Source organism: Marinomonas spartinae (assembly GCF_900089775.1).
GTDB lineage: Bacteria > Pseudomonadota > Gammaproteobacteria > Pseudomonadales > Marinomonadaceae > Marinomonas > Marinomonas spartinae.
In genome coordinates, this window is the sequence record NZ_FLOB01000012.1 from 57,672 (window position 1) to 106,636 (window position 48,965).

At 44.2% G+C, this 48,965-nt stretch carries 44 protein-coding genes; 14 read left to right on the forward strand and 30 right to left on the reverse strand.

Translation table 11 applies throughout. The features are described from left to right. The first annotated feature begins 42 nt into the window (after window positions 1-42). Both MSP8886_RS18065 and MSP8886_RS18070 read left to right on the forward strand, forming a co-directional pair. On the forward strand, window positions 43-990 hold the full coding sequence (locus MSP8886_RS18065) for a Gfo/Idh/MocA family oxidoreductase (RefSeq protein ID WP_067019142.1): 948 nt from the start codon (window positions 43-45) through the stop codon (window positions 988-990). A 116-nt stretch (window positions 991-1,106) separates the two neighbouring features. Next, window positions 1,107-2,096 (forward strand): aldo/keto reductase, encoded by a 990-nt coding sequence (locus MSP8886_RS18070; protein WP_067019145.1) that lies wholly within the window; start codon window positions 1,107-1,109, stop codon window positions 2,094-2,096. A 114-nt stretch (window positions 2,097-2,210) separates the two neighbouring features. Here the strand turns inward: MSP8886_RS18070 and oadA are convergent, their stop codons facing one another. Together oadA and MSP8886_RS18080 are read right to left on the reverse strand one after the other, a co-directional pair. Further along, the gene (gene oadA / locus MSP8886_RS18075) at window positions 2,211-4,022 is read right to left on the reverse strand and encodes a sodium-extruding oxaloacetate decarboxylase subunit alpha (protein ID WP_067019147.1); all 1,812 of its coding nucleotides are present in this window, start codon (window positions 4,020-4,022) and stop codon (window positions 2,211-2,213) included. Between the two features lie 18 nt (window positions 4,023-4,040). Beyond that, window positions 4,041-5,456 carry an acetyl-CoA carboxylase biotin carboxylase subunit gene (locus tag MSP8886_RS18080; RefSeq protein ID WP_067019150.1) on the reverse strand — a complete coding sequence of 472 codons (1,416 nt, stop codon included), beginning with the start codon at window positions 5,454-5,456 and terminating at the stop codon, window positions 4,041-4,043. Window positions 5,457-5,657: 201 nt separating this feature from the next. Here MSP8886_RS18080 and MSP8886_RS18085 point away from each other — a divergent pair, with 201 nt between their 5' ends. After that, window positions 5,658-6,611, forward strand: coding sequence for a LysR family transcriptional regulator (locus tag MSP8886_RS18085; protein ID WP_067019153.1), 954 nt, complete (start codon window positions 5,658-5,660; stop codon window positions 6,609-6,611). Here MSP8886_RS18085 and MSP8886_RS18090 read toward each other — a convergent pair. Next, window positions 6,586-7,140 carry a methylated-DNA--[protein]-cysteine S-methyltransferase gene (locus MSP8886_RS18090; RefSeq protein WP_067019155.1) on the reverse strand — a complete coding sequence of 185 codons (555 nt, stop codon included), beginning with the start codon at window positions 7,138-7,140 and terminating at the stop codon, window positions 6,586-6,588. The genes MSP8886_RS18085 and MSP8886_RS18090 overlap by 26 nt on opposite strands. A gap of 305 nt (window positions 7,141-7,445) precedes the next feature. On the opposite strand from MSP8886_RS18090, the gene MSP8886_RS18095 reads away from it, so the two are divergent. Further along, window positions 7,446-8,765: a methyl-accepting chemotaxis protein gene (locus MSP8886_RS18095; RefSeq protein ID WP_067019159.1), complete on the forward strand. Its 1,320-nt coding sequence runs from the start codon at window positions 7,446-7,448 to the stop codon at window positions 8,763-8,765. Between the two features lie 140 nt (window positions 8,766-8,905). Here the strand turns inward: MSP8886_RS18095 and MSP8886_RS18100 are convergent, their stop codons facing one another. The 8 genes from MSP8886_RS18100 to MSP8886_RS18135 all read right to left on the reverse strand — a co-directional run bounded on the left by MSP8886_RS18100 (window position 8,906) and on the right by MSP8886_RS18135 (window position 16,862). Then, the gene (locus MSP8886_RS18100) at window positions 8,906-9,757 is read right to left on the reverse strand and encodes a class III extradiol dioxygenase family protein (protein ID WP_067019161.1); all 852 of its coding nucleotides are present in this window, start codon (window positions 9,755-9,757) and stop codon (window positions 8,906-8,908) included. Further along, a complete protein-coding gene (locus MSP8886_RS18105; RefSeq protein ID WP_067019164.1) occupies window positions 9,757-10,119 on the reverse strand; it encodes a protocatechuate 4,5-dioxygenase subunit alpha in 363 nt (120 codons plus the stop codon). The genes MSP8886_RS18100 and MSP8886_RS18105 overlap by 1 nt, the downstream gene beginning before the upstream one ends. Window positions 10,120-10,196: 77 nt before the next feature. Further along, entirely contained in the window at window positions 10,197-11,072 is an 876-nt protein-coding gene (locus MSP8886_RS18110; RefSeq protein ID WP_281197869.1) for an amidohydrolase family protein, read from the reverse strand. Window positions 11,073-11,128: 56 nt separating this feature from the next. Next, complete coding sequence (locus tag MSP8886_RS18115) at window positions 11,129-12,217, reverse strand: 4-oxalomesaconate tautomerase (RefSeq protein ID WP_067019166.1); 1,089 nt, start codon at window positions 12,215-12,217, stop codon at window positions 11,129-11,131. Further along, window positions 12,210-12,887, reverse strand: coding sequence for a 4-carboxy-4-hydroxy-2-oxoadipate aldolase/oxaloacetate decarboxylase (locus MSP8886_RS18120; RefSeq protein ID WP_067019169.1), 678 nt, complete (start codon window positions 12,885-12,887; stop codon window positions 12,210-12,212). The genes MSP8886_RS18115 and MSP8886_RS18120 overlap by 8 nt, the downstream gene beginning before the upstream one ends. Before the next feature lie 32 nt (window positions 12,888-12,919). After that, window positions 12,920-13,933 carry an amidohydrolase family protein gene (locus MSP8886_RS18125; RefSeq protein WP_067019172.1) on the reverse strand — a complete coding sequence of 338 codons (1,014 nt, stop codon included), beginning with the start codon at window positions 13,931-13,933 and terminating at the stop codon, window positions 12,920-12,922. A 326-nt stretch (window positions 13,934-14,259) separates the two neighbouring features. Next, window positions 14,260-14,739 carry a peroxiredoxin gene (locus MSP8886_RS18130; protein WP_067019176.1) on the reverse strand — a complete coding sequence of 160 codons (480 nt, stop codon included), beginning with the start codon at window positions 14,737-14,739 and terminating at the stop codon, window positions 14,260-14,262. Between the two features lie 143 nt (window positions 14,740-14,882). Further along, entirely contained in the window at window positions 14,883-16,862 is a 1,980-nt protein-coding gene (locus MSP8886_RS18135) for a methyl-accepting chemotaxis protein (protein ID WP_067019179.1), read from the reverse strand. Window positions 16,863-17,104: 242 nt separating this feature from the next. Here MSP8886_RS18135 and MSP8886_RS18140 point away from each other — a divergent pair, with 242 nt between their 5' ends. The 3 genes from MSP8886_RS18140 (at window position 17,105) to MSP8886_RS18150 (ending at window position 19,814) form a co-directional block, all read left to right on the forward strand. Continuing rightward, window positions 17,105-18,532 (forward strand): aminotransferase-like domain-containing protein, encoded by a 1,428-nt coding sequence (locus MSP8886_RS18140; RefSeq protein ID WP_067019182.1) that lies wholly within the window; start codon window positions 17,105-17,107, stop codon window positions 18,530-18,532. A 315-nt stretch (window positions 18,533-18,847) separates the two neighbouring features. Beyond that, entirely contained in the window at window positions 18,848-19,258 is a 411-nt protein-coding gene (locus MSP8886_RS18145; RefSeq protein WP_067019185.1) for an energy transducer TonB, read from the forward strand. Then, entirely contained in the window at window positions 19,227-19,814 is a 588-nt protein-coding gene (locus MSP8886_RS18150) for a DUF501 domain-containing protein (RefSeq protein WP_370737032.1), read from the forward strand. Before MSP8886_RS18145 ends, MSP8886_RS18150 begins: the two co-directional genes overlap by 32 nt. A 93-nt stretch (window positions 19,815-19,907) precedes the next feature. Here MSP8886_RS18150 and MSP8886_RS18155 read toward each other — a convergent pair whose 3' ends face one another. Next, window positions 19,908-20,201: a hypothetical protein gene (locus MSP8886_RS18155; protein ID WP_067019191.1), complete on the reverse strand. Its 294-nt coding sequence runs from the start codon at window positions 20,199-20,201 to the stop codon at window positions 19,908-19,910. Window positions 20,202-20,519: 318 nt separating this feature from the next. On the opposite strand from MSP8886_RS18155, the gene MSP8886_RS18160 reads away from it, so the two are divergent. Together MSP8886_RS18160 and glpD are read left to right on the forward strand one after the other, a co-directional pair. Beyond that, window positions 20,520-21,293 (forward strand): DeoR/GlpR family transcriptional regulator, encoded by a 774-nt coding sequence (locus tag MSP8886_RS18160; protein ID WP_067019194.1) that lies wholly within the window; start codon window positions 20,520-20,522, stop codon window positions 21,291-21,293. Window positions 21,294-21,574: 281 nt separating this feature from the next. After that, window positions 21,575-23,074 (forward strand): glycerol-3-phosphate dehydrogenase, encoded by a 1,500-nt coding sequence (gene glpD / locus MSP8886_RS18165; RefSeq protein ID WP_067019197.1) that lies wholly within the window; start codon window positions 21,575-21,577, stop codon window positions 23,072-23,074. Between the two features lie 115 nt (window positions 23,075-23,189). Here glpD and MSP8886_RS18170 read toward each other — a convergent pair whose 3' ends face one another. From MSP8886_RS18170 to MSP8886_RS18195, 6 genes are all read right to left on the reverse strand, one after another. Next, window positions 23,190-24,146, reverse strand: a complete 957-nt coding sequence (locus MSP8886_RS18170; RefSeq protein ID WP_067019200.1) for a LysR substrate-binding domain-containing protein — start codon at window positions 24,144-24,146, stop codon at window positions 23,190-23,192. Window positions 24,147-24,683: 537 nt separating this feature from the next. Next, window positions 24,684-25,391, reverse strand: a complete 708-nt coding sequence (locus tag MSP8886_RS18175; protein ID WP_067019202.1) for a site-2 protease family protein — start codon at window positions 25,389-25,391, stop codon at window positions 24,684-24,686. 12 nt (window positions 25,392-25,403) lie between these two features. Continuing rightward, window positions 25,404-26,273, reverse strand: a complete 870-nt coding sequence (locus tag MSP8886_RS18180) for a DUF2167 domain-containing protein (protein ID WP_067019205.1) — start codon at window positions 26,271-26,273, stop codon at window positions 25,404-25,406. A 155-nt stretch (window positions 26,274-26,428) separates the two neighbouring features. Continuing rightward, the gene (locus MSP8886_RS18185) at window positions 26,429-27,802 is read right to left on the reverse strand and encodes a glyceraldehyde-3-phosphate dehydrogenase (RefSeq protein WP_067019208.1); all 1,374 of its coding nucleotides are present in this window, start codon (window positions 27,800-27,802) and stop codon (window positions 26,429-26,431) included. Between the two features lie 261 nt (window positions 27,803-28,063). Then, window positions 28,064-28,393, reverse strand: a complete 330-nt coding sequence (locus MSP8886_RS18190; protein WP_067019211.1) for a DUF3392 family protein — start codon at window positions 28,391-28,393, stop codon at window positions 28,064-28,066. Between the two features lie 49 nt (window positions 28,394-28,442). Next, a complete protein-coding gene (locus tag MSP8886_RS18195) occupies window positions 28,443-29,015 on the reverse strand; it encodes a uridine kinase (protein WP_067019214.1) in 573 nt (190 codons plus the stop codon). Window positions 29,016-29,400: 385 nt separating this feature from the next. On the opposite strand from MSP8886_RS18195, the gene MSP8886_RS18200 reads away from it, so the two are divergent. Then, window positions 29,401-30,012, forward strand: coding sequence for a uridine kinase family protein (locus MSP8886_RS18200; protein ID WP_067019217.1), 612 nt, complete (start codon window positions 29,401-29,403; stop codon window positions 30,010-30,012). 139 nt (window positions 30,013-30,151) lie between these two features. On the opposite strand, the gene dnaJ is transcribed toward MSP8886_RS18200, so the two are convergent. The 9 genes from dnaJ to MSP8886_RS18245 form a co-directional block, all read right to left on the reverse strand. After that, window positions 30,152-31,279 carry a molecular chaperone DnaJ gene (dnaJ, locus tag MSP8886_RS18205; RefSeq protein ID WP_067019220.1) on the reverse strand — a complete coding sequence of 376 codons (1,128 nt, stop codon included), beginning with the start codon at window positions 31,277-31,279 and terminating at the stop codon, window positions 30,152-30,154. A 219-nt stretch (window positions 31,280-31,498) separates the two neighbouring features. Then, window positions 31,499-33,427, reverse strand: a complete 1,929-nt coding sequence (gene dnaK / locus MSP8886_RS18210; protein ID WP_067019222.1) for a molecular chaperone DnaK — start codon at window positions 33,425-33,427, stop codon at window positions 31,499-31,501. 100 nt (window positions 33,428-33,527) lie between these two features. After that, on the reverse strand, window positions 33,528-34,106 hold the full coding sequence (gene grpE, locus MSP8886_RS18215) for a nucleotide exchange factor GrpE (RefSeq protein ID WP_067019225.1): 579 nt from the start codon (window positions 34,104-34,106) through the stop codon (window positions 33,528-33,530). 248 nt (window positions 34,107-34,354) lie between these two features. Further along, window positions 34,355-34,942, reverse strand: coding sequence for a TetR/AcrR family transcriptional regulator (locus tag MSP8886_RS18220; protein ID WP_067019227.1), 588 nt, complete (start codon window positions 34,940-34,942; stop codon window positions 34,355-34,357). 266 nt (window positions 34,943-35,208) lie between these two features. Continuing rightward, on the reverse strand, window positions 35,209-36,201 hold the full coding sequence (locus MSP8886_RS18225; protein WP_083201024.1) for a 3-hydroxyacyl-CoA dehydrogenase NAD-binding domain-containing protein: 993 nt from the start codon (window positions 36,199-36,201) through the stop codon (window positions 35,209-35,211). After that, window positions 36,185-37,432 carry an MFS transporter gene (locus tag MSP8886_RS18230; RefSeq protein WP_083201025.1) on the reverse strand — a complete coding sequence of 416 codons (1,248 nt, stop codon included), beginning with the start codon at window positions 37,430-37,432 and terminating at the stop codon, window positions 36,185-36,187. The genes MSP8886_RS18225 and MSP8886_RS18230 overlap by 17 nt, the downstream gene beginning before the upstream one ends. Before the next feature lie 45 nt (window positions 37,433-37,477). Continuing rightward, window positions 37,478-38,410: a phytanoyl-CoA dioxygenase family protein gene (locus MSP8886_RS18235; RefSeq protein WP_067019233.1), complete on the reverse strand. Its 933-nt coding sequence runs from the start codon at window positions 38,408-38,410 to the stop codon at window positions 37,478-37,480. A 151-nt stretch (window positions 38,411-38,561) separates the two neighbouring features. Beyond that, the gene (locus MSP8886_RS18240) at window positions 38,562-39,404 is read right to left on the reverse strand and encodes an oxidoreductase (RefSeq protein ID WP_067019236.1); all 843 of its coding nucleotides are present in this window, start codon (window positions 39,402-39,404) and stop codon (window positions 38,562-38,564) included. 210 nt (window positions 39,405-39,614) lie between these two features. After that, window positions 39,615-40,517, reverse strand: coding sequence for a LysR family transcriptional regulator (locus tag MSP8886_RS18245; RefSeq protein ID WP_067019238.1), 903 nt, complete (start codon window positions 40,515-40,517; stop codon window positions 39,615-39,617). A gap of 116 nt (window positions 40,518-40,633) precedes the next feature. On the opposite strand from MSP8886_RS18245, the gene MSP8886_RS18250 reads away from it, so the two are divergent. The 3 genes from MSP8886_RS18250 (at window position 40,634) to MSP8886_RS18260 (ending at window position 44,071) form a co-directional block, all read left to right on the forward strand. Continuing rightward, complete coding sequence (locus MSP8886_RS18250; RefSeq protein WP_067019241.1) at window positions 40,634-42,052, forward strand: coniferyl aldehyde dehydrogenase; 1,419 nt, start codon at window positions 40,634-40,636, stop codon at window positions 42,050-42,052. A 112-nt stretch (window positions 42,053-42,164) separates the two neighbouring features. Beyond that, window positions 42,165-43,070, forward strand: coding sequence for an efflux RND transporter periplasmic adaptor subunit (locus MSP8886_RS18255; RefSeq protein ID WP_067019244.1), 906 nt, complete (start codon window positions 42,165-42,167; stop codon window positions 43,068-43,070). Further along, a complete protein-coding gene (locus tag MSP8886_RS18260) occupies window positions 43,031-44,071 on the forward strand; it encodes a DUF2955 domain-containing protein (RefSeq protein WP_139063180.1) in 1,041 nt (346 codons plus the stop codon). Before MSP8886_RS18255 ends, MSP8886_RS18260 begins: the two co-directional genes overlap by 40 nt. Window positions 44,072-44,192: 121 nt before the next feature. On the opposite strand, the gene tcuB is transcribed toward MSP8886_RS18260, so the two are convergent. From tcuB to MSP8886_RS18275, 3 genes are all read right to left on the reverse strand, one after another. Continuing rightward, complete coding sequence (tcuB, locus tag MSP8886_RS18265) at window positions 44,193-45,323, reverse strand: tricarballylate utilization 4Fe-4S protein TcuB (protein ID WP_083201026.1); 1,131 nt, start codon at window positions 45,321-45,323, stop codon at window positions 44,193-44,195. Between the two features lie 42 nt (window positions 45,324-45,365). Next, a complete protein-coding gene (gene tcuA / locus MSP8886_RS18270; protein WP_067019253.1) occupies window positions 45,366-46,790 on the reverse strand; it encodes an FAD-dependent tricarballylate dehydrogenase TcuA in 1,425 nt (474 codons plus the stop codon). A gap of 127 nt (window positions 46,791-46,917) precedes the next feature. After that, window positions 46,918-47,844, reverse strand: a complete 927-nt coding sequence (locus tag MSP8886_RS18275) for a LysR family transcriptional regulator (protein WP_067019256.1) — start codon at window positions 47,842-47,844, stop codon at window positions 46,918-46,920. Window positions 47,845-48,486: 642 nt separating this feature from the next. Between MSP8886_RS18275 and MSP8886_RS18285 the strand changes: the two genes are divergently transcribed. Further along, the gene (locus MSP8886_RS18285) at window positions 48,487-48,684 is read left to right on the forward strand and encodes a helix-turn-helix domain-containing protein (RefSeq protein WP_067019262.1); all 198 of its coding nucleotides are present in this window, start codon (window positions 48,487-48,489) and stop codon (window positions 48,682-48,684) included. Window positions 48,685-48,965 lie beyond the last annotated feature (281 nt).

A 48,965-nucleotide genomic window follows, 5' to 3' on the forward strand; every position in this document is an offset into this window, starting at 1 on the left:
TTTTAAATCACAATACAACGACTCGCAAGTCAGGAGTAGAATATGAGAATTTGTATCGCAGGTGCTTCCGGTGCTTTTGGCATGAAACACATGGACGCTATTGCCGCCATAGAAGGATCTGAAGTCGTTTCTGTCGTCGGTACTAAAATCGACGCCATTAAAGCCTTCGCCGAAGAACGTGGTGTCCCTCACTATACAACCGACTTAGCGGAAAGCTTAGCCAGAGAGGATGTCGACGCGGTCATTTTAGCCACACCAACCCAATTACACGCTTCACAAACCATTCAATGTTTGGAAGCGGGCAAACACGTCATGTCCGAAATCCCTATGGCAGACAGCATTGAAGACGCTCGCAAAGTGGTTGAAGCACAGAAAAAATCTGGTCTTGTTGCCATGGCGGGACACACTCGTCGCTTTAATCCGTCTCATCAGTGGATTCGTAACAAAATCGATGCGGGCGAATTAAATGTCCAACAAATGGATGTACAAACCTATTTCTTCCGTCGTTCTAACAAAAATGCCTTAGGTAAAGAGCGCTCTTGGACTGACCATCTTTTGTGGCACCATGCTTGTCATACTGTAGATTTATTCCAATATCAAACAGGCGAAACCGCCAGCAAAGTACAAGCATTGCAAGGCCCAATCCATCCTAAGCTTGGCATTGCCATGGACATGAGCATTGGCATGAAAGTACCTAATGGCGCCATTTGTACCCTGTCTTTATCTTTCAACAATGATGGGCCATTTGGTACCTTCTTCCGTTATATTTGTGATAATGGTACCTATATCGCCCGTTACGATGATCTCTTTGATGGTAATGATAATAAGATCGACCTAAGCGGCGTCGCCGTTTCCAACAACGGAATCGAGCTGCAAGATCGTGAATTTATCTCTGCTATTGAAGAAGGCCGCGCCCCTAATGCCTGCGTCACCCAAGCCATCGAGGCCATGGAAACCCTTTATCGCCTTGAAAAATGCCTTGAAGAGTAAGGATAAAGTGCGTTTTTACAACAGGGAGCCGTCGCTCCCTGTTTTCATTTGTATACTAAAGCGCTAGATTAAAACCTCGTAGGTCGCGCGACTCGTCAAAAACAAAGAGGTAAAGAATGTCGAAGCATCCACACTTAATGAACCCAAGCATTGGCTTAGGTTGTATGAATCTTTCCCACGGTTATGGAACATCACTACCAGAAGAAGACGGTATAAAAGCTCTGCAAGCAGCCTTTGAAATGGGTTATCGCCACTTTGATACCGCCACGCTGTACGGTGGTGGAAAAAATGAAATGCTTGTAGGCAAAGCCTTAAAGGATCGCCGAGATGAATTTTTCCTTGCCAGCAAATGCGGTATGGCCAGTGTAGACGGTAAACGTGCTATCAATGGTCGCCCTGACGTTCTTCGCAAACAATGTGAAGAGAGCCTAAAGCGCCTACAAACTGAGCACATCGACCTATACTACCTACATCGTTTAGATCCTAATGTCCCTGTTGAAGAAAGCGTTGGCGCACTTGGTGATTTGGTTAAAGAAGGGAAGATCGGTGGCATCGGCTTATCGGAAGTGTCTGCTAAAACCATAGAAAAAGCCCATAAAGAGCACCCTCTCACGGCCGTTCAGACAGAATACTCTCTTTGGTCTCGTAACGCAGAGATTGCCGTTCTGGATACCACGAAAGCCCTCGATATTGTTTTCGTTGCCTTTAGCCCTCTGGCTCGTGGTTACTTATGTGGCGAGCTTACCGACATCTCGCAACTGGTAGAAAACGACATTCGCACCAAGATGCCTCGTTTCAGCCCCGAAAACTACCCAAAAAACATCGAACTATTGCAAGGTTTTCTTGCCATGGCGAAAGACATTGGCTGCACACCTGCCCAACTAGCTCTTGCGTGGACTTGCATGAAAGACGAACACATTATTCCGATTCCAGGTACCCGCTTTGCTCATCATATGCAAGATAACTTTGATGCGGGCAGCATTAATCTGGACAGTAAACAAATGCAGCAGCTTGATGAAATGATTAACCAAAATACCGTGTTTGGCCCTCGTTATAGCCCAGCCCTGCAAGCGGATATCGATACAGAAGAATTCGCTACCCAATAATTACCCCTCCCTAGCCCTCCCCTTAAAAAGGGGAGGGAACGTTTAAGATCCTCTCCCTGCCAAAGGAGTTGACCACTACACCTCCCCCTCATCGAGAGGGAGGTGGTCAGTGGACTAAACGATTTCGATCAGCGTTTCTCCAGGAGTAACACGGTCACCTTTTTTGACATGCACCGCTTTCACTGTCCCGGCCACATTGGCATGAACTTCGGTTTCCATCTTCATGGCTTCCGTCACCAATACGGCCTGACCCGCATTTACGGTGTCCCCTTCCGCCACCAACACATCAATGATGTTACCCGGCATGGCCGCGCTGACATGGCCAGGCTCTGTGGCTTTCGAACGCCCACTGCTGCCTTCTGAAACATACTCATTCAACGACTCGAACACCACTTCTTCAGGCATGCCATCAAGAGAAAGGTACAGTTTGCGCTTACCTACCCCAAAGTCACCCACACCAGTAATCGCCACATCGTAGACTTCACCGTGAACGTCGATTTTAAATTCCGTGGCAAGCCCACCAGACGATGCCGCATTGCCCGCCTGTTCTGGCGGTAGAAGCACTTCGGGCTGCAATGTGCCATCGGCCCGTTGCTCTAAGAATTCACGCCCCAGTTCTGGGAACATGGCAAACGTTAGCACGTCCTCTTCATTTTTTGCCAAATCACCAATCTTTTTACGTAACTTATATAACTCAGGTACTAACGCATCCGCTGGACGAGCTTCGTTAACTTGCTCATTACCCACGGCCTGTTTCTGAACACTCGCATTCACTGGCGCAGGGGGTTTACCATAGCCGCCTAGCAAATACCGCTTCACTTCATTGGTGATGGTTTTATAGCGCTGTCCTGCCAGGATATTGTAGACCGCTTGAGTCCCTACAATTTGCGACGTCGGTGTCACCAAAGGTGGAAAGCCAAGGTCTTCCCGCACTCGTGGAATTTCATTAAAGACATCACGAATTTTATCTAATGCATTTTGCTCTTTGAGTTGGTTAGCTAAGTTAGACATCATGCCGCCTGGTACTTGGTTGATCTGTACCGACACGTCTTCACGGGTAAATTCGCTTTCAAACTGGTGGTACTTTTTCCGAACTTCACGGAAATAGTCAGCAATCTCTGACAGTAAAACAAGATCCAACCCAGTGTCGTAATCAGTGCCTTTCAACGCTGCGACTTGGGACTCTGTGGCAGGATGGCTGGTGCCGCCCGCAAAAGAAGAAATGGCTGTGTCAATTCGGTCTGCCCCTGCTTCCACTGCTTTTAACTGGCACAAAGGCGCTAGGCCTGACGTTGAATGGCTGTGTACAACCAGTGGCAGATCGACTGCGTCTTTAATCGCTTTAACCAATTCGTAAGTCGCATAAGGCGTCAACAAGCCAGCCATGTCTTTAATCGCAATGGAATCCGCCCCCATCCCTTGCATGGCTTTAGCTTGTTCAACAAACAGCGCCGAAGTGTGTACTGGGCTGGTCGTATAACAAATCGTCCCTTGCGCATGTTTACCGGCTTTTTTGACCGATTTCATGGCCGTTTCAATATTGCGTAAATCATTAAGCGCATCAAAAACACGAAATACATCAATGCCATTGTCCGCTGATTTTTGCACAAAGGCTTCGACCACATCATCGGCGTAATGACGGTAACCCAGTAGGTTTTGCCCTCTTAACAACATTTGTAAGCGAGTATTTGGCAGTGCTGCCCGTAACTGACGCAGACGCTCCCATGGGTCTTCTTTTAAAAATCGCACACACGCATCAAAGGTCGCCCCACCCCAAACTTCCAAAGACCAAAAGCCCACTTGATCAAGCTTTTCACAAATTGGCAGCATGTCTTCTGTGCGCATGCGAGTGGCAATGAGAGATTGGTGTGCATCACGCAGCGTGACGTCAGTGACTTCGATTTTTGTTTTTTTTACTTGACTCATTTTCCTTCCTCCGGCGGATTATCGACCAACGTGTGCAGCAATAGCAGCGGCTAATACCAATGCAATGTCGCTAGGGTGACGCTTAACAGAATAATTTAGTAACTCTGGATGGGCTGGCACAAAGCCTGTATTAAACTGGCCTTTAACAAAATCTGGGTGCTTGAGTATTTCTTGATAATAATTCGACGTGGTTTTAATCCCGTGCAGACGCATATCGTCTATCGCACGGCGACCACGGGCAATCATTTCCTCCCAAGTGAGTGCCCAAACCACCAACTTCAAACACATGGAATCAAAGTAAGGAGGGATTTCATAACCGGTATAAATCGCCGTATCCACGCGCACCCCTGGACCACCCGGCGCATAGTAGTGGGTAATACGCCCAAAGCTTGGCAAAAAATCATTTTTAGGATCTTCTGCATTGATGCGAAATTGCATCGCAAAACCTCGAAAATGAATGTCTTCTTGGCGAAAACTCAAGGGCAACCCGGCGGCAATCCGTAACTGCTCACGAACGATATCCACCCCTGTAATTTGCTCAGTAATGGTATGCTCCACCTGCACTCGGGTGTTCATTTCCATAAAGTAGACTTCGTTACCTGATAGCAAAAACTCAACCGTTCCCGCGTTTTCGTAACCCACCGCTTTGGCGGCTTTGACGGCGAGATTACCGATATACTGGCGCTGTTCTGGGGTAAGTTGTGGACTGGGAGCGATCTCAATCAATTTCTGATTGCGTCGTTGGATGGAACAGTCACGTTCAAAAAGGTGGATCACATTGCCTTGGGAATCGGCTAAAATTTGCACTTCAATATGACAAGGATCGACAATGCATTTTTCCAGAAAGACCTCAGCCGATCCAAACGCTTTAGTGGCTTCGGAAATCACTCGTGGGTATTGGTTCTTTAGTTCTTCAGGCGTATCACAACGACGAATACCTCGACCCCCCCCTCCTGATGTCGCCTTAATCATAACCGGATAACCGATTTTACCCGCTAAGGATAAAGCCTCCTCTAAATCGGCCAGATTACCCTCTGAGCCAGGCGTAATCGGAATACCAGCCGCACGCATACTGTCTCGAGCCTGAGTTTTGTCACCCATTTTATGAATGACACTGGATTTTGGTCCAATAAAGACAATGCCCTTTTGCTCACACAATTGCGCAAAGTTAGCATTTTCAGACAAAAAGCCATAACCTGGATGGATGGCATCACAGCCTGTTTCGACGGCTAAATTGACAAGTCGTAATGGGTCTAAATACCCAGCTAGTGGATCATCCCCTAGTGAGTAAGACTCATCAGCGCGTTTAGCATGCAAAGCATAGCGGTCTGGCTCAGTAAAAATTGCCACAGAGCGAATACCAGCCTCTGAACACGCACGTATTATGCGAACCGCTATTTCTCCACGGTTGGCAATCAACACTTTCTTCAACATGGATCACTCCTTTCTTGTTATATGTGATCTGAGTAAAACCTTGTGGGCGAAACCAAGACGAGTCTAGATTCAGCAAACAGAGTCACCGTGCAAAGGCCTCTGAATAATTAGCCTACTCAAAGAATAACCAAAGTAAAAATTGATATTTCAGGCATTATCTATAAGGTATACGTGATAGATAACAATAAAATGGAAGCAAGCATGTCATCCAATGTCCATTATCTCGCCAGTCGACTCACCTTTAGACAGCTGCAAGTTTTCAAGTGCGTCTATGAGCTGAACAGTTACAGCCGTGCTGGGGACATGCTTGGTTTAAGCCAACCCGCAGTCAGTAATCAAATTCGACAATTAGAACAGGTCATTGAACAACCGCTATTTGAATACGTAGGTCGCCAGTTATACAGTACCGCCATCGCCAAACGCTTAGCACAATGCACCCTTTCTGTGTTTGATGAAGTACAACGTTTTCAAAACGATCTGATGAACGACACTGGCTTAGTCTCTGGGGAACTAAAGTTGGTCGCGGTAACCACCTCCCAATACATAGTCCCACACTTATTACGTGCCTATACCAGCCTTCATCCTAACGTGACGGTTTCACTGAAAGTGGTCAATCGAACCGAAGCCATTGCGCGCTTCGAAAAAAATCGCGACGAACTGACCATTATGGGCATGGTGCCTAACGATAAGCCCATGTTGAGCCTACCTTTTTTGGACAATGAGCTAGTACCCGTTGCCCCACCTAACCATCCATTGTTGCAAGAAAAAGAAATCACGCTGGCCAAGTTTTTAGAACAAACCCTGTTACTACGGGAAACAGGCTCAGGCAGCCGTTTAGCATTGGAATTACATTGTCAAAAACAACGCGTTCGTTTTCCCCATCAAATGGAAATTGGTTCCAACGAAGCCATTAAACATGCCGTGATGGCAGGCTTAGGCGTCGCGGTTTTACCGCGCTTTGGAATACTGGCCGAGTTAAAGCTGAAAAGTTTAGTAGAATTACCCATTAAGGATTTCCCGCTGCGTCGGTCTTGGTGTTTAGTCAGCCCACAAGGGCAACACCCAACGCCCACCATGCGCTCTTTTATTGACTACGTACAGCAGAATATAGGACAGTTTGAGCAGATGTTTAAACGCAAGATAACTCTCGATTGAGCAGCTGTTTTTTACGCTCAATTCCCCAACGATAGCCACCAAGACCCCCGCCTTTACGCACAATACGGTGGCACGGGATCAGTACCGCTAGACGATTTGCTCCACAAGCATTAGCAACCGCCCTGATCGCATTGGGGCGGCCGACTCGTTCAGCTAACTCACTATAGGTTTGTGTTTCCCCGTAAGGAATGGTTTGTAAGGCTTGCCATACTTGTCTTTGGAACACGGTCCCTTGGAGATCTAAAGGTAAATACTGAATTGAACTGTCTCTTAAGTTTCCTTTCTCACTAAAGTAATCCAGAAGACAATCAAACCAAGCAGAATACGGCTCGATGACAGAGCCTTCTTTATACTGTCCAACATTTTTCAATACTGCCCTCGGCATAGTGAGACGTAACTCCTGCTGCAAAGCAGACATATCATCAGCAAAACTCACATTGCACAATCCCTTATCACTAGCTACTAATAAACAATAGCCTAAGAATGTTTGCTCGATAACATAGAACAATTGCTCTTCTTTGATTGTCATGGTTTCTATTTGCAGCCTCTCGTTAACTTGTCACACAATGCCTTGCTACAGAATTATACAGCGTCCATGACATTATTCACCTTAGCGAGGCTATTTCATTGGACCTTTAACGATAGACACAAAATCAATCCTTCAGCCTGTTTCACACGTATTAGTGAAGAAAGGTCCGTTTACACTTTCCCTCCATATAAATAACAAATGTCCTACGTTAGTTAACTGAAAAGAATACCAAAAAACGTACAATAACTGTAGGAATTAGCCTACAAAGCGCAGTGCGATAATGTCAACTTAAAGCAGGTGATACTATGATTTTCAACAGCAAGAGCAAACAAGCAAAACAGGAAGCACTTTTTGAAACACAGAGAATCGCCGCTGAAGGTTCAGCATTTTTAGATGCTATGAGCCGATACTGCGCAACAATAAGCTTCACTCCAGATGGCACCATACTCAATGCGAATGAGCTGTTTCTTAAGTCTGTAGGCTACAGTTTAGATGAAATTGTCGGCAAGAAACATGCTATGTTCTGCACCAATAAATTCACATCAAGTCCTGATTACAAAGAGTTTTGGGAAAAGCTTAATAGTGGAAAAAGCCACCAAGGCTCTTTTAAACGACTCACCAAGGGAGGCCAGCCAATCTGGCTAGAGGCCACTTACTTTCCCGTCACAGTCGATGGCAAGGTCACAAAAGTGGTGAAAATTGCCACTGATATAACACAAAAGAAAAACAGAGCAGATGACCAAAAGGCGATTATTGCCTCTTTGAATGTCTCATCCGCTTTGATTGAGTTCACACCAGATGGCACCGTCTTGACAGCTAATGACAACTTCCTTAGGGCCATGGGTTATTCACTAAAAGAGATCGAAGGAAAAAAACACCGCATCTTTTGTAACGATAAATTTTATGACACTCACCCCAATTTTTGGTCATCGTTGACACAGGGCCATTTTAGCTCGGGTCAATTTGAACGCATCAACAAACAAGGTCAATCTGTTTGGTTAGAAGCAACTTATAACCCTGTTTTTGATGACGATGGGAATGTGACTAAGGTAATCAAAATTGCGACCGACATTACTGACAAAGTCAACGAGCAAATGGCCATACAACATGCTGCTGAAGTCGCTCACGCAACCTCTGTAGAAACAGCTCAAGTCTCAGAGAATGGAGCAAAAATACTCAAACGTACCGTTGATACATCCAACCAAATTATTAAGGATGTCGATATATCGACAGATTTAATTGAGCAACTAAACAAGCAATCCGAAAGTATTGCTAAAATTGTCACCACCATCGGTTCGATTGCCGACCAGACCAACTTATTGGCTCTTAACGCAGCCATTGAGGCGGCTCGAGCAGGAGAGCATGGTAGAGGCTTTGCGGTAGTGGCTGATGAAGTGCGGACATTAGCGTCTCGAACCAGTAAATCGACGGTAGAAATCGAAGAGATGGTGGCACAAAACAGTGTCCTGACTCGCCAAGCTAAAGCAAGCATGAGTGAAGTAAATGGCCGCTCAGAAGAGAATGCTCAACTGATTAACGAAGCGGCGGGGATTATCGACGAAATCCTCAAAGGAGCAGAACACGTATCTAGTACCGTTAGCCGATTGCTTGATACATCACGGTAGTTGTCATACTACTATTCCATGCTCCCCCAAGAAACAATAATTAAAAAAGATGCGATAAGCCCTATTCAACCTATCGCATCTTGCTTCATTGTGCTTTTAATCGCACTTTCCATCATGCATGTTGGTATTAGAAGAAGAACCTATTTACTAGGCATCTCGTGTTCTAATAAAAGCACGCCTGATCCGGTATTGGATATTGGGGCATGGTAATTTCTATGAAGTTCGGTGACCTTACCACGTAGCGCCCCACGCATGGCAATCCACATATTGAGCTCAACGGTTTGCGCACCACCTATCTCAACTAGCTCCAAATTACTGTACTTGGTTAACGCTTCAGGGTCACTGACCAGTTTATCCATGCATTCAAGATCAAACTCTCGATTGATAATTCCCGCTCTCTCCCCATCTAACTGGTGTGACAAACCGCCCGTACCAAATATGGCAACGCTGATGTCCTCATCATAAGACTCAATGGCTTTACCAATGGCTTTACCCAATTCAAAACAGCGCCAAGGCTGAGGCATCGGATGTTGCTCGCAATTGATACACACAGGAATCACTTTAACATGCCCATAATTATTCCCAGGCCACATCAAACTCAAAGGAACGGTCAAACCGTGATCGACCTTCATTTCTTGGCAGATCGTCATATCAAAACCGTCTTCCACCAGACTATTAGCAATGTGCCAGGATAATTCTGACTCCCCCGTCACAGGAGGGATGGTTGCAATGCCCCATCCTTCATCAGAATTGTGGTATTCATCCGCCACACCAATGGCAAACGTCGGCTTCTTGTCGATAAAAAATTCGAGACCGTGGTCATTATAAAATAAGACAATTACATCCGGCTGTTTTTCATTTAGCCATTTACGTACAGGTGGATAACCATCAAAAAACGGCTTCCAATAGGGCGTATCTTCTTGCTTATTTGCCATTGCATTAGCAATAGCAGGAATATGAGAGGTGGTCACTGCGCCAATAATATTCGCCATTATGCTTCTCCTGAGCCATTTTTAACCAGCAATGCTTTAAACTCATCCAAACTTAACCCCGTTTGAATGGCCCCGATATCTTGCATATTCAGCTTAAGAAGGCCGGCAAACTTCGCCACGTAATAAATACTGCCGCCCTCTTGGAGCAAACCAATGATATCGCGATCATGAATGGCTTTGATCTGTTTCTCAGTCAAACCAAACTTAGCACAGTAAGCATCTGGATCTTTATTAAACTCATCACGAGCCGCTTGCTCATTGAAGGAATAACACATTTTGTTCAGCCCATAACCTTTCTTGGCCATTTTGCCATTAAACAGATAGGTTCCTGGGACAGGCTGAGTTGGATCTTTTATTGCCATGATATACACACCTCTTCTTATTCCGTTATGTGCTTTATCAATCTTCACGATAAAACACGCCTACTCACCCCAGCGAATCATTCCGCCCAATAAAGCGCCATTGGATTATCCACCAACAAGGCCTGTTGCAACTCTTTGGTAGGCGCAATATGGGGGATCACATCCACCAAATGACCATCATTCGGTGCTTCTACTTTCATATTTGGGTGAGGCCAATCTGTTCCCCATAACACACGGTTTGGAAATTTCTCTACCAAGGTTCGAGCGAATGGGTAGACATCAGAATAGTCCGGTGCATGCTGCGTTAAACGCTCAGAACAGCTCACCTTACACCAAACATTATCGTTGTCTGCCATGAAATTCACAAAACGCTGGAAATCCGGATGATCCACACCATTAGCGACTTTGGGCGTACCCATATGATCGACTACTATGGTGGTATTTAACGCTTTTAAGAAAGGAATCAGCTCCTCAAGGTCCGCCGCTTCAAAATACACAACGATGTGCCAACCTAAAGGTCGGATTTTGTCAGCAATCGCAAAGAAAACCTCTTTAGGTGTACTATCTACTAGGCGTTTTACAAAGTTAAAGCGTACGCCGCGAACACCCGCTTCATGCATCTCTTTCAGCTCTGCCTCAGTAATGCTGTCATCCACAAACGCGACGCCTCGTGCCAACTCTCCGGCCGAATTGAGCGCATCAACCAAGGCGGAGTTATCCGTGCTATGACACGATGCCTGAACAATCACATTTCGAGAAAAACCTAAATGATCACGTAACGCGAACAATTGCTCTTTTGATGCGTCGCACGGGGTATATTTGCGTTTTGGGTGATAAGGAAATTTATCCGCTGGACCAAACACGTGACAATGGGCATCTACCGAGCCTTCAGGTACACGAAAGTTCGGCTTACTTGGGTTAGGATGAAAAGGAATGTAATCTTTATCCATCATGATCTGGTACCTATTTTAATATTTGTTTAAGGCTTTTCATTACAGGGCGCCACTCTTTATAAACCGTTGTCATGAGCAAACACCTGCCCATCAAACAGTTTTCTGGCTGTACGTAAAATCGCAGCTGAGCTCACTTCGCCATTGTCTTTTTGATTTAAAATCACGGTCATAGAACCAATCGGATGCTCCACATCCAAGGACAGAGTCGACCCTGCCTCATAGCTCACCACGTCATTCGCTGGAGCACCTTTCAGCACAGCGGCAGTGGCGACGCTCACCGCGCCAAGAACGCCAATCGACGCATGGCAGCGATGAGGGATAAATGTCCGAGTAGAAATCGCGCCCCCATTCACCGGCGCACTGACCATTGTCATTTTCGGCACCGATTTATCTTTTACATCGCCTAAGTTCATCATTGGGCCCACTTGTAAGCGAATCGATTCGAGTTTAGCCCGCAGCGCTTCGTTCGCTTCCAGTTCTTCCCGTGTTTCGCGGCCGGTAATCCCCATATCCGAGGCTCGCATCACCACAACGGGCATACCGTTATCAATGCAGGTGACTTCAACACCATCGATCACATCGACCACATTGCCAGTCGGCAATAACGCCCCACAGCTAGAACCTGCCGTATCATTAAAGGTAATAGGCACAGCGGCAGAAAAGCCTGGCACACCATCAATCCTCGCTCGGCCTTGGTAGCATACTTTTCCTTCTTTCACTGATACTTGCGCTGTCGCGACCTGCCCTGTGTTTTCCATAAAGATGCGAACTGTCGTTTCACCTTCTTGAGGGGCAACCAAACCACGCTCAATGGCAAATGGCCCAACTCCAGCAAGCAGGTTGCCACAGTTTTGAGCATCTGTGACGATGGCCTGATCAACAAAGACCTGCAAGAACAGGTAATCCACATCCGCATCATCACGCTGGGACGGTTTCACTACTGCCACTTTAGAAGCAAGAGGATCCGCACCTCCCATACCATCAATCTGACGATCATCCGGCGACCCCATCATCCGCAATAAAAACTGATCGCGAGCGTCGGTTTCTTCTGGTAAATCCGAGGCTAAAAAATAGCCACCTTTTGATGTGCCGCCACGCATCCACATACAAGGTGCACTGTCTATGAGGTTGGCTGCCTTAGACATATTTCAACCCTTTTTCTTTTAAACGAGGGCGCATTTCATAAATATCCAATCCTAGCTCACCATTGGCCATACGAACGCGTTTAGCTTCTTCATTTGCCATACGCTTGCGTGCCAGCTCTAGCACTTGCGCTGCGCTTTCACGTCGAACTACTACCACACCATCATCGTCTGCAACAATCACATCACCTGGGTTCACCAAGGCATCTGCACAAACCATAGGTACGTTGACCGAGCCAACGGTTTCTTTGATCGTCCCTTCTGAAAAAATCGCTTTGGACCAAACGGGAAACTTCATTTGGCGCAAGTCTCGCGTGTCACGAACTCCACCTTCAATGATCAAACCCACCACACCACGAGATTGTGCAGACGTCGCTAATAGGTCACCAAAAAAACCGTGATTAGACGGCGACGTTGGCGCGAATACCATGATGTCACCTTTTTGGCACTGCTCAATCGCAACATGCATCATCCAGTTATCCCCTGCTGCACCGGAAATAGTCACGGCTGATCCAGCTACTGACACATCCTGTTGAATGGGACGCATATAATGGGCTAATAACCCCACTCGCCCTTGTGCTTCATGAATCGTCGCCACGCCACACTCAGCCAAACCGTCAATCACTTCTTGGTCTGCGCGTTCAATATGCTGTACTACAATATTATTCCGCATGATCTTCTCCTCATCTATTCAGGTTACGATGACTAGCCATTGATTTTTAAACGGCTATAGACGCGACGCGCATTGCCTTCGAAAATTTCTTGTTTCTGCGCCGCACTTAGCACTGTATTGTTATCAATATAACGCTTTGTATCGTCATAATAATGACCACTTTCTGGGTCAATACCACGCACCGCACCGATCATTTCTGAAGCGAACAGAATATTTTTCGTTGGAATAATATCTAATAAAAGGTCGATGCCACGTTGATGGTACACACAGGTATCAAAGTAGATGTTATTCAACACACGTTCAGCTAGATCAAACCCTTTGTCCTGTGCCATACCACGGAAGCGCCCCCAGTGATAAGGCACCGCACCGCCACCATGTGGAATAATAACTTTTAGATCTGGAAAGTCCTTGAAAACATCCGACATCATTAGCTGTTGGAAACCCGTAGTATCCGCCCCTAAATAGTGAGAGCCTGTAGTGTGAAAGCAATCATTACAAGCAGCACTGACGTGGATCATCGCTGGAATATCATATTCACACATTTTTTCGTAGATAGGATAAAAGGAGCGATCGGCTAAGGACTTATCTTGCCAATAACCGCCACTTGGATCTGGGTTCAAGTTGATACCGATAAAGCCCATTTGCTCTACCGTACGGACAATTTCACCGACCGACTTGGCAGGATCTACTCCCGGAGACTGAGGCAATTGTGCCACCGGTGCAAAGTTATCAGGAAACAGATCACAAACTCGACGAATTAAATCGTTTTGATGCTCAGTCCAATATTGACTGGTGTATTCATTACCAATGTGATGGCCCATCCAGCTAGCACGCGGTGAAAAAATCGTCAGATCTGTGCCGCGCTCTTTTTGCAAGCGAAGCTGATTATTAATGATACTCTCACGGATCTCATCGTCAGAGACGACCACCTTACCCTTTTCGCCAACAAAAGCCGGATCTTTCGCAACTTGCTCTTTTTGCTTATCTCGATAAGCACCAACGCCTGGTGGTGTGGTGGTGTAGTGTCCATGGCAATCTATAATCATGCTACTCTTCTCTTTTCTTATATTAAGATAACAAGCATTGATACAGGGTGAAGAAAGCATACTTTCAGCCATTTAAAACCAATGCATAACTTAAGAAGAGTATTTCGCTCTGGAGGCCCTTTGGCTATTTCAATTTGAACACAACGGTATTGCATTTTGATATAGTGTTAACTTGCGTTTTTCTAATACTGAGCGGGCTACGTATGGGGCCTACCAAAAGTCACTGTACACCCTCACCATCAGGCATAAAAAAACCGCTTACTCATGAAGCGGTTTTTCCAGCACTTTGAATAACATAGACGTATCTATCGCCCTAAAGCACTCACTTACAACTGAGACAATACGTACTCAGCAGAGCTTACTTTATACTCACCTGGTTCATCCAACCAAAGCTGTTGCACAATACCGTTGTCCACTAACATGGCATATCGACGACTACGAATACCCATTTTCGCGGATGAAATATCCAATTCTAAGCCCATTGAGCAAGTCAGCTCAGCCAAGCCATCTGCTGCCATTACCAAATACTCAGCATTATTCGCTTTTCCCCAAGCGTTCATCACAAACACGTCGTTTACAGAAAGGCAAACAATCTCATCAATGCCTTTTTCTTTTATTGCCTCGTAATGCACCACATAACCTGGCAAATGACTAGCACTACAGGTAGGAGTAAACGCACCAGGGACAGCAAACATCAGGACTCTTTTTCCTGAAAAAAACTCTGTCACATCCACATTCTCTGGACCTTCTTGGCCCATTACTTGGAACTGGCCATGGGGTAACATATCACCAACTTGAATTGCCATACTTTTCTCCACAAAGAATTAATGAACGTTATCCTACAACAAATAAATAGCAAATCGTATGACACCACACCAGTAAAATCTTTCCATTCCTTGGTAAGCGTCAAAGTTTTCGGTAAATGAGAACAATCCGCCGCGAAGTCGAATTACGGCTCGATTTTAAACTGAGCCAATAACTGCTTGGTATTAGACGATAAATCAAACAATTGCTCACTGTCTTTCTCGCTTAAGTCCGCGCTCTTAGTCGCCTCCTCAGACATCGCTGAGATTTCATGCACACTTTTATTAATGTCTTGTGCGACTAACGATTGCTGCTCCGCAGCCGTCGCAATTTGCGTACTCAAGTCACGCACCTCAACCATACGTGTTTGTAGGGTATCCAGCGCTTCACCAACCATTCGTGTCTCTTTCACACTAGAGTAGGCTTTATCCTTGCTTTCTTGCATGGCGGCTACTGTTTTCGACACTCCCCCCTGCAGCAAGCTAATCACACTTTGGATCTCTTCCGTTGATGTGTGAGTACGGTTTGCCAGAGAGCGAACCTCATCAGCCACAACCGCAAAGCCTCTCCCTTGCTCTCCCGCTCGCGCCGCCTCAATAGCAGCATTCAACGCTAATAAGTTGGTTTGTTCTGCAATGTCTTGAATGACCTCTAAAATCTTTCCAATGTTTTTCGAATGCTCATCCAACTCATTAACCACGCCTTCGGATGACTCCAATTGCGCCACCAGCTGCTCAACTTCATGAATATTTGAACTCATATTGTTACGACTTTCGACTGCCAGCGTATCCACTTCTTGCACTTGGTTTAGGGTAATTTCAGCATTTTTCGCGACATCCTGAACCGTCGCTAACATCTCGGTCATTGCCGTTGCAATATTGGATGAGCGATCACTTTGCGTATTCATCAACATCTTCGTTTCGCTGGCAATACGCACATTTCGCTCCGCTGAGTCAGCCACATCGTTTGCTGCTTTATTAACATCTTGCATCACACTTTGCAGTTTCGTCACTAACTGGTTAACCCAACGAGATAGTTCCCCAAACTCATCCTTACTCGATACCTGACTACGTTGCGTAAAGTCTCCATCTGATATTTTCCCTAGTACCAACATAACACTAGCCAATGGCTTACGAATACTACGGCTTACCCATAGGGTGATCAGAACCGCAATCAGCACTGACACTAACACGACAACTGCCATAAACAATTTAGAGAAGTAAGCCGCCTGCTTGGCAGAGTCTTTCGCCGCTTCACGCAGCTGCTCCGTCATATCAATGGTTTGTTTCGATAACCCGCTGATCACGTCCATCTTGTCCACCAGCTTACTGGCAATACTTTCGGATTGTTGGTCTAGGCTGATGAAGTGATAATAATTCTCCACAACACTATCGTCGCCTAGCACTTCTTGTTTCACTTGCTTAACGGAATCACTGCTATCACTATCATCCAAATAGGTAAGGTTCTGCCCCATGCTAGAGAAGTTTTTCGCCATAGTTTGTTTCAGCGCCAACATATTTTTTAGATTGGTTGAATCAAAATAATCACTAATAGACGCCTTTAAACTTTCAAACTGATCAATCAAATAAGAGGCGGCAAAGCCTTTTTGCTCATTTGGGTGATTCTTTTTGATTGTATTCAGGTTATCTAACAAATAGGAAATATCATCTTTTAAATCAAACTTTCCATCAGGAATTTTCGCTTGTAATTTCAACATGCGTTCGTGATTTTTAAACGCCATATCAGTGAACTGATAAAAGGCAGCCACTTCCACTTTTGATTGTTTTAATATATTGACTAGATTAGGATAATCTTGTACCTGTTCCGAGGTACTGTTGAATAACGTTTGAATTTTCTTCTTACTGTCTTCAAACGACGTCTTTAGTTGCTTTAAAGTCTTAGGTGAACGACTCAACAAATATTGCAGAACCGTGGTATCGGCTTTGGCAAGATTTTGGTTTATTTGATTGCTTATTTTATTGATGTTAGCAATATTGCCTGTTGCTTGTTCTAGCCCACTCTCAACCTTCTCCAACCCTATGAAACCCGCTGTTGCCACAATTAATAGTAGGGCTAACAATCCACCAAAGCCTACTAAGATCCTTTGAATAACAGATAACGACATAATTGACCTCTAAGCATTTATATGGATGTGTCATTTTCTCAAGGAAGTGAGATAAAATTGACTCATTGGTGATGTTTTGTCAACGGCATTTTACACTATGTATTCTTATGTAATAAAGAAGAAAAAATACCTTATCCAAGCCGCTAACATCAGACGAATACAGTAAGTAGTGATAAATTTCATTCAACCTTTCAATCTGCTAAATTGAGCTCTTAATCACGAGGTAATATGGCAAGAATATTATGGAACATTCCTTATATGAGAAAATTGCGACTCAGGTGGAAAAACAGATCCATAATGGCATTTTCTTACCAGGGAAAAAAATACCGTCGGTTCGTAAATTAAGTAAACAACTCAATGTCAGTGTCGCCACCGTACTGCAAGCCTATAGTCTGTTAGAAGATCGAGGAATCATTAAAGCCCGTCCACAAAAAGGCTATTTTGTTCAGGATCACATTCCCCCGAAACAATCCAGCAACAGCAATATAGTAAAGCCCATTGAAAACGATGGCAGCATACATACTTTGCTACGTCGCTTATTACACGCCTCGCAAAGGCCTGACATTGTTCAGTTTGCAGCGGCCATACCGCAATCCCCATTTTTGCCCATTCGACAATTGCAACGTTCCGTTGGACGCCTGATGCGCTTAGAGCCCGAAATTTGTGCTGCCTACGCATTTACGCCAGGATCATTGAGTTTACGTCGTCAAATTGCCATTCGCATGCTTGATACAGGATGCCAACTGCAACCAGACGATATTACCATTACCATGGGCTGTCAGAATGGCTTAATGCTGTCGCTACAGGCCATTGCAAAAGCAGGCGATACCATTGCGATTGAAAGTCCCACTTATCATGGCGTTCTCCAAGTCATTGAAGTGCTACAAATGAAAGCCATTGAAATCCCTTGTGATAGCCAACACGGTATCAATCTCAATGTGTTAGAACAAACCCTTAAACAGTGGCCAATCAAAGCTTGCATTGTCACACCCGATAACCAAAACCCAACTGGTGCCACTCTCAATCACATTGCACGCCAACATCTATTAACACTGGCAACCAGACATCAATTCACCCTAATAGAGGACGATGTCTACGGGGAGTTGAACTACAATCATCGCAGAGAGCATGCCCTCAAAGCCGACGATCAAACGAACTCTATCATTTATTGCAGTTCTTTCTCTAAAAGCATAGCGCCAGGCTTTCGTGTTGGCTGGATCGTAGCAGGGAAACACCAAGCACAAATCGAACACCTTGCTTATATTCAATCACTCGCCGTACCAACACTCACACAAACAGCCATTACCAATTTTTTAGAAAATGGTGCCTACGATCGACACTTAAGAAGAACCCGAGCTGCTTATCATGACAACCTGATTCGCTACCAAGCCATCATCTCACAACATTTCCCAACCGGAACCAGTACCTCAACACCAACTGGCGGCTTCTTACTTTGGGTGACACTGCCCTCTGATATCGATGCCATGGCTCTGCACACACAAGCATTGAATATTGGCATTGGCATACTCCCTGGAGTGGCATTTAGCTTGACCAATCAGTATCCACACCACTTTCGTATCAACTATGCACTCACATGGGACACCAAAACTCAGGACGCCTTGAAGCAATTAGGGAAACTAGCCTGCCAACAAGTACCAAATGGATACTAGACGGAGCACACATACTGCCATCTCCTCTCAATACAGGTGGATTCGCCCTATTCAAGTACCAAGCAGATATTGAGCTCTTTTACATATTTACAATAAATTTACTTATTTTTATCAGGTAAACAGAGAAAAATAACATAGCCTTTAAATTAGTGGAGCAGCAAATCTTTCTATATAAGTTAAGTTTATGAATATAGAATCTGCTATCTTAAAATTCGTCTGTACAGCGAGAACAAAAAGCGTACAATTCGCGTAATTTTTAAACTCCCTGACCTTTTGGTCGATAACAAGATTATCTGAATAAGCTGGCTCGTTGCGATGGAATTTGTTGCACACCCGAAAGATCTACCTTTAGAGATCACTCTTATTGAGGATCAGCCCTTTCCTGTCACCACAGAAGAGAAGCTAGGATTTGTCGGTATAACCTGTCTTGCCTCTCAGTATTATGAGTGTGGCCGGTCTGTGCGCGTCACTCTAGAAGAAATTGACCCTAATTTTTGCGTAACAGGTCGTATCGTGTGGTGTGATCGTGAAGTGGGGGAATACCGTGTCGCCATTGAATTCCCCATTAAAGACGAGTGTTATTGCGTACGCATGGTAGAGCAGCTGTCTCAGATAGAGCATTATCGTCGTCAGGCAAAAACCCAAGGTAGACGACTTAATTACAACGAAGCCGCAGCGGAATGGATCCAGAAATTTGCTGCTAGCTTCCCATCATTCACTGCCTAATATAGGCACTTTCGCTATTTATCGCTATCCATTTACCCCTATGACAAACACTCTTTCCCAGCAAGATATTGACATTATTACCAACCAGCTTGGCCGCTCACCTAGCGGTATTAAAGCCATCGCCCATTATTCTCCGAGTGGCATTCCCCAAGTCCTTGAAATGGAAACTTGGGTGTTTGACCAGCCGTTTCCCACCCTATACTGGCTATCAAGCAAGGCCATAGACAAAGCCCTAGCAAAAATAGAGAGCCAAGGCGTGGTGAAAGAATTAGAACAACGCATTAAAGAAGATGACATGTTACTTGAAGCGTATCACCAGTCCCATCAAGATTATATTACCCGTCGCTGGGCAGTGATGAGCCCAGATCACAAAGCGATCATCGAGAAAAAGGGCTTCAAACCCCTGTTTGAAAAATTAGGTATTGGTGGGATTGCTAATTGGGACCAAGTACGCTGCTTACACATGCAATATGCTCACCACTTAGCGGGAAATAACGTGATTGGCCGCATTTTAGATGACGAATATAATATTCGAGCCATCGCCGACGCTGAATAACGCCTTATATTAATATACGGCCTTCCCTAACAAACTGCCGTAAAACACATAAAAAAGCCGCTTAGGCGGTTTTTTTTACCCCATGTTTAGACTCTAGTTTTTCAGTTGTACCAATGCCTCTCTAAGTTCGTCTGGCGTTGACACCTCTGGCAACACGGCACGGATTCGATTAAATGCATTCATCGCTACAGCAGGACGCTGGGCATAAGTCGTTAACGCCCCCCCCGTCCAACCGGCCAATTTTACCATTTCATTTTTAAATGCATTGCCACTCACACCATGCCCTCCTAATTCCATAAGCGAGTCTTCTATCTGCAAATAGCTAGGACGCTCACCGCCAAATTTCATAAAATCATCTTGCTGCACTTCGGCGAATTGTTTTGACATCGTTGTAAAATCCTTTAGTAAGAAACTTAATCAATCTTTAACTTAGTCATAAGTAGAGAGGGACACAAGGAGTTGGCTGTTTCAAATCGTAAAAAAGATGGTATCTGTCTCATTGGAGGGACAATACACCTTCGTAAGAGAGAGCAACTTCTCTTATCCATTCATGCAACTTTCCTTATAAATTCATGAAAGAACACACAAAATCCACTTATTAGTGCGCATTTTTTGCTATTGTTAACCTCCATAGTCAACGACAACGATCAACATCAATATGTCTTGCCCAGCAAGCAAGTGGCTTTTTATAAGGAGAAAGCGTCAATGGCCCAACAAACTCGCCAAGATAAAATCGTCGCTCTAGCAAAAGAAAAAGGCTATGTCACGATTGATGAATTGGCCAGTCATTTTAACGTTACTCCACAAACGATTCGCAGAGACATTAATGTATTAGCTCAATCCGAACGAATTCGTCGTCACCACGGCGGCGCCAGTTATGACTCCAGTACGACGAACGTTGCCTACGCCACACGGCAAATCCTACAACACTCTGCTAAAGAGCAAATAGCTAATCGTATTGCGGCAGAAATTCCTAACAACGCTTCCCTTTTTATAAATATTGGCACCACAACAGAAACCGTTGCTCGTGCTCTATTGAAACATCAAGGCTTGCAAATCATCACGAATAACATCAATGTCGCCACCATACTAAGCGGCAAAGAAGACTTTACCGTCATTATCGCAGGGGGCAGAGTCCGCTCACGAGATGGGGGAATAATGGGAGAAGCCACCATTGACTTTATCAATCAATTTAGAGTGGATTACGGCATCATTGGTATCAGTGGTATTGATGTTAACGATGGCTCCCTATTGGATTATGATTATCAAGAAGTACGAGTAGCTCAAAGCATCATCGCCAATTCACGTCATGTTTTTTTAGCCGCCGACGCCAATAAATTCGGTCGTAATGCCATGGTGAGATTGGGCAGCCTCACCCAAGTTGATAGATTGTTCACCAATGAACAACCACCCAAAAGTCTACTCACCATTATGAAAGCCCACAAAGTCCGTTTGGAGCTTTGCACAACGCAGGAATAGTGGCTCAATCAAAAACCTTCCAACCTTATTCAGATGTAGGGTGTATCAATCGACTTCTAAGCACCTTACATCAGTGCTCCCTGAACATACTCAAGCAGTGTGTGTTTTTTCATCAGATTTTAATATTCAAGCCTTGTCATTAATGATCATGAGGTCTATCATGGGGTTTAAAATGTTCGTTTTCGAACATGATTTACTTTCATATGAACATAAAAAAACAACAGACATGCCAAAACGAAAGCATGTCACTCAAAAACGAGCAAGGTTAAGCGGGGAGCACCATGACTCAAGTACATTTTGACTTATTTGTTGTTGGTGGTGGCATCAACGGCACAGGCATCGCAGCCGATGCCTCAGGACGCGGACTTAAAGTTGGCTTATGTGAAATGGGCGATCTTGCCCATGCGACTTCGTCGTCAAGCAGCAAATTAATCCATGGCGGCTTGCGCTATTTAGAACATTACGAATTTCGTCTTGTCCGCGAAGCGCTCAACGAACGAGAAGTATTGCTCAAAGTCGCGCCACACCTTGTCACCCCAATGCGCTTCCAAATGCCACATCGCCCTCATTTACGCCCTGCTTGGTTGATTCGAATTGGCTTGTTTTTGTATGATAACCTCGGCAAGCGGGAAGCCCTTGCAGGTTCTCGTGGCGTGAAATATACCGCAGATAGTCCACTTAAATCCGACATCAAACAAGGATTTGAATATTCAGATTGCTGGGTAGATGATGCTCGCTTGGTTGTCATCAACGCCCTAAGCGCACAGCAAAATGGCGCCAGTATTTTTGCTAGAACTCGCTGTACTTCTGCCAAACGCGACCGTGGTCTATGGCGTATTGAACTTGAAGATCAGATCACCCACCAAGTCACACAAATCACCGCCAATGCATTGGTTAATGCCGCAGGTCCTTGGGTCTCTTCCTTCATTGAAACTAAGATGGAACGCAAAGCTCCCTATGGCATCCGCATGATCAAAGGCAGTCATATTGTGGTTCCTCGTCTTTACAAAGAAGCTAACGCTTTCATCATGCAAAACGTTGATAAGCGCATTGTCTTTGCTATTCCATACCGCGAGCATTACACCCTCATCGGTACAACAGATGTGGAATACAAAGGCGACCCTGATAAAGTAGCGATTTCGGAAGAAGAAACAAGCTATATTCTTAGCGTCGCTAATGATCACTTTAAAAAACAACTGACACCCGATGACATTGTGTGGAGTTACTCTGGTGTTCGGCCATTGTTAGAAGACGAATCAGACAACCCTTCTGCAGTGACCCGTGATTACACCCTGCACCTAGAAGATGACGAAAGCAAAGCGCCTTTACTCAGTATTTTTGGCGGCAAAATCACCACCTATCGCCAATTAGCGCTATCGGCCATGCGCAAACTAACGCCTTACTTTGACAACATGGGTGCCCCTTGGACACACACTAAACCTCTGCCTGGTGGCGATTTAGGCATGCCCCTAGACGCATTTGGTATTCAACTTCAAAGACAGTACCCGTTTATTAGCGCACACAATGCGCAACGCTTTGCCAACAGCTATGGCACACTCACACACCTTATGTTGGACAAGGTCAGCAATGAAGCAGAGCTAGGACACTGCTTTGGCAATGAGCTGTACCAAGTAGAAGTCGACTATTTGATCAAACACGAATGGGCTCATAGTGCAGAAGATATTCTATGGCGACGCACAAAACTTGGCTTAGAAATGTCAAAAGACGAAGTCAGAGCGCTTCAAGAATACATAGAGAAGTCACTGGCTATCGCTGCATAATCACCTGAGTTTTTGATTTCTTTAACACAAGCACCAACCTCAACAAAAGCCGATGACAGACACAGGTCTCCCATCGGTTTTTTTAGGTCTTCTATTTTCTATAACGAACATACGGTCACGCACCTAGATTCAAATGCGGCAAGGTATCAGGCAGGGTTAAGCAGTCTTTTGGCGAGTAGCGATAACTCTCACTAACCAGCCAAGCCAGTAATTGTTGCACAGGCTCCCGATGACGCTGAGCATCGGGACAAGCAAACAAATAACGATGCCCTTCATCTAATACCTCAGAAAAGGGTTTGACCAAAAGGCCTTGCTGGATGTCATCCATCACCAAAGGGGTTCGTCCCAACGCAACACCTTGGCCCGCAATGGCAGCTTGAACCGCTAAATCCCCACGATTAAAGCTGATGCCTCGTGATGGCTTCACCCCTCTAGCGTTCGTCAATTGCAACCATTTTTCCCATTCCGCGTACGGGCTGGAAAAACGCCATTCGGAATCATCATTAAGCAATGGTAGCGCTGCTAGCTGATTGGACTCGGTCAATCCTTGTTCCTGGGCGAATGAGGCACTGCATACGGGAAAAACCTGATCTCTCATCAAAGGAACGGTATAACTATTGCGACCATGAATATGACTGTGGACGATCGCCACATCAATGCGATCTCGTTGAAAATTGACCTCTCGATCATTCGCCTGAATCCGTAACTGTAAATCTGGGTACTGTTTTTGCAAACTGCCAAGGCGAGGAATCAACCATTTCGTTGCAAAAGAAGGCATAACAGATACCGTCAAAATATTCGATGTCTCCTCCTCTTTTAGCTCAGAAATCAAGGCTTGGATCTGAGCAAAGCTGTGATTGATGTGTACAGCAAGACGCGCCCCCGCCACGGTCAGCTCTAATCGACGATGGTAACGAATAAACAAAGTGAGCCCTAAGCGCTCCTCTAATTGACGGATCTGCTGACTAACAGCCCCTTGCGTTAGATGCATTTCTTGGGCGGCTTTGGTAAAACTCAAATGGCGTGCAGCAATCGCAAACGTTTCTAATCCATACAGTGGAATTGACTTCATATTTTGTCCAAAATTGAATCATTCTGACTAGTGCAAAATAGTGTCGACACTCAACACCTCCTTAACAAAACCTGATGACATTTTAGTGAAAAATGCTCTTATCCATTTCAGATAGGCCCAATAAATCAAGGTGTCATAAAAAATTCGGTACTTTAAGCGATATGGAGATCATAACAAATTTTTCAGATAGAAGAGTATTTGGATTAGCAATTCTAATGCAAGTGATCAGATTATATCGTTTGAAAGAGCTGGCAAAAAATCTAAAATAGGCTCCATCTCTTAGGTTGAACAGCGACCTGAAATAGATCTTTCAACGTAGCCCTTACTACGTTGACTTATGACTCAAAAACCACTCCCACAGTTGGTATTTGAGAGAACATGATATTTCCCCACAGAGGTATTGTGTTTGAAACTGCTAGTTACTTTTGTTTAAGCCGAACGTTAAGTTCGGCTTTTTTTTGCTTTTTTATCAGTCTCCATAGCAGAAAAGGCCACCATCACTGAACCTAGGGCAAGTAGCGTTAGCACACTTTTCACCTACCCAGACAAACTGCTGTGCAATAGATAGGTCATCAGAGATAGAAATACCACCAACCCTAAATAGAGTACGGCATAATTTGTCCGATCATTAAAGCTGGCTTCATAATACCCTTGGGGAATGGCATTCGGATTAGGCCAAATGGCCTGCTTAATTTGAGGGTAGGCGAGAACAACAATTAGTATCAACATCGGGCTGTGATTATAAAAAAACAGTCCGACCAATAATGGTAACCCCAGCAACCATATTTTAGGTGAAATGATGGCCGTAATTCGCCCACCATCTAGAGGTGATAAGGGAATCAGATTAAACAAATTAATCATACAGCCTGCGTAAGCGAGCGCCAACATCAGCTGACTACCACTCTCCCGAGCCAACCAGTAACACCCCATAGCAGCCAGCGTACCAATAACGGGCCCAGCAAAGGCAATATAGGCTTCCGTTTCCACATTGGTTGGCTGCTCTTTCATCTGAATCCAAGCACCAACAAAAGGAATAAAGGTTGGAACCCCAACGTTGAGACCGCGCTGACGCGCGGCCATATAATGCCCTAATTCATGAAATAAAATCAGCAGCACAAACCCAACAGCATAGCGCCAACCAAATATCCATGAATAAGCTAACATGGAAAACAACATGGTGCCGCCCATTGTTAAGAGCTTGCCAAATTTGGCGGCACTAAAGAGAAGCAAAAACAGTTTTACCATGATTCATAGAACCTATTTTTTACGGCGAAATAGCTTCATGATTACGCCACCAAATGCAGCCACACCGATAATAATGACCTTTTTGAAAGCAATAAGTAACGCTAACAATTTTGCAAACAAGCCCATTTTGGCTGCCACACCACCTGCAACCAACGCAGCAAGCCCATATTCCGCAACATGATCTGTCTTACTATCAAAGTCCGCATAACGGTTGCCTTTCGTAAAGTTCGTTACAGCAAGTAAGGCGGGGGTTTCTTTTTCGATATCATGAAGCTGGCTCATACCACCAACCACATTCAACACCAACACCCCTTCACGACCCAACACACGAATATTGTAATTGAGCGAGTCTTCTCTAGAATCACTTGTCTTTAAGTCTTCGGCCCAATAAAACTTATGTGTTGCTTGATCGTAGCGGGGGGGCTGTGCCCAACCAACCAGCTCCATGGAACCATAACCTTGTTTCACTCTTTCCTTACTCTCAGACTGAGTTTCCTTCTTCATCTTTTGCAGAAGTTCGTTATAGTCGATCGTCTTGGCATCAGAATCTTTGACATGACCGTCTTTTTGATAAGTAATCACCACTCCCCAGCCATCATTACTAAGAGGGTTGGTATTGGCAGGAATCAGCATCCCCAAGGTTTTGTTACCTGGTGGATTCCCCCAACCATCGACTAATAGACGCTCAGTGCTCTTAGGTGAAAGGTATTGAAATTTATCGGTTAAGCTTAACTCTGCGACACCGTTTCCGAGTATGATATCACCGGATTGGGGGTGAAGTTGTTGCAAAAACTGCTCGTTTGTCATGCTGACATTGTCTGAATCCGCAGCAAAAGAATAGAAAGAAAAACAGGCTAGCCATAACACTATGAGGCTTCTCATTCTTGAAGTCGTCCCTTTATCAAGTTAATAAAAAGCAGATAATACAAGCTTAGCGGTTAAATCGTTAGCATTTTTCATCCCAACAAGACAAAAAAAACGGCGACCCAAAGGCCGCCGTATAAAACACACATTGCTGTGTATCCGGTCATTCTATTTTATGCTGCTTGCTCTTCGCGGACCGACTCACTTTCCAACTGAGCCTGTGCCAACTTTTCCATCAAGCGCACAACCTGGCAACTGTAGCCATATTCATTATCGTACCAAACATATAGAGTCGCTTGGTTACCACGTACTTTCGTTGACAAAGAGTCCAAGATACCGGCCTGCTCTGAACCAATAAAGTCAGAGCTCACCGCATCAGCTTCGGCACTGAAACCAATTTGGCCGCTTAACTCTGCTGAATTAGACGCATTTTGTAAAAGCTGGTTTATCACTTCAACTGACGTGGCTTCTTTCAACGTCAAACTTAAAACCGCAATCGACACATTAATAACGGGTACACGAATAGCACTACCGCTTAATTTGCCTTCTAACGAAGGAATCGCTTTAGACACAGCTTTCGCTGCTCCCGTTTCAGTCATCACCATATTCATGCCCGCCGCACGACCACGACGGTCACCTTTATGAATATTATCAATCAGGTTTTGATCATTGGTATAAGCATGTACCGTTTCTACATGACCAGATTCAATACCAAATTTTTTCTCTAGAACGGACAAAATTGGTGTAATAGCATTAGTCGTACAAGATGCCGCCGAAACGATACGATCTGACTTAGTTAGATCCCCATCATTGACACCAAACACGATGTTTTTCATTTCTTTGCCTGGGGCGGTCAATACAACACGCTCGATACCAGGACGTTGTAAGTGAACATTCAAGCCATCACGATCACGCCAGCGGCCAGTATTATCAACCAGCAAAGCACGCTTAATACCATGAGAGGCATAATCCACTTGTGCTGGATCAGACGCGTAAATTACTTTTACCGCTTGCCCATTAATAATCAAACTCTGGTTGGTATCATCCACTTTAACCAGACCATCATAGGTACCATGGACCGAATCGTATTTAAGCAAGCTGGCGCGTTTGGCAAGGTCATTATCACAGGCTTTACGAACCACAATAGCCGCTAGATACATACCAGGAGTCGTGTGTCCTAATGCACACATACGGCGAGCCAATAAGCGACCAATTCGGCCAAAGCCATACAGTACAACAGGAGTGGTTTCCCCTTCTGACGACGGCGTCGCTAAAATGGATTGGACATCCGCTTCGGCCAGCAAGGCTTCCAATGCTAATACACGCTGTTTTGAAGGACTTGCCAAGGCTTGTTCTAGCACTTGATACACTTGTGTCAGATCCAATTCTGGATGCTTGTCAAAAATCCCCATCAGACCTGTCACAGAATCTGCCATTAATGTCTGACCAGCCAATTGGACCTTGACTGAATGTTCGCGGCCAAGTTTTCCCAAAAGAGGAATCATGGATTCCACCAGCGCAAGAGATTGTAACCAAGTGTTTGTCATATCAGGCTCCCCAGAAGACACTATTGAGTCGAATTGGGTGCAGTCTACCGTCGCTTTTGCCTAAAAACAAATTGTAAAAAGGCAACAAAACTCCTTTAAAATCTGATATTTAAATACATTTTTAATGGAAATAACGAGAAAACAACAGTCACTTAGAAACTTTACTACATTCATAACGTCATTCACGGTAAAAAAGCTCAAAATGACAGGATAATTCCGTAATTTGATAACCAAAAAAGAGAGAAAATTTCATGTTTTTTTTTATAACTGACGCTTTCGCTCCGCCAAAATACCCAATAAACAAAAACAGGCAAATAGCACAACAGGACGGTAAACCAGATCAATTCTTGTAATCAACCAAAACACCAAAGGCTGACTCCACAAAGCCAACAAACCGTAACCAAAGGCACACATCAAGATAAATGCCGCCACCCGAGCCACGAAGACCCAAGAGGAAACCGCTCTTTTTAAAAAGCCATTGACTTTATCACCGTAAACCACAAGACAAGTTGCCACTAGGGCAACCGAGATAGCATGAAGGTAGGGTTGTAAGAAATACGCTAAACGCAAATTCAGATCTAAAAGAAACATGACAGGAACTCAGATAAAAGCGGCCTTCTAGAAAGGCCCGTTTAATGATTTACTGAGTTTGCTTTGACAAGGCCTCAACGTCAATAGTACCAGACTCAGATGGCACCTTAGGATCTTCATCGACATAACTAATCGATACATCAAACGTTGTGTTATGTAGTTCAATATAGGTACCATCTTTAAAGTACCATCGTGCACGCCCATAGCCGTTTTTAATAAAACCAACGTTCGGCTCGCCATATTTTTTTTCTAATAGCTCGCCTAGCTTCTGACGTTCATGGGTATTCTTCACCACCCCAGCCAGATTAGCATGACGGATATAATCGTAATCATTAAAGGTGATATCCAATTCCTTGATGCCTAAGATACCTTTTGGCCCAAGACTATAAGACACCACATCTTTTTTATAAGAAGGATAAGGCTGTAAGCCCATTCTTGATAACTGCTTCTCCAACGTTTGCTTACTTAAATCGTTCACCTTCAAACCAAATAGCTCAGCCCCACCAGTCTGAGGCGTTGCCTGTTGCTTCAATTGCGAAGTTGCATCAGCAAACACAACTGACGAGCTTAAACCAAGCACCATAATGCAACTCAATACCCTAGCAATTTTACACAAACGCATCACTTCACACCTACTAAAACCTGCCGATAAATAGACTCGGCCATAAACAAAAACGACTATGCTTTTATTGTACCTTTAATTCTGTTTCTGGGGGGGGCATTCCTTGTATGATTTTGTGTCTTAGCCACACACAACATATCGTTTTTATAACGTAACAATACAAAGGTATTCAAAAAATTGATCACCATAGGACACTGGTAGGGAGAATCCTTTTCAGCATCAATAACCTAGCAGACAACACCACAGAACATCTGGTAAAATGCGCAAAATTGCATCTAATCCCCCTCTCGAGACGCAATAAAAAAGGCGCAACAAACATCTCTAACTCGTTCAATTTAAAAACGTTTTAGGGACTATCACGAGACATTATTGAGGTAAAATACACATGGCACTTGTTATTGGCGTAACAGGCATTTCTGGTAGTGGCAAAAGCCGACTATGCTCTCTCTTGGCCGAAGGCAAAGAAGATCGCATTACCGTACTTTGTCAAGACAGCTTTTATAATGGCTGCGGCAGCATTGACCCAGACGTCTACAACTTTGATGATTTAAGCTCCTTGGATTTAGAAAGTATCATCCTTGCCATTCATAACTGCAAAAACAAGCAGCAACCTAATGAAATTCCAGTATACGATCACGCACAGCATAAACGTGTTGGCTATCGTAACTTGGCGCCAACCGACGTCGTACTTGTAGAAGGACACATGATGTTTCAAGACGCCGCCATTCGTGATGCGGTAGACTATCTACTGTTTGTCGACACCGATATGGACATTGCCATTGTTCGTCGCCTTAAGCGAGATATCGCCGAGCGTGCTCGTAATGTGAATGAAGTCACCAGCCGCTACATGCGCCACGTGCGCCAAGCCTCACTTAAAACCTTGGATATTCGCGAGAAAGCCGATTTTATCATCCCAAATAACAAGAGCTTCACTAACGCGGCGAATCTTCTTAGCAGCTACATTGACTCTTTGCTCTACAAAAAAGGCGCAAACTAGCAAAAGCACAATCATGCTCAATAAAAAAGGCGCTATATAGCGCCTTTTTTATTTGATCTCTCTTTCGCCCACTGACTGTGTGCGAAAAACACAATCCGTCACAGCAAGTGTACGACGGTAACTTGTACCTATCAGTGAATTACTTTTTTATATCATCAAAGAAACGCTTCACACCATCAAACCAGCTCTTTTGTTTAGGGGAGTGATCCGTTCCCTCCCCCATACTTTCGGCTAATTCAGTTAACAACTCTTTCTGGCGAGACGTTAAATTCACTGGTGTTTCGACCGCCACCTTACAAATCAAGTCCCCCACTGGGCCACCACGAACCGGTTTCACACCTTTGTTACGTAGACGGAACAACTTACCGCTTTGACACTCTGGTGTGACTTTTAAGCGCACACGCCCATCTAAGGTCGGCACATCAATTTCGCCACCCAGTGCTGCAGTAGTAAAGCTAATAGGCACTTCACAGTACAAGTTCGCTCCATCACGCTCAAAAATGCTGTGAGGTTTTACCGATACTTGAACAAATAAATCCCCTGCTGGGCCGCCATTGGCTCCCGCTTCTCCTTCGCCAGACAAACGAATACGATCACCTGTATCCACGCCTGCAGGAATTTTAACATTGAGTGTCTTATACTCTTGTACACGACCTTGACCATGACAATCATTACAAGGATCGCTAATGACTTGGCCTGCACCGTGACACTCAGGACAGGTTTGCTGAACAGAGAAGAAACCTTGAGACATGCGCACTTGCCCTGCACCACCACAGGTACCACAGGTTTTTGGCTTAGACCCTTTCTTCGCACCAGAACCATCACAGGTTTTACAGTTAACAAGCGTTGGGATGCGGATTTTCTCTTCACAGCCCCAAACTGCTTGCTCAAGTTCTAATTCTAAGGTGTAACGCAAATCAGAACCACGGCGCGTTCGGCTTTGACCACCGCCTCCGCCGCCGCCAAAAATATCGCCAAACACATCACCAAAGATATCGCTAAAACCACCTGCACCAGCACCACCGAAACCACCAGCCTGACCGTTAACACCGTCGTGACCGAAGCGATCATAAGCTTCGCGCTTCTCGTCAGAAGATAACACTTCGTATGCTTCTGCTACTTCTTTAAATTTATCCAGCGCTTCTGGGTTATCTGGATTCTTATCAGGGTGATACTTATTCGCAAGGGAGCGATAAGCTTTTTTGATGTCTTTCTTATCCGCGCCTCTGGCTACCCCAAGAACGTCGTAATAGTCTTTTTTGCTCATCGCTGGCATTCCTGAATACAAATAGTCTGAGTAATAAAAGTCTTGATTCAAGCCTCATGAGTCGTCTCCATCAAAGCCTGAATGCAAAAAATCTGAGTGGTAAATACTTTCTATCATTTACCATTACTTTAGTAGGCTACAAATAGCAAAACACGGTCCTAAAACCGTGTTCCGCCATATGCACCCTAGAAGTAAGGCAACAAAAACAAGCGTTACGGCTTATTTTTTCTCTTCTTTTACTTCTTCGAACTCAGCATCTACTGCGTCGTCCTGAGTTTTACCAGAAGCGGCTTCTTCAGCACCTGGCTGAGCACCAGCTTGAGCGCCTTCAGCTTCGGCATACATCTTCTGAGCCAAAGTACCAGATGCTTGAGTCAACGCGTTGGTTTTCTCTTCGATCTTCTCTTTGTCGTTAGAAGTCAGCGCTTCTTCCAGTTCGGTAATTGCTTTTTCAATCGCTTCTTTCTCTTCAGCAGTTGCTTTATCACCTGCATCAGTCAACGTTTTACGAGTCGCGTGGATCATGCCATCAGCAGTGTTGCGAACTTGTACAAGCTCTTCGAACTTGCGATCTTCTTCCGCGTTTGCTTCTGCATCCTGAACCATTTTTTCCACTTCTTCATCGCTCAAACCAGAAGAGGCTTTGATGACGATAGACTGCTCTTTACCTGTCGCTTTATCTTTCGCAGAGACACTCAAGATACCGTTGGCATCAATATCGAAGCTTACTTCAATTTGAGGCACACCACGTGGTGCAGGTGGAATGTCTGCCAAGTCGAAACGACCTAGAGATTTGTTCTGAGCCGCTTGTTTACGCTCACCTTGCAACGCATGGATCGTCACTGCGTTTTGATTATCCTCAGCGGTTGAGAAGGTTTGTGATTTCTTCGTTGGAATCGTCGTGTTTTTCTCGATCAACGGTGTCATCACACCACCCATTGTCTCGATACCAAGAGACAGAGGTGTTACGTCTAGAAGCAATACGTCTTTTACGTCACCTGCCAATACCGCACCTTGGATAGAAGCACCAATGGCAACCGCTTCGTCAGGGTTCACATCTTTACGTGGCTCTTTTCCAAAAAACTCAGATACTTTCGCTTGTACCAAAGGCATACGAGTTTGACCACCTACCAAGATGACTTCGTCGATGTCAGAAGCAGAAAGGTCGGCATCTTTAAGCGCTTGACGGCAAGGCTCAAGAGAGTTCATCACAAGCTCTTCAACCAAAGACTCTAATTTAGAGCGAGTCAATTTCACGTTCAAGTGTTTAGGACCAGAGGCATCCGCAGTGATATATGGCAAATTCACTTCTGTTTGAGAAGAAGAAGACAACTCAACTTTCGCTTTTTCACCGGCTTCTTTCAAACGTTGTAGCGCAAGTGGATCGTTGTGTAGATCGATACCAGTGTCTTTCTTAAACTCAGCTGCTAAGAACTCGATAACACGCATATCGAAGTCTTCACCACCTAGGAACGTATCACCGTTAGTAGACAATACTTCGAATTGTTTCTCACCATCTACATCCGCGATTTCGATGATAGAGATATCGAATGTACCACCACCAAGGTCATAAACCGCGATAGTAGAATCTCCTGAGCTTTTATCTAGACCGTAAGCCAATGCCGCAGCAGTTGGTTCGTTGATAATACGTTTTACTTCCAGGCCTGCAATTTTACCAGCATCTTTTGTTGCTTGACGCTGAGAGTCGTTAAAGTAAGCAGGAACGGTGATAACGGCTTCGGTTACTTTCTCACCCAAGTAGTCTTCCGCTGTTTTCTTCATTTTCTTAAGAACTTCAGCAGAGATTTGTGGTGGCGCTTTCTTATCGCCTTTTACCTCAACCCAAGCGTCGCCATTGTCGGCGCTAATGATTTTGTAAGGCACCATAGAGATGTCTTTTTGCACAACTTTGTCTTCAAAGCGACGACCAATCAGACGCTTAACCGCAAACAAAGTGTTGGTAGGGTTAGTAACAGCTTGGCGTTTCGCAGATTGACCTACCAAGATTTCGCCGTCTTCAGTAAAGGCAACAATGGAAGGGGTGGTACGATCGCCTTCAGCATTTTCAATAACACGAGATTTTTCGCCATCAAGGACGGCAACACAAGAGTTCGTAGTACCTAAGTCAATACCTATGATTTTACCCATGGTTTGTATCTCCAATAAATTCGTTTATGACGATGATAATTCTGTATTTGGGTACACTTTTGAGCTTTTCAAGCGGCCAGTGTCAAAAAAATGACAGTTTTTATGCTGCGCTTGAAACAACCACCATAGCCGGGCGCAATAAGCGGCCATTTAGCGTGTAACCTTTCTGAACAACATCCATTACTGTGTTGGGCTCTAAGTCAGGATTTGGCACCATAGTCATGGCTTGATGCAACTCCGGATTGAAGGGTTCGCCATGTGGGTCAACTGGCTTAACTTCAAAACGCGCCAACGTTTCAAGCAAATCTTTCAATGTAAGCTCGACACCTTCGCGTACCGGATCAGACTCACCTGTTGCTGGTGCTGATGCCAAAGCGCGCTCTAGGTTATCCGCCACATTGACGATAGATTTGGCAAATTTTTCTAAGCCAAACTTGTGCGCTTTTTCTACATCTTGCTCGGCACGACGGCGAATATTCTGCGCATCGGCTTGAGCACGAAGAGCCGCTTCTTTGTACTGAGCGACCTCTTCTAACGCTTTAGCCAGTTCATCATTTTCTGGCTCGGCTTCTAGAACCTCTGCTTCAGGCTCTAAAATGTCTTCTACGGCTTCGTTTTGCGCTTCGCTTTTCAAATCTTGCTCCGCTTCTAGATTAGGATTTTTTTGCTGATCACTCATTATTTACTCCAAATAACAGAAACAATTCTCTCTCTGTGCTGGGTATATGGGGCCAGCTTCTGACCTTTCAACACCAAGACCGTATAAATTTAGGGGGAATTTACTGTCATTTAAGCAAAAGCCAGAATGAGGCCAAGTTGCCGAAAAACCATAGAATAGATAAGACAAACATATGCCATTAACGCGATATAGAAAAATAGATTTTATTCAATAAGTTATAAGCAAAACATGGCCATTGGGCTACTGCCCTAGCGTTTAATGCCATAAAACACAGCATCGACTATTTGCTCTGCTATTGAACGATTAAGGGGAGCATGATTGGTAAACAACCGAAAAATAGCCGGTCCGTAGATAAGATCCATCGCGATGTCGACATCGATTTGTTCATTGACTTCACCCCGCTGAACGGCTCTCTCCCAAATGACTTTGCAGGCTTTTCGTCTACCTTCTAGAAATCGGGCTCGAAATTCTTGCTGTATCTGGCGGTCATATTGGCTTTCAGCAATGAACTCTCTGAAAAGACGCCCCTGATCCGATGAATAGAAACGAATCATTGCTTGTAGCTCTTCGATAAAATCCAAACGGATAGAGTGATGATTCGGTATGGTGACCTCTTTTGCCATGAGCTCAGAAAACGCGTCAAGACATATTGCCACCTTATTTGGCCACCATTTATAGAGCGTCGCCTTACTAACGCCAGCCTCTTTGGCGATGGCATCGGCCGTGATACTTCGCAAGGTTTCATGGCCTGTGAGAGCCAGTGCAGCAGTTAAAATGGCTTGCCTTGATTGCTCACTACGGGGACGCCCGCGATTAGGCGCGTCACTTTTATTCATATATAAACTCTACTCAATATTTGTCGATAAACTCATTGAACGATACAACTCAAGCTCTTGCTCAACGTAGTTAAGCTTATCTCGAACTCTTTTAGCGGCATCCTCCCCCAATGGAAGCCTTAATGGTGGAGAGGCTAAGGAGACAACCTCTCTTATAACGGCTGCGTTTTTTTGCCATTAAACCAAGAAAAACATGTAAACCAGTAACATAAAGCACAATCATAACTCTATAAAATCAAAAGGTTAGAATTTTTAGAATACATCCTTTAGTTAAAGTTATGGTGCTTATTTTTCATATTTAAAATCTCAATTAAAAGCTCATCCCTCGTTTTTGCTAACTGACCCATATCCCATTCATGAGTTTTTTCATCAACTCCTCTTGTAACAACATCAATTACTTTCTCCGTTAAACGAGTAGGATATAAGTCCTGCCACCATTCATCCATCGGAGGCCCTAAATGATCCAATAAATGCTTCATTCCTCCCCCACCTCCCGATAATTGTTGGTTAACAAACGGACCAAGCAAAGCCCAACGTAGACCAGGCCCATTAGAAATAGCGGCATCAATATCTTCGACACTAGCGACTTCATGCTCAATGAGACCATAGGCTTCTTTCCACAAAGCTGCTTGTAAGCGATTTGCGATATGACCTTTCATCTCTTTTTTAACATGTATAGGCTTCTTGCCTATACTAGAATAAAAGCTCATAACATTATTAATAATAGTCTTAGAAGTAAGCTTTCCTCCGACAACTTCTACAAGAGGTATAAGATAAGTGGGGTTAAAAGGATGCCCAACAAGAACTCGCTCAGGATTATTACAAGCAGTCTGTATGTTTGAAGCAAGAATCCCTGATGAACTACTTACCAAAGGAACAGAGGGAGGGGTATAGGTATCTAATTTTCGAAATAGTTCATGTTTTATTTTTAAACTCTCTGGCCCACACTCTTGTATGAAATCAGCATCTCGGGAAGCCTTTTCCAAATCACAAGAAAAAACTAATTTATCTAGATTTACATTATCACTTAAACCATTTCCCTTTAAAAATTCCCATTGATGGCTGACTGTTTTTTTCAGTTTCTTATATGACTCTTCATAAATATCTGTTACCGTAACATTTAACCCTCTCGATAAAAAAAAAGTAACCCAAGCAGCTCCAATCACACCTGACCCAACAACTGTAATATTTTTATACATACCTAACTCACCATAGAAATTAAAGTTAAAATATTGAAAACTGTCATTTATCAAAGACATATTTAAACCTAACAATTAAAACCCATCCAAGAACAGCAAGAACACAAGCAATATATAAAAACAACAATCCAGATTCATAAGAAAAATTATCATTTAGACTAGATATAAAATAAACGATTAGGACTGTTGATAATGATTGCATAAAACCTAGCAATGATGAAACTGAAGCATTTAGACTTTTCGAAAAAATAGACATAACCTCAGCCGAACCTACAGTAAGAGTAATTCCATTACCTATAGCTAAAAGGCAAAAAGCAGAAATAAAGAAATATGCGGAGTTAACTTTTTCAGAAGAACAAAAAACTATTAAACAACCCCCACCTAAAAAAAACAAAAAAGCCCCAAAAAAAATCAACATCTTTTTATGAACTTTATACAAAAAAACCTTGGTAACTCTAGATCCCAAAAAATAACTAACAGCAACAGGAATATAAAACAAAGATACATCAAAAGAAGTATAGCCTAGCTCATGAAAAATAAATGGAGATTGTACTATATAAAGAAAATAACCTGCATATACAACACAAAGACCTAAAGACATAATTAAAAATTTATTAGATAGAAGTAGTTTTTTAGCAGAACCAAAAACCATAAAAATAGAAAAGCCATGTGTTTTCTCATCAATAGTCTCTGGAAGAAAGAAAAAAGTAATAAGAAACAAAAAAATTGAAAAGGCACTAACAAAAGCAAAAACAAAGTGCCAGTTTGAGACATGTAAAATAAAGCCACCCAAAACAGGAGAGATTGCCGGTGACAAGACAATTGCAGGAGAAACATTAGCAATCATATGAAATGCATTTTCTTTATCCAAAACATCATAAGCAATGGCCCTCCATATAAATATCAAAACACCAGCACCAAGGCCTAAGAAAAACCGCCCTAAAATTAACACTTCTAGAGAGGTTGAAAAGCTACACAAAATAGAGCCCACGGATGTTAAAAACAATGCAGACAAAGTAATTGATCTTCTACCATTACAATCAGAAATAGATCCGCAGAAGAACTGAGAGATACCTACACCCAAAAAGTATGACAGAAATATATATTGTAGATCTCCAGTAGAAACACCCAAATCAACAGACATTAAATTAACACAAGGCAAGAAAATATCCGTATTCATCATCCCAAAAAAACTTATTAGAATCAAATAAATAGTAAAAACTTGATTATTATAAGTTATTGATTTAAGCATCATCCCTACCCCAAAACTGAAATAATTTGAAAGCAGCATGGCACCAACACTATGTAAAATGTACCATGCTGAATATATAATTTATCATATATCTGAAAATTGATTTTTTTCACGCCATAGAAGAGGAAAATAATCTAAATCTTTATAGTTTGGAGTGCCATCTTCGTTTCTTGAACACAGTTGCTCAGTATGATGAGCTGCAACATTTCCATTATCAAGGTAGTGACGCCGATAATTATTCTTTTTATCTTGAATATGTAAAGAAACTGACTGACGGGGACGACCACTCGTATTTGGTAAACTGCCATGATAGGTCATACTATTATGAAAATTAATTTGTCCCTTTTTTAGATTAATAGGTACCTTTTTAACATTGGCTCCATTTGCAGCCGCTTCTGCATATAGACGTTTTTCAAGGTCGGAGACATCGCGATCTGCAAAGTGCAATGCCGTTGAATCATCAGGATTTGCCTCTTCTGTCCATTTATTACTTCCATCAATCATAATAATTGTGCCATGTTCTTCGAAGCAATCATGCAATGGTATAAAAGCAGTTAACATCTCATCTGATGTAAACATCTGCCAATAATGTCGGTCAATATGCCATCCTATTGTTGTACCTTCACTAACTTTAGTGGATTTATATCGTAATACATCAACAAAAAGTCTTGACTCTTCACTACAAGCGAGTTTTGCTGCTACAGCTCCGATTATAGGCTTTGTCAAAATTTTTCTAAATACCTCTGACTCACGTGTTATATAACAATTTTGCCTTAGATTATCTTTATCCCCTGGCCTCCAGTATGTAGCACCTTTAGGTACAATTGGAATTTCATGGTCTTTTTTACCTTTATAAAACTCATCGGAAGCCTCTAATAACTGATCAATCTCATCATCAGAAAGTAGTTTTTTAGATGTATAAAACCCATGTTCTTTGTAAAATAAAACATCTTCCTCATTAGGAAGCAAGTCAATTTCTTCTTCGGTTAATAAGAACAAATCATTTAACTTTTTCATATATCACCTCTTAATTGAACTCTACTTTATATTAAAAAGATACGACCAAAAATTTAAAACCAGATAAAAACAATTTATGAAACACAGAGTTTATTACTTTCTATATCATTTAAGTAATTCAGAAGAAAAAAGAAGCATAAAAAAACAAAATCTATAAATTCTGCTCAAAGTTCGTGGATAAACTCATTGAACGATATAACTCAAGCTCTTGCTCAACGTAGTTAAGCTTATCTCGAACTCTTTTTACGGCATCCTCACCCAGTGGAAGCCTTAATGGTGGAGAAGCTAAGGAGACAACTTCTCTTATAACGGCTGCGGCTTTTTTAGGGTCTCCTAATTGAGAACCATGGGCTTCTTTGGCTCTGTTTCGATTAATAACACGGTCGTATTCAGTAAATTGCTTTGCCGCGATTTGAATAGACTTTCCACTCAAAAACTCCGTTCTAAACATGCCTGGCTCGATAAGCGTTACCTTAATACCACAGTGCTTAACTTCTTTTTCGAGGGCTTCCGATATACCTTCAATCGCAAACTTTGACGCACCATAAACCCCATTTCCAGCAGAGGCAGCAAAGCCCCCAAGAGAGGAAATATTGATAATGTGCCCGCTACTTTGCTGTCGCAGGATAGGTAAAGCCGCTCTGATAACATTGAGTGGGCCTTCAACATTGGTGGCAAAGATATCGCGAACTTGCTCAGCGGAAGTTTCTTCCACCGCGCCGAGGAGACCATAGCCAGCATTATTGATCACCACATCAATGCGACCAAAGTGATTCATAGCGGTTTCAACTGCCTTTTGCGCTTGAGCTTGTTGCGTGACATCAAGCTGAACAACTATCAATTGATCATTCTTAGGCAGGTCATTGGCCTTGGTTATATTACGAACACCAGCAACGACCGAGTCACCGGCTTCCAGAGCCGCCACGACTATCTCTTTGCCCAGCCCTCGAGAAGCGCCAGTAATAAACCAAACTTTTTTGTCAGTGTTAATCATTAGCAAGACCTCATATTGTGCTACGTACAATTAAGATACTAAACGTTTAGTTTATAAAATAAATAGAAAAAATGTTAATTGACTAAACATTTACGCTGCACAACATTTATTTGAAAAATACGACAGATTGGATAAAAGTAAAGAAGAAGAAAATCTGGGCGTAGACTAGCAACCGAATCATAAGCTGCTCCTACACCTCAGATATTTGCTTTATCGACTGGGCGATGACGGTTCTCGCAGTGGCGTAAGTAGAGCTTGTCTTGCATGCGCGACGCGCACTTGGCGTAAAGCGCTGGGTAGCCAAATTAAAAAATATTGAATATCACGCGTCCCAACGGGAGAGGGAATTTCCATTAATTGGCCGCTGAGAATTTGCTCTTGGCATAAAAACTCTGGCATGACCGACCAACCAAACCCTTGAGACAGTAACTTACGTTGGGCACGTAAATCTTGGCCGACCATCGCTGGCACCAATCCTTCGATACTAATATGGTTTTTCTGTAACCATGAATCCACCAAGGACAATTCCAAGTTGTAAGCCAATAAAGGCTCGGCGCGTATAGCTGAGGCGAAGTCCGGCGCCGATGTTAAGCGCGCAGCAACCTGTGGTGAGGCGACTGGCAATACTCGACTGGTATAAATTCGTTCGCTTTTTAGGCGACTATCTATCACAGGGTGAGCTGAAATGCCCAAATCACAGTGACCTTCTAGCAACATACTGGACACCATATTGCCATTGCCCGTGTGCATGCGTACTTTCACGCCATCCTCTAACAAAGGCAATAACCGCTCACTGAGAATTTCGGCCATAAAATCCGCATGACCAACAATTTGCAGCACGCCTGAAATGTCCATGGATCGGGCTCGCGCCGAGGCCAAAGCGGCTTCGACGGCATCCAATTTGTCACCGATATCCATCGCCAACTCTATGGCAGCGGACGTGGGCTCAACCCCAGTGGGTGAACGCTCAAACAAAGGCCGACCAATAGCGACTTCCAAGCCTGCAATGTGTTGTGACACGGCAGGCTGCGTTAAATTCAATGAGCGCGCTGCACCACTGATCGAACGCTGACGAAACACCTCCATAAAGGTTCGCATTCTCGGTAATGACATTTACCACCCCATAAATTTATTTATACCCCATGCAAAATAACATTGTTACCCCTTAGACCACAATCACCTCTACCATGCCTCCATCAAAAACAAGCAACCCAAATGAAGGGGGATGTATGTCAAAAGATACAATCAAAAGCGAGCTTGAGACGGTTCTTAACAGTATGAAACGCCAGCAATTAAACGCAGGCCCTGCATCCGCTCAGTTGCGTAAAGACCGCTTACAACGTAGCTTAAAACTGATTCGTGATAACCATAAAGCACTGGTTAATGCGATGAATGAAGACTTTGGTCATCGCAGCGCTTACCAGACCACCATTGCAGACCTAGCCACTAGCTGCGGCCTGTTACAACATGCCATCGACAACCTAGACAGCTGGATGCAAGCAGAACAAACCACGGCGCCCGACCCAGAAATGCGCACAGAAATTCAATTTCAGCCCTTAGGTGTCATTGGTGTCATCAGCCCGTGGAACTTTCCAATCAATCTAGCCTTTGGCCCTTTAGCCGGTATTTTTGCTGCGGGTAATACCGCCATGCTCAAACCGTCTGAATTAACCCCCAAGACCTCTGAGTTATTGGCTGAATTGGTAGGTCGTTACTTTAGCTATGACGAGTTAACTGTCGTATTAGGGGACGCCGATGTGGGTCAAGCGTTTAGTGGCTTACCCTTCGATCATTTGGTGTTCACCGGCAGCACCGCAGTGGGCAAACACGTTATGCGCGCCGCAGCGGAAAACTTAGTGCCTGTCACCCTAGAATTAGGGGGTAAATCCCCTGTAATGGTGGCGAAGCAAGCAGACCTAACCAAAGCCGTAGAGCGCACACTAACCATTAAAACCTTTAATTCTGGGCAAATTTGCTTGTCACCAGACTATGTTTTACTGCATGAAGATCAGCGTCAGGCATTCAAAGATTTGTCTATCGACTTTATGGCACGTACTTTCCCAACCATTCAGAAAAACCCTGATTACACTGCCATTATTAATGAGCGTCATTACCAACGATTAGTGAATTTGCTAGAAGATGCCCGCCAAAAAGGCGCCGAAGTGGTCAATCTAGGCGCAGAAAATGAGCCAGCATACGAGGCGAATAGCCGTAAAATCGCACCGCATTTAGTGCTTGGTGCGACCGATGACATGGCCATTATGCAAGAAGAGATCTTTGGCCCACTGTTGCCAATTCGCCTTTATCAAGAAGAAAGCGATGCCGTTCACTACATCAATGCGCATCCAAGACCTTTGGCAGCCTATTACTTTAATGAAGACACCGCAGCCCAAGAGAGATTTGCCCAGCAAACAACCTCCGGCGCCTTAGTCATTAACGATGTCATGACCCACGTTTCCATTGATGAACTGCCATTCGGCGGTGTAGGACCCTCAGGTATGGGCGCGTATCACGGCATTCATGGTTTTCGCCAATTTTCCCATGCGAAACCAGTCGTCACGCAAAGCGAACAAGGCACGTCAAACTTACGTTTACGAGCCCCATACGCAGATAAGATGGCTGATCTAGAAGCGTTCTTTAACAGCTAACATCAAGCAATGGTAGACGCTGGCGCTTGACGTCATACGCAGCGTAATCCCCCTCGCCTGTTTACGGTATAGCCAACATGCGAGGGGATTTTTATTTCACACAGGCCCTTATATGAAACGCGATATTTATGCTTATCTAACCTCTTTTGTCCTGATATTAGCGATTGGTTTCAGCGTCTTTTTGGTAATCAGTGATAACGATATCCCTTTCACCACGCTGGCCAGAGTCAAAACCTCGATCTTAAATTTATCTCCTCAAGTTTCAGGCAACATTGAAAAAGTCTTGGTAAAAGAAGGCGAATCAGTTAGCGCTGGACAAACCTTATTTCAACTAGATCCCAGCCAATATCAGCTGGCTGTCAACAAAGCCCGAGCCAACCTCCATCAAGCACAAAGCCAATGGCAGCAAACTAAGCTGTACTTAAAACGAATAGCGACCTTGAATAAATCGTCTTTGACCAGCAAAGAAAAATTGGATGAAGCCACAGCCAACGAGCAAAGCGCGGCGGCTAACGTGCAAGCGGCACAAGCCACCTTACAGATAGCGCAACGCAATCTAGACCATACCAAGATTATCACCGCTGAACCTGGTGTAGTGACGAATTTAGCCTATCAAGCTGGCATGTATGTCACGCCGTCTTCAACGCTGGTACACATTATTAACCGGAAAAAATTCTGGCTCGCCGCCGATTTTACCGAAAAAGGTTTACCCGTTTTAACCCCCAATCGTGAAGTTAACATTGTCTTTGATGCCTATCCCAATCGCGTGTTTCACGGTCATATTAGCTCCATTGACCCAGCAATATTAGCGGGAGCAGAAAGCGCCACTTCACTTGCACAAGTCGATAGTGAAACCCGTTGGATTCGCCCACAGCAACAAATCCGTGTACGTATTCAGGTAGATCATGCCCCCTCTCCGCTGGTAGCAGGTAGCCGAGCCAGTGTCATGGTGCGTGATAAGGATCATATTTCCGATATTTGGATGACGATGTTGAGCTGGATGAGGTACGTCTATTAATGTACGAGCTGATTCGTAAAACGCTAATCATTGTACTGTGCTTGATGCTGAGTAAAATGCTGCACTTAAATGTCAGCGTCTACGTGGTGCTCTTCGCCATTGTCGTGGCGACCACCAGCTTTTCTAAACATCTAACACACCTATTACAACGTTTAATGCCTTCTGTAGCGGCGGCAGTGGGGGCCGTGTTTGTAAACCAGCTCTTTGCTGACCACCCCTTTATTATCTGGACCTGCTGCATCGTGTATTTTGATCATGTGCGCCGTCATGCGGATAACAATCTACGGATTCGCATGGCCACCTTGCCTTTATTCATGATCATTTTTATTACCACCTATAGCAACAGCTCTGGGTACATTTTAGCCATTCCGAACATTATTCGCGACGTGGTACTAAGCGCCTTTTTAGCCGCATTAGTCGCCAGTTTGGTCAATCATCTGATGCCAGTAAAAGCACAACCTCCCAAGCCCGTCGTTGTGCCCCAACCCGTCTATGGAACAGATCGCCTAAAAATGCTGATATTGGTCGGGGGTGGCTTGGCCTTCATCATGATCAATGAAGTCACCAGCGCCGTATTTTGCCTCGTGCCTTTGATCACCTCTGCCATGCAACCAACGCACGCGCACATGAAACAACACGCGATTGAAAAGATTCTCGCCCAAGTCGGAGGCTGCAGCTTAGCGGTCATCGCTTCATTGATCTATTCCGGTACCGAAGTGGATGTATACACCTATTTTGTTGTCTCCTTCCTATTGGTGTATTTGATTTTATATTGGAGTCACTATTCTGAAGCGGGAGACAGAGCGATTCATGCAGACGCGTTAATGGGCTTTTTGATTCCCTATCAACTTTATGTGGCAAAAAACGGTAACGATTTTGGCTTACATTCGATTGCCCTACGCGCCGTGGAACTGATCATCGCCTTACTAATCATTTATGCATTGGCCCATTGGCTAAACCGCCTTGGGCAACGTAACAATGTAGGCCCTCAGCCTGAATAAAATCATTGAAGAAGGTTTGTTGACTACGCCTTTTCTACCGGTACCAATGCTCGTTGTCTACAAGCAAAGCAACCGATAGCTTTGTTTTTCTATCCTCGCGATTTTGTCGTAGCCGTTTTTATCACTGAGATTTTTTCTCTTTAAAACGCTCAAGATATGACTTAAAAAGTGCGGCACTACGATAGAAACCATGAGCGAATTTGCTGTATGGCATTGTCAGGAAGAAGGCCATGACAAAGCCGAGATGCAGCGCAAGCATGAGTGGCATCAAGGTGGTTTCTCTGACGCAAAGCAGCAATAAACCAGTCAGGCTAATCATGAATAGCAGAACGATGAAGGCACGATCCATGGGACGCTGAGCTTGATCCCCATGATCGGGATGTCGCTTATAATTTAAGTAAAGTAGCCCCGCAGGCCCCACCAGCAAGCCTAAGCCACCGATGATTCCCAGCATGACGGGTAAACTGAAGACAGGATATGGCGCTTCCCACCCAATATAGTGGTAAAGAGTCGCCACTGAGGTGGCTGCAAAGCAGAGCATGAAGCCATAAAAGGTCAAGTGATGGAAACGGCGACGAGATAATGTGTAGGCATCATCTTCATTATTACACCCTTGTCCATGACCTCCATCTAAGTACTTAAGTGTTAAGGCCGCTTTACCCGCTTGTAGCATGGCAGGTAAAGGTTCTTGCTGTCGTTTCTCCTCTTTTGGCGTCACTTTTCGCCAGAAATGAACGACTCCCACTAACAATGCCAGAAAAGAAAAAACAAACACTGAGCCAAACAGGGCAACTAGGGTGTTATGGGAGAATATATGGTAAAAATTTCCCCCTTCAATTTTTGTGAAGAGGTTGCCCTGTATTAACAAGGTGAGAATCAGAAAAAGGCAGAGTGCCAACCCACTGGACAAGGCGAGAGTCACGCCATTGCGCTGATATAGCGCGCCTAGTTTTTTGGGCCAAGCGAAGTCGATATAAGTTTGCAGACGTACTTTGGCCATAGCTCGAGGTATATTGACATCAAATTCATGTGGCGCCGCGTATTGGCAAGCATGCAAACAAGCTCCGCAGTTATGGCACAAATTGGCTAGATAATGAATATCGGCTTTATTAAACTCCAAGCGCTGTGTCATGGCAGGGAAAACAGCACAAAAGCCCTCACAGTAGCGACAGGCATTACAGATTTGCATCTGTCGGTTAACGTCTTCTTCGGCGGTGTTTAATAGCGGAATCAGGTTACTTTCGGCGCTCATGATAAATTCTCTTATTCTCTATTAGTCATGTATTCAGGCAATCTAAACGGGCTGTCTGTCCAAGCAGGATAAGGCGGCATTGTGGCCTGCGATGCGGCCAAAAGCGGTGCCAATCGACATACCAACACCTGCGGTATAACCCTTACCAAGTACGTTTCCAGCCATCATCTCCCCTGCGACAAACAAGTTTTTGCTCGGTTGATTAGCAAAGTGTACGGCTGCGGTTGCATCCGTCTTGAGCCCTAGATAAGTAAACGTCACTCCCGGCCTGAGGGCATAGCCGTAAAACGGTGGCGTATCGATAGGACGAGCCCAGTGAGTTTTGGCGGGTGTGATTCCTTCTGTCGCACAATCATCCAATTTCGTATGATCGAAAGAACCGGAGCGACAGGCTTTATTGTAGCGTTGAAGAGTGCGCAAGAAGGTCTCGCGGGGAAGCTCTAGTTGATCAGCGAGTTGTTCTAATGAATCGGCTTTACTGCCGGGAAACACTGGCGGCATGAAATGACCAACCGCTTTACTGTCTATGATTGAGAAACCTATTTGCTCTGGCTGTTGGGCCACTAGGCGCCCCCATATTGCATAACGCTTAGGCCAGAAATCTTCTCCCTCATCGTAGAAACGCTCCCCCTCTTTATTCACCACAACACCGAGGGATACACAGTCGATACGTGTACAGATGCCGCCATCGTATAAAGGAGCACGAGCATCAATGGCGACCATATGAGCTTGCGTTGGGTCTCCTATGCGGTCAGCACCGAGGCTGAGCATACGTTTGAGTAATGTTCCGGTATTGAAACGAGTACCACGAATCAAAAAGTTATCGGACGGGTATTCACCCCGTTCATTTTGCCCCCAAGCTTCGCGTAACCAATCTCGATTGGATTCGAATCCACCCGCAGCTAACACGCAGCTTTTGGCTTCGATACGTTCCGCCGCAAGGTGGACGCCATTTACTTGGCGCTCAGGAATCAATGCGGCGACAAACCGTCCATCTTTGATTTCTAAATCTTCAACAGGGGTTTCATATCGGATTTGCACACCTAACCGCTCAGCGCTTCGATAGTAGGCGTTAACCAGAGCTTTTCCGCCCCCCATAAAAAACGCATTAGTCCGTGCGACATGCAGAGCACCGGAAAGAGGCGGTTGAAAATGAACACCGTGTTGACGCATCCAATCCCGACAGGTGGACGATTCTCGGATCACCAATCGAGCCAGCTCTTCATTGGTCTTGCCGTCCGTCACCTTCAGCAGGTCTTGCCAGAATTCTTCTTCTGGATAGGCGTCAACCAGTACATCTTGGGGGGCATCGTGCATGCACCTTAGGTTTCGGGTGTGCTGAGAGTTACCACCCCGCCACTCACGTGGTGAAGCCTCAAGCAACAAGACGCTAGCCCCCGCTTCACGGGCCATCAGGGCGGCGCACAGAGCGGCGTTACCACCGCCAATAACCAGAACATCGATCATAAGCTCTCCTATTACATGAGAAGCAGCATAGCTTTTCAGTATCGGAGAAATACTATTGTGCGAAAGCAGTCATCGACAGTGCGGTTTTGCAGGTAGGTATTTAGAAAAATTAAACCCTATTTTCATGCTAACCGATCCAGTTTGCTCCGGACCAGATACCGCTATTCACTAAGTCTTTGGCCACCTTGATAATGGTTGCACGAGCCGCCAGCGCACTCGGAGAAAGGTCATCATCGGGTAAACTGACCAGATAGTTTCGACGGATTAATTGGTTATCTTCAATGCGACGGATAGATAATCCGTTTTTACCAAAGCGAGCGGCAGCCGCTCCGGGTTGAATGGTTGCCCCAAAGCCTTGGTGAACCGTGTCCATTAGAAGCGTAAGCCCATCAATTTCCATAATGATATTGGGGTAAATATTGTATCGCTCAAAAGCAGCCATCAAACTGGTTCGCAATCCATGTTGCCCACTTGGCATGATCAGCTTTATATCCGCTAAATTTTTGATATGTACGGGAGACAAGCCGCCAGATGCATCCAAGTCTTCTGGTGAAGAGATGAGGAATAACTCTTCATCAAGTAACGCTTTTGTACTCCAGCGATGAACCGTCTCTTTATGAAATAATATTGCTAAATCTAGCTGTCGCGTATTCAGCATATTTTCTAAATGTCCAGATAGCATCTCTATTATATGAAGATGGATATGAGGATAGTTCTCTCGCATTGCGCGAATTAGAGGGAGAGCAAGAACGGTAGCCGTCGTCGGTGGCATGCCGATACTGACATAGCCACTGGTTCGCTCTTTTTGAGCCGCCATGGCTGCCTGCTCTGCTTGCCTTATGGCAAGTTGAGCATGATGCATAAATGCAATGCCTGCACTCGTCGGAAGAGCGCCCGTTGATGTTCTGTTAAGTAGCCGTGTGGCAAGTTCGTTTTCCAATTTTGATATTTGCTGACTTAACGCAGAAGTACCGACGTCTAACTCAAGGGCGGCCTTACCTAAACTGCCGCATTCAACGACCTTTAAAAAGTACCTAAACTGTCGAAGTTCCATCGCTCTTTCACCTTTGTTTTTATGCTTTGAAGCTTATTTATTCCTTCTGTCGTTCGGAGAGTTTTCTTCTCTTGCAGGATCAACAATCAACTACTTCAAAGCACTTAGAAAAACATCTATCCGCTGAACGTAAGCCTTTCCAGCATATTTGTTCACCATTTGCTGCAATTGAAAATGAAAACGCTTTAAAGTCGACCTTTCAGCTACTTTCAGTTTTAGCAGCTAAAGACAGACAATTTTACCACACTAAAGTCAACGAGTTAGAAGTAAGTCATTGGGTTTTGTCTTCGCCTCCACACTACTTGCCTGCACTCTTATTGCATTAGATTACTGACTCGGTGAAATTTTAGCGAAGACAAAACGCCGCTGTAACCCGCTACAGATGGGGACTAAAAACACGGGGAAAATGAAACTCAAACGAAAACAAAAAATACATATAAATATCAAACACTTAAAACCTATCATATTTTATATCTAAATATAGATATAAACCATTTCACTGATCAGTATATGCACATAGAAAACACAGAGAAACGTAACATCAGCTCATATGAAAAAGGTCTTAGGGAGAAATAACCTTCCGAGCTTTATCGGAAAATTAGGTCACTCTAACGACCTAAAAATTGCCTGCCGATTAGAACAATGAATAAGAACACCCTATTACAGCAGATTAAAAATAGACGAAAAAAGCTTGGATTGAAGCAAAGCCACATGACTATGCGGATTGGTATGAGTCGTCAGAAGTATGGGCTGATTGAGAATCAAGGCAATCCCACATTAGAAAACCTCAACCTGATTACGCTAGGATTAAACTGCCAATTGGTACTACGCCAAGTCTGAATCAAGCGACAACTGAGTATTAAAGTATCATACTAGCTGTAACTTATTTCTGGACAAAAGTAAGCTAGAACGTTTGCTCTAGCTCCAATCGATTGGATTAGAAAAAGTATAGTGGTTCAGTTCAGTTTGTAATCCGAGAAGCAATTAATGTCGCTCCCCCTGTGTCAGGATAGTTGTCGCCTCATTTGATATTATAAATAGACAGGGGGCGGTAAGTTAAAACCAGTGGATTACCAAAGACATTCAAGAGCCTTTAAAGAAGCCATCTTACAGAAACTCAG

Bases quoted from the DNA above. Each gene is read 5' to 3' on its own strand.
- MSP8886_RS18065 (WP_067019142.1), top strand. From the start codon at position 43: ATGAGAATTTGTATCGCAGGTGCTTCCGGTGCTTTTGGCATGAAACAC.
- MSP8886_RS18070 (WP_067019145.1), top strand. From the start codon at position 1,107: ATGTCGAAGCATCCACACTTAATGAACCCAAGCATTGGCTTAGGTTGT.
- oadA (WP_067019147.1), bottom strand. From the start codon at position 4,022: ATGAGTCAAGTAAAAAAAACAAAAATCGAAGTCACTGACGTCACGCTG.
- MSP8886_RS18080 (WP_067019150.1), bottom strand. From the start codon at position 5,456: ATGTTGAAGAAAGTGTTGATTGCCAACCGTGGAGAAATAGCGGTTCGC.
- MSP8886_RS18085 (WP_067019153.1), top strand. From the start codon at position 5,658: ATGTCATCCAATGTCCATTATCTCGCCAGTCGACTCACCTTTAGACAG.
- MSP8886_RS18090 (WP_067019155.1), bottom strand. From the start codon at position 7,140: ATGACAATCAAAGAAGAGCAATTGTTCTATGTTATCGAGCAAACATTC.
- MSP8886_RS18095 (WP_067019159.1), top strand. From the start codon at position 7,446: ATGATTTTCAACAGCAAGAGCAAACAAGCAAAACAGGAAGCACTTTTT.
- MSP8886_RS18100 (WP_067019161.1), bottom strand. From the start codon at position 9,757: ATGGCGAATATTATTGGCGCAGTGACCACCTCTCATATTCCTGCTATT.
- MSP8886_RS18105 (WP_067019164.1), bottom strand. From the start codon at position 10,119: ATGGCAATAAAAGATCCAACTCAGCCTGTCCCAGGAACCTATCTGTTT.
- MSP8886_RS18110 (WP_281197869.1), bottom strand. From the start codon at position 11,072: ATGATGGATAAAGATTACATTCCTTTTCATCCTAACCCAAGTAAGCCG.
- MSP8886_RS18115 (WP_067019166.1), bottom strand. From the start codon at position 12,217: ATGTCTAAGGCAGCCAACCTCATAGACAGTGCACCTTGTATGTGGATG.
- MSP8886_RS18120 (WP_067019169.1), bottom strand. From the start codon at position 12,887: ATGCGGAATAATATTGTAGTACAGCATATTGAACGCGCAGACCAAGAA.
- MSP8886_RS18125 (WP_067019172.1), bottom strand. From the start codon at position 13,933: ATGATTATAGATTGCCATGGACACTACACCACCACACCACCAGGCGTT.
- MSP8886_RS18130 (WP_067019176.1), bottom strand. From the start codon at position 14,739: ATGGCAATTCAAGTTGGTGATATGTTACCCCATGGCCAGTTCCAAGTA.
- MSP8886_RS18135 (WP_067019179.1), bottom strand. From the start codon at position 16,862: ATGTCGTTATCTGTTATTCAAAGGATCTTAGTAGGCTTTGGTGGATTG.
- MSP8886_RS18140 (WP_067019182.1), top strand. From the start codon at position 17,105: ATGGAACATTCCTTATATGAGAAAATTGCGACTCAGGTGGAAAAACAG.
- MSP8886_RS18145 (WP_067019185.1), top strand. From the start codon at position 18,848: ATGGAATTTGTTGCACACCCGAAAGATCTACCTTTAGAGATCACTCTT.
- MSP8886_RS18155 (WP_067019191.1), bottom strand. From the start codon at position 20,201: ATGTCAAAACAATTCGCCGAAGTGCAGCAAGATGATTTTATGAAATTT.
- MSP8886_RS18160 (WP_067019194.1), top strand. From the start codon at position 20,520: ATGGCCCAACAAACTCGCCAAGATAAAATCGTCGCTCTAGCAAAAGAA.
- glpD (WP_067019197.1), top strand. From the start codon at position 21,575: ATGACTCAAGTACATTTTGACTTATTTGTTGTTGGTGGTGGCATCAAC.
- MSP8886_RS18170 (WP_067019200.1), bottom strand. From the start codon at position 24,146: ATGAAGTCAATTCCACTGTATGGATTAGAAACGTTTGCGATTGCTGCA.
- MSP8886_RS18175 (WP_067019202.1), bottom strand. From the start codon at position 25,391: ATGGTAAAACTGTTTTTGCTTCTCTTTAGTGCCGCCAAATTTGGCAAG.
- MSP8886_RS18180 (WP_067019205.1), bottom strand. From the start codon at position 26,273: ATGAGAAGCCTCATAGTGTTATGGCTAGCCTGTTTTTCTTTCTATTCT.
- MSP8886_RS18185 (WP_067019208.1), bottom strand. From the start codon at position 27,802: ATGACAAACACTTGGTTACAATCTCTTGCGCTGGTGGAATCCATGATT.
- MSP8886_RS18190 (WP_067019211.1), bottom strand. From the start codon at position 28,393: ATGTTTCTTTTAGATCTGAATTTGCGTTTAGCGTATTTCTTACAACCC.
- MSP8886_RS18195 (WP_067019214.1), bottom strand. From the start codon at position 29,015: ATGCGTTTGTGTAAAATTGCTAGGGTATTGAGTTGCATTATGGTGCTT.
- MSP8886_RS18200 (WP_067019217.1), top strand. From the start codon at position 29,401: ATGGCACTTGTTATTGGCGTAACAGGCATTTCTGGTAGTGGCAAAAGC.
- dnaJ (WP_067019220.1), bottom strand. From the start codon at position 31,279: ATGAGCAAAAAAGACTATTACGACGTTCTTGGGGTAGCCAGAGGCGCG.
- dnaK (WP_067019222.1), bottom strand. From the start codon at position 33,427: ATGGGTAAAATCATAGGTATTGACTTAGGTACTACGAACTCTTGTGTT.
- grpE (WP_067019225.1), bottom strand. From the start codon at position 34,106: ATGAGTGATCAGCAAAAAAATCCTAATCTAGAAGCGGAGCAAGATTTG.
- MSP8886_RS18220 (WP_067019227.1), bottom strand. From the start codon at position 34,942: ATGAATAAAAGTGACGCGCCTAATCGCGGGCGTCCCCGTAGTGAGCAA.
- MSP8886_RS18225 (WP_083201024.1), bottom strand. From the start codon at position 36,201: ATGTCTTTGATAAATGACAGTTTTCAATATTTTAACTTTAATTTCTAT.
- MSP8886_RS18230 (WP_083201025.1), bottom strand. From the start codon at position 37,432: ATGCTGCTTTCAAATTATTTCAGTTTTGGGGTAGGGATGATGCTTAAA.
- MSP8886_RS18235 (WP_067019233.1), bottom strand. From the start codon at position 38,410: ATGAAAAAGTTAAATGATTTGTTCTTATTAACCGAAGAAGAAATTGAC.
- MSP8886_RS18240 (WP_067019236.1), bottom strand. From the start codon at position 39,404: ATGATTAACACTGACAAAAAAGTTTGGTTTATTACTGGCGCTTCTCGA.
- MSP8886_RS18245 (WP_067019238.1), bottom strand. From the start codon at position 40,517: ATGTCATTACCGAGAATGCGAACCTTTATGGAGGTGTTTCGTCAGCGT.
- MSP8886_RS18250 (WP_067019241.1), top strand. From the start codon at position 40,634: ATGTCAAAAGATACAATCAAAAGCGAGCTTGAGACGGTTCTTAACAGT.
- MSP8886_RS18255 (WP_067019244.1), top strand. From the start codon at position 42,165: ATGAAACGCGATATTTATGCTTATCTAACCTCTTTTGTCCTGATATTA.
- tcuB (WP_083201026.1), bottom strand. From the start codon at position 45,323: ATGAGCGCCGAAAGTAACCTGATTCCGCTATTAAACACCGCCGAAGAA.
- tcuA (WP_067019253.1), bottom strand. From the start codon at position 46,790: ATGATCGATGTTCTGGTTATTGGCGGTGGTAACGCCGCTCTGTGCGCC.
- MSP8886_RS18275 (WP_067019256.1), bottom strand. From the start codon at position 47,844: ATGGAACTTCGACAGTTTAGGTACTTTTTAAAGGTCGTTGAATGCGGC.
- MSP8886_RS18285 (WP_067019262.1), top strand. From the start codon at position 48,487: ATGAATAAGAACACCCTATTACAGCAGATTAAAAATAGACGAAAAAAG.